Annotated in this window: 47 protein-coding genes, 1 tRNA gene and 1 pseudogene (1 of these 49 running past the window's edge); 31 read left to right on the forward strand and 18 right to left on the reverse strand. The window is 73.6% G+C overall.

The features are described from left to right. Window positions 1-242: 242 nt before the first annotated feature. Window positions 243-3,014: a toxin glutamine deamidase domain-containing protein gene (locus tag ACIQ87_RS36210; protein WP_402415545.1), complete on the reverse strand. Its 2,772-nt coding sequence runs from the start codon at window positions 3,012-3,014 to the stop codon at window positions 243-245. A 123-nt stretch (window positions 3,015-3,137) separates the two neighbouring features. Then, a complete protein-coding gene (locus ACIQ87_RS36215; protein WP_402415548.1) occupies window positions 3,138-3,626 on the reverse strand; it encodes a hypothetical protein in 489 nt (162 codons plus the stop codon). Between the two features lie 241 nt (window positions 3,627-3,867). Between ACIQ87_RS36215 and ACIQ87_RS36220 the strand changes: the two genes are divergently transcribed. Continuing rightward, window positions 3,868-4,764 (forward strand): hypothetical protein, encoded by an 897-nt coding sequence (locus ACIQ87_RS36220; protein WP_392867763.1) that lies wholly within the window; start codon window positions 3,868-3,870, stop codon window positions 4,762-4,764. Window positions 4,765-4,842: 78 nt separating this feature from the next. Here ACIQ87_RS36220 and ACIQ87_RS36225 read toward each other — a convergent pair whose 3' ends face one another. Both ACIQ87_RS36225 and ACIQ87_RS36230 read right to left on the reverse strand, forming a co-directional pair. After that, window positions 4,843-6,012: an NADH-quinone oxidoreductase subunit D gene (locus ACIQ87_RS36225; RefSeq protein WP_402415551.1), complete on the reverse strand. Its 1,170-nt coding sequence runs from the start codon at window positions 6,010-6,012 to the stop codon at window positions 4,843-4,845. Continuing rightward, window positions 6,009-7,025: an SAM-dependent methyltransferase gene (locus tag ACIQ87_RS36230; RefSeq protein ID WP_402415554.1), complete on the reverse strand. Its 1,017-nt coding sequence runs from the start codon at window positions 7,023-7,025 to the stop codon at window positions 6,009-6,011. Before ACIQ87_RS36230 ends, ACIQ87_RS36225 begins: the two co-directional genes overlap by 4 nt. 165 nt (window positions 7,026-7,190) lie before the next feature. On the opposite strand from ACIQ87_RS36230, the gene ACIQ87_RS36235 reads away from it, so the two are divergent. From ACIQ87_RS36235 to ACIQ87_RS36270, 8 genes are all read left to right on the forward strand, one after another. Beyond that, window positions 7,191-8,387, forward strand: a complete 1,197-nt coding sequence (locus tag ACIQ87_RS36235; RefSeq protein ID WP_402415650.1) for a sensor histidine kinase — start codon at window positions 7,191-7,193, stop codon at window positions 8,385-8,387. A 37-nt stretch (window positions 8,388-8,424) separates the two neighbouring features. Then, window positions 8,425-9,114: a response regulator transcription factor gene (locus tag ACIQ87_RS36240; RefSeq protein ID WP_359822654.1), complete on the forward strand. Its 690-nt coding sequence runs from the start codon at window positions 8,425-8,427 to the stop codon at window positions 9,112-9,114. Window positions 9,115-9,214: 100 nt separating this feature from the next. Beyond that, window positions 9,215-10,150, forward strand: a complete 936-nt coding sequence (locus ACIQ87_RS36245; RefSeq protein ID WP_402415557.1) for a Rossmann-like and DUF2520 domain-containing protein — start codon at window positions 9,215-9,217, stop codon at window positions 10,148-10,150. After that, window positions 10,151-11,056, forward strand: a complete 906-nt coding sequence (gene panC, locus ACIQ87_RS36250) for a pantoate--beta-alanine ligase (RefSeq protein ID WP_402415560.1) — start codon at window positions 10,151-10,153, stop codon at window positions 11,054-11,056. Window positions 11,057-11,136: 80 nt separating this feature from the next. Next, the gene (gene panD, locus ACIQ87_RS36255; RefSeq protein WP_402415563.1) at window positions 11,137-11,586 is read left to right on the forward strand and encodes an aspartate 1-decarboxylase; all 450 of its coding nucleotides are present in this window, start codon (window positions 11,137-11,139) and stop codon (window positions 11,584-11,586) included. A 15-nt stretch (window positions 11,587-11,601) separates the two neighbouring features. Further along, window positions 11,602-13,272, forward strand: a complete 1,671-nt coding sequence (locus tag ACIQ87_RS36260) for an L-aspartate oxidase (protein WP_402415565.1) — start codon at window positions 11,602-11,604, stop codon at window positions 13,270-13,272. 4 nt (window positions 13,273-13,276) lie between these two features. After that, on the forward strand, window positions 13,277-14,239 hold the full coding sequence (nadC, locus tag ACIQ87_RS36265; protein ID WP_402415567.1) for a carboxylating nicotinate-nucleotide diphosphorylase: 963 nt from the start codon (window positions 13,277-13,279) through the stop codon (window positions 14,237-14,239). Window positions 14,240-14,287: 48 nt separating this feature from the next. Further along, complete coding sequence (locus ACIQ87_RS36270; RefSeq protein ID WP_402415570.1) at window positions 14,288-15,079, forward strand: type III pantothenate kinase; 792 nt, start codon at window positions 14,288-14,290, stop codon at window positions 15,077-15,079. A gap of 7 nt (window positions 15,080-15,086) precedes the next feature. Here ACIQ87_RS36270 and ACIQ87_RS36275 read toward each other — a convergent pair whose 3' ends face one another. Next, the gene (locus tag ACIQ87_RS36275; RefSeq protein ID WP_402415572.1) at window positions 15,087-16,058 is read right to left on the reverse strand and encodes a hypothetical protein; all 972 of its coding nucleotides are present in this window, start codon (window positions 16,056-16,058) and stop codon (window positions 15,087-15,089) included. 57 nt (window positions 16,059-16,115) lie between these two features. Then, complete coding sequence (locus tag ACIQ87_RS36280) at window positions 16,116-16,670, reverse strand: SigE family RNA polymerase sigma factor (protein ID WP_402415575.1); 555 nt, start codon at window positions 16,668-16,670, stop codon at window positions 16,116-16,118. Between the two features lie 162 nt (window positions 16,671-16,832). Here ACIQ87_RS36280 and ACIQ87_RS36285 point away from each other — a divergent pair, with 162 nt between their 5' ends. The 8 genes and pseudogenes from ACIQ87_RS36285 to ACIQ87_RS36320 all read left to right on the forward strand — a co-directional run bounded on the left by ACIQ87_RS36285 (window position 16,833) and on the right by ACIQ87_RS36320 (window position 28,816). Next, complete coding sequence (locus ACIQ87_RS36285) at window positions 16,833-17,585, forward strand: hypothetical protein (RefSeq protein WP_402415577.1); 753 nt, start codon at window positions 16,833-16,835, stop codon at window positions 17,583-17,585. Window positions 17,586-17,829: 244 nt separating this feature from the next. Further along, window positions 17,830-19,626, forward strand: a complete 1,797-nt coding sequence (locus ACIQ87_RS36290) for a hypothetical protein (protein WP_402415580.1) — start codon at window positions 17,830-17,832, stop codon at window positions 19,624-19,626. 108 nt (window positions 19,627-19,734) lie between these two features. After that, window positions 19,735-21,282, forward strand: a pseudogene (lysX, locus tag ACIQ87_RS36295) (bifunctional lysylphosphatidylglycerol synthetase/lysine--tRNA ligase LysX); the annotation flags it as partial. Window positions 21,283-21,523: 241 nt separating this feature from the next. Then, complete coding sequence (locus ACIQ87_RS36300) at window positions 21,524-21,961, forward strand: BlaI/MecI/CopY family transcriptional regulator (RefSeq protein ID WP_363380547.1); 438 nt, start codon at window positions 21,524-21,526, stop codon at window positions 21,959-21,961. Window positions 21,962-21,971: 10 nt separating this feature from the next. Beyond that, entirely contained in the window at window positions 21,972-22,508 is a 537-nt protein-coding gene (locus ACIQ87_RS36305; RefSeq protein ID WP_402415582.1) for an amino-acid N-acetyltransferase, read from the forward strand. A gap of 91 nt (window positions 22,509-22,599) precedes the next feature. After that, window positions 22,600-22,953: an Lsr2 family protein gene (locus tag ACIQ87_RS36310; protein WP_363380541.1), complete on the forward strand. Its 354-nt coding sequence runs from the start codon at window positions 22,600-22,602 to the stop codon at window positions 22,951-22,953. 650 nt (window positions 22,954-23,603) lie between these two features. After that, window positions 23,604-26,126 (forward strand): ATP-dependent Clp protease ATP-binding subunit, encoded by a 2,523-nt coding sequence (locus ACIQ87_RS36315; RefSeq protein WP_402415585.1) that lies wholly within the window; start codon window positions 23,604-23,606, stop codon window positions 26,124-26,126. Between the two features lie 344 nt (window positions 26,127-26,470). Continuing rightward, window positions 26,471-28,816, forward strand: a complete 2,346-nt coding sequence (locus ACIQ87_RS36320) for an immune inhibitor A domain-containing protein (protein ID WP_402415588.1) — start codon at window positions 26,471-26,473, stop codon at window positions 28,814-28,816. Window positions 28,817-28,971: 155 nt separating this feature from the next. On the opposite strand, the gene ACIQ87_RS36325 is transcribed toward ACIQ87_RS36320, so the two are convergent. Then, a complete protein-coding gene (locus tag ACIQ87_RS36325; protein WP_402415590.1) occupies window positions 28,972-30,183 on the reverse strand; it encodes a threonine aldolase family protein in 1,212 nt (403 codons plus the stop codon). Window positions 30,184-30,542: 359 nt separating this feature from the next. On the opposite strand from ACIQ87_RS36325, the gene ACIQ87_RS36330 reads away from it, so the two are divergent. Further along, complete coding sequence (locus tag ACIQ87_RS36330) at window positions 30,543-31,487, forward strand: M23 family metallopeptidase (protein WP_402415592.1); 945 nt, start codon at window positions 30,543-30,545, stop codon at window positions 31,485-31,487. Between the two features lie 15 nt (window positions 31,488-31,502). Here the strand turns inward: ACIQ87_RS36330 and ACIQ87_RS36335 are convergent, their stop codons facing one another. Continuing rightward, window positions 31,503-32,135 (reverse strand): TetR/AcrR family transcriptional regulator, encoded by a 633-nt coding sequence (locus tag ACIQ87_RS36335; protein WP_402415594.1) that lies wholly within the window; start codon window positions 32,133-32,135, stop codon window positions 31,503-31,505. Between the two features lie 221 nt (window positions 32,136-32,356). Here ACIQ87_RS36335 and ACIQ87_RS36340 point away from each other — a divergent pair, with 221 nt between their 5' ends. Then, on the forward strand, window positions 32,357-33,952 hold the full coding sequence (locus ACIQ87_RS36340; RefSeq protein WP_402415597.1) for an MDR family MFS transporter: 1,596 nt from the start codon (window positions 32,357-32,359) through the stop codon (window positions 33,950-33,952). 136 nt (window positions 33,953-34,088) lie between these two features. Here the strand turns inward: ACIQ87_RS36340 and ACIQ87_RS36345 are convergent, their stop codons facing one another. Further along, on the reverse strand, window positions 34,089-35,012 hold the full coding sequence (locus ACIQ87_RS36345; RefSeq protein WP_402415600.1) for an A/G-specific adenine glycosylase: 924 nt from the start codon (window positions 35,010-35,012) through the stop codon (window positions 34,089-34,091). A 193-nt stretch (window positions 35,013-35,205) separates the two neighbouring features. On the opposite strand from ACIQ87_RS36345, the gene ACIQ87_RS36350 reads away from it, so the two are divergent. After that, window positions 35,206-36,051: a hypothetical protein gene (locus ACIQ87_RS36350; protein WP_402415603.1), complete on the forward strand. Its 846-nt coding sequence runs from the start codon at window positions 35,206-35,208 to the stop codon at window positions 36,049-36,051. A gap of 195 nt (window positions 36,052-36,246) precedes the next feature. Here ACIQ87_RS36350 and disA read toward each other — a convergent pair whose 3' ends face one another. Both disA and radA read right to left on the reverse strand, forming a co-directional pair. Beyond that, window positions 36,247-37,305, reverse strand: coding sequence for a DNA integrity scanning diadenylate cyclase DisA (disA, locus tag ACIQ87_RS36355; protein WP_270151163.1), 1,059 nt, complete (start codon window positions 37,303-37,305; stop codon window positions 36,247-36,249). A 200-nt stretch (window positions 37,306-37,505) separates the two neighbouring features. Further along, the gene (gene radA / locus ACIQ87_RS36360) at window positions 37,506-39,029 is read right to left on the reverse strand and encodes a DNA repair protein RadA (protein WP_392867822.1); all 1,524 of its coding nucleotides are present in this window, start codon (window positions 39,027-39,029) and stop codon (window positions 37,506-37,508) included. 226 nt (window positions 39,030-39,255) lie between these two features. Between radA and ACIQ87_RS36365 the strand changes: the two genes are divergently transcribed. After that, complete coding sequence (locus tag ACIQ87_RS36365; protein WP_402415606.1) at window positions 39,256-41,082, forward strand: hypothetical protein; 1,827 nt, start codon at window positions 39,256-39,258, stop codon at window positions 41,080-41,082. Window positions 41,083-41,246: 164 nt separating this feature from the next. On the opposite strand, the gene ACIQ87_RS36370 is transcribed toward ACIQ87_RS36365, so the two are convergent. Then, window positions 41,247-42,581 (reverse strand): DUF1254 domain-containing protein, encoded by a 1,335-nt coding sequence (locus tag ACIQ87_RS36370; protein ID WP_402415608.1) that lies wholly within the window; start codon window positions 42,579-42,581, stop codon window positions 41,247-41,249. Between the two features lie 222 nt (window positions 42,582-42,803). Between ACIQ87_RS36370 and ACIQ87_RS36375 the strand changes: the two genes are divergently transcribed. Then, the gene (locus ACIQ87_RS36375) at window positions 42,804-43,844 is read left to right on the forward strand and encodes an NAD-dependent epimerase/dehydratase family protein (RefSeq protein WP_402415611.1); all 1,041 of its coding nucleotides are present in this window, start codon (window positions 42,804-42,806) and stop codon (window positions 43,842-43,844) included. Window positions 43,845-43,969: 125 nt separating this feature from the next. Here the strand turns inward: ACIQ87_RS36375 and ACIQ87_RS36380 are convergent, their stop codons facing one another. The 5 genes from ACIQ87_RS36380 to ACIQ87_RS36400 all read right to left on the reverse strand — a co-directional run bounded on the left by ACIQ87_RS36380 (window position 43,970) and on the right by ACIQ87_RS36400 (window position 49,345). Next, on the reverse strand, window positions 43,970-45,019 hold the full coding sequence (locus ACIQ87_RS36380) for a family 2 encapsulin nanocompartment cargo protein polyprenyl transferase (protein ID WP_402415613.1): 1,050 nt from the start codon (window positions 45,017-45,019) through the stop codon (window positions 43,970-43,972). Window positions 45,020-45,243: 224 nt separating this feature from the next. Beyond that, window positions 45,244-46,668, reverse strand: a complete 1,425-nt coding sequence (locus ACIQ87_RS36385; protein WP_402415615.1) for a family 2B encapsulin nanocompartment shell protein — start codon at window positions 46,666-46,668, stop codon at window positions 45,244-45,246. Between the two features lie 296 nt (window positions 46,669-46,964). Beyond that, window positions 46,965-47,513 (reverse strand): methylated-DNA--[protein]-cysteine S-methyltransferase, encoded by a 549-nt coding sequence (locus ACIQ87_RS36390; protein ID WP_402415618.1) that lies wholly within the window; start codon window positions 47,511-47,513, stop codon window positions 46,965-46,967. Window positions 47,514-47,644: 131 nt separating this feature from the next. After that, a complete protein-coding gene (locus tag ACIQ87_RS36395) occupies window positions 47,645-47,878 on the reverse strand; it encodes a hypothetical protein (RefSeq protein ID WP_402415621.1) in 234 nt (77 codons plus the stop codon). A 168-nt stretch (window positions 47,879-48,046) separates the two neighbouring features. Beyond that, window positions 48,047-49,345, reverse strand: coding sequence for an MFS transporter (locus tag ACIQ87_RS36400; protein ID WP_402415624.1), 1,299 nt, complete (start codon window positions 49,343-49,345; stop codon window positions 48,047-48,049). A gap of 212 nt (window positions 49,346-49,557) precedes the next feature. Between ACIQ87_RS36400 and ACIQ87_RS36405 the strand changes: the two genes are divergently transcribed. The 6 genes from ACIQ87_RS36405 (at window position 49,558) to ACIQ87_RS36430 (ending at window position 55,029) form a co-directional block, all read left to right on the forward strand. Next, the gene (locus tag ACIQ87_RS36405) at window positions 49,558-50,367 is read left to right on the forward strand and encodes a hypothetical protein (protein ID WP_402415628.1); all 810 of its coding nucleotides are present in this window, start codon (window positions 49,558-49,560) and stop codon (window positions 50,365-50,367) included. Between the two features lie 363 nt (window positions 50,368-50,730). Further along, window positions 50,731-51,210 (forward strand): sortase-dependent protein, encoded by a 480-nt coding sequence (locus tag ACIQ87_RS36410; protein WP_402415630.1) that lies wholly within the window; start codon window positions 50,731-50,733, stop codon window positions 51,208-51,210. Window positions 51,211-51,292: 82 nt separating this feature from the next. Next, window positions 51,293-52,042: a class F sortase gene (locus tag ACIQ87_RS36415; protein ID WP_402415633.1), complete on the forward strand. Its 750-nt coding sequence runs from the start codon at window positions 51,293-51,295 to the stop codon at window positions 52,040-52,042. 124 nt (window positions 52,043-52,166) lie between these two features. Continuing rightward, window positions 52,167-53,051 carry a hypothetical protein gene (locus tag ACIQ87_RS36420; protein ID WP_402415636.1) on the forward strand — a complete coding sequence of 295 codons (885 nt, stop codon included), beginning with the start codon at window positions 52,167-52,169 and terminating at the stop codon, window positions 53,049-53,051. Continuing rightward, on the forward strand, window positions 53,048-53,827 hold the full coding sequence (locus ACIQ87_RS36425) for a response regulator (RefSeq protein WP_402415638.1): 780 nt from the start codon (window positions 53,048-53,050) through the stop codon (window positions 53,825-53,827). Before ACIQ87_RS36420 ends, ACIQ87_RS36425 begins: the two co-directional genes overlap by 4 nt. After that, window positions 53,824-55,029 (forward strand): sensor histidine kinase, encoded by a 1,206-nt coding sequence (locus ACIQ87_RS36430; protein ID WP_402415641.1) that lies wholly within the window; start codon window positions 53,824-53,826, stop codon window positions 55,027-55,029. The genes ACIQ87_RS36425 and ACIQ87_RS36430 overlap by 4 nt, the downstream gene beginning before the upstream one ends. 63 nt (window positions 55,030-55,092) lie before the next feature. On the opposite strand, the gene ACIQ87_RS36435 is transcribed toward ACIQ87_RS36430, so the two are convergent. Next, a tRNA-Thr gene (locus tag ACIQ87_RS36435) sits at window positions 55,093-55,166 on the reverse strand. Between the two features lie 283 nt (window positions 55,167-55,449). Here ACIQ87_RS36435 and ACIQ87_RS36440 point away from each other — a divergent pair. The 3 genes from ACIQ87_RS36440 to ACIQ87_RS36450 form a co-directional block, all read left to right on the forward strand. After that, on the forward strand, window positions 55,450-56,541 hold the full coding sequence (locus ACIQ87_RS36440; RefSeq protein ID WP_402415644.1) for an ABC transporter ATP-binding protein: 1,092 nt from the start codon (window positions 55,450-55,452) through the stop codon (window positions 56,539-56,541). 191 nt (window positions 56,542-56,732) lie between these two features. Continuing rightward, a complete protein-coding gene (locus ACIQ87_RS36445) occupies window positions 56,733-57,188 on the forward strand; it encodes a hypothetical protein (RefSeq protein ID WP_402415646.1) in 456 nt (151 codons plus the stop codon). Between the two features lie 123 nt (window positions 57,189-57,311). Continuing rightward, window positions 57,312-57,329: the 5' end (the start) of an NDP-sugar synthase gene (locus ACIQ87_RS36450; RefSeq protein WP_402415648.1), read on the forward strand. 774 nt of this gene lie beyond the right edge of the window; only the first 18 of its 792 coding nucleotides appear in the window; its start codon is at window positions 57,312-57,314; its stop codon lies beyond the right edge, outside the window.

A 57,329-nucleotide genomic window follows, 5' to 3' on the forward strand; every position in this document is an offset into this window, starting at 1 on the left:
GATCCGCCAGTATTCTTCCTCGGCCCCATGCCCAAGGCATCGGCCGTTTCCGGCTCCGACGAAACCGATCCGTCAGGAACCGACTCGATCCGGTGGTCCGCCAGCAAGCTCATCAGTGTCTCCCTTGATCAGGGTGTCCACCGAATTCATGACACTCCCTGAGAAGTCGGCCGGGCCGACTTCCTGCGCGGGCCTCGTGATTCCCGCCGGGGTGGGTGGGGCGGGAGTTGGGTGAGGGCGGGTCAGGGGGTGGGGGTGAGGGGGCGGCCTTCGGGGGTGAGGGCGATGGCCCAGAGGCCGTGGGTGGCGGGGTGGAGGGGGGTGGGCGCCTGGCTGGCGAGTTGGTGGTCGAGGTAGGTGACGGTGTCCTGGTGGTTGACGGCGTTCCAGGCGTGCGGGCGGCCGTAGGCGTCGAGGGTGAGCAGGACGGCCTGGGAGCCGTGGCCGGCGCGGCGGAGGTCGTCGGCGAGGCGGTCGAAGGCCGGGCCGCCGTCGCCCAGGTCCCGGAACGGGGCGCCGAGTTCGCGTTCCGCGCGGTCGCGGCCGCCGCGTTCGCCGGCGTCGCCCTCGGTGGGGATGCGCGGGGCCGCGCAGGTCGGGCGGCCGGTGTAGCACTCGACCGCCGAGAGGGCGATCTCCAGGCTGTTGTTGGCCCGGCCCGGCTCGCAGTGGCCGCCGTCGTTGACGACCTCCGCCCAGCCGCCGACCGCCGGGTCGGGGTGGCGGACGGGCAGGCCGTCCTCGTCCCGGGGCACGCGGCGTTCGACCTCGGCCTGGTGCTCCGGGTCGACCGGCCCGAGCCCGCCCGGCAGGCCGTACGGGCGGCTGTCGGTGAAGCTGCGCGGCCGGGCCGCCGGGTCCTCCGGCGGGGCTCCGTGCCGTGCCCGCAGGGCGAGTTGGAGGGCCATCGCGTGGGCGGTCGCGACCGGGACCGCGCCCCAGGCGAGGGTGGGGTCGGCGGGGCCCGCCGCGTTCTCCCGCCGCCGGGGCTCCCCCGGGTGCGGCTCGGGCCGGCCGATCACCGGGGTGGTCCCGACGATCGGGGGTGCGGCCGGAGGCGGCGGGGCGGCGTGGACCGGCGGTCCGACGACCGGGTGCGGCGCGGCGCCGGCCGGGGTCCGGGCTCCCGGAGCGCCGGGCTGCGGCCCGCCGACGGCGGTACCGCCGCCCACCACACCGCCCGCCGCTCCACCGGCCCCACCCGCCGCGCCACCGGGGCTGCCGGACGCGCCCGCCCCGACGCCGCTGCCGAACGGAGCCGCCACGTTCACGGGCCCGCCGCCGCTGCCCGCCAGCGGCCCGGGCCCGACGGTGCCGACCGGCCCGGGCGCCTGGTACCCGCCGTGCCCGCTGTACCCGCCGCCGTACGCCGGGGCCGCGAACTGCCCGGGCACCGCGACCGGCCGGACCGTCGGCGGGGCCTCCGGCGCCGGGCCGTGCGAGGGACCGCCGACGGACGGTGCCGTGACGGGCGCGACCGGCGCACTCACCGAGTCCGTCCGTACGGTCACCGGCCCGCCGCCGACGCCACCACCGGCACTGCCGTGCGAGGAGGCCGCGGGCGCCTGGAGCGGGTAGTCCCCGTCCGACCAGCCCGCCGACCCGCCGCCCTGCCGGACCGGCGCGGCAGCGGACGGCGCCGAGTCGCCGCCACCGCCACCGCCACCCGCCGCCCGGTGCCCCGCCGAGCCCCAGAGGCCACCCCCGCCCCCGGCCGCCACCGCACCCGAGCCCACACCTGCACCCGCACCCGCCGAAGCGCCCGCCGCCACCGCCACATCCGGCCCGCCGACCACCGCCCCCGGGTCCGCCAGCGCGACCGAGGCCACCGTCACGGCCCCCGGCGCCTTCGGATCCGCCGGCCCGGCGGGCGTCCCACCCGCCGACGGCCTGTCGGCGCCGGGTTTGTCGCCACCCGGCCCGTCCGCCCCCGGTGTGAGCCCGGCGATCGGCACCCCGCGGACCGCCTTGCCGTCCTCGTCGGTGAGCACCGGCCGCCCGTGCTCGTCCAGCCGGACGGCCAGGTCAGCGACCCCGACCACGGGCTTCCCGTCCGGCCCGGGGACGACCAGCAGCCCGGTGGCGTCGGCCACCGGCGTGCCGTCGGCGCGCAGGATGACCGGCTGCCCGTCCGGGCCGAGGACCGGCTTGCCGTGCTCGTCCACCTTGACCGTCAGCCCGGGCACGCCGACCAGCGGCTTGCCGTCCTTCCCGGCGAGCAGGACCAGCCCGGAGCCGTCCGCGCCGAGCACGCCGGGTTCGCCGAGGGCGGCGGGCAGTCCGGCGGCGAGCGGGTCGAACGCGCCGGCGCGGTACGAGGCGGCGGTGATTCCCGTGCCCTGCGCGGTGCCGAGCTTCAGCAGGGCGACGGCGGCGGGCTCCTTGAGCGCGCCGGACAGGGCGTCCTTCATGGCACGGCCGAGTTCGGCGAGCAGTCCGCCGATCTTCAGCGCGGCGGCCTCGACGGCGACGGCCGCCACCCCCGCCGCGACCTGCTCGGCGGCGGCGTTCTTCAGCTTGGTGGCGAGGCCGCCGACGGCGGACTCCAGTCCGCCGACCACCCCGCTCTTCGTCGGGTCGCCGTCGACCGCCGCGGCGGCCCGGCCGGCCGCCTCCTTGGCCTTGGCGGCCTGCTCCTCGGCCTGCTTGAGCTCGGCGGCGAGCTGCCGCAGGGTCGCGATGATCTCGGCCTTGCAGGTGTCCACGGCCCGCGCGGCGGTGTCGAAGGCCCCGGCGACCAGCCCGACCGCGCTGTGCGCGTCGTCCAGGTGGCCCCTGCCGCCGCCGCTGAAGTCCTGCCAGTACGCGCCGAAGGCCTCGACCGCGTGGCCGGAGTTGTCGGCGGTGACCCGCCGGACGGACTCGCCGCAGCGCCGGGTGAGCCGGTCGGCCTCCTTGCCGAACTCGCGCCAGACCCCGGCGGCCTTGCGCAGGCCCTCCTCGTCGGCCTGCGGCCACTGCTGGCCGGTCCTGGCCAGCACCGGGGCCAGTTCCTCGGGCAGTTTCCTGGACACGCGCTTTCCCCCTTCGAGCCGGTCCGCCTTCGAACCGGTCCGCCTTCGAACCGGTCCGTCGTCGAACCCGGTCCGTCTCGAACCGCTCCGTCCTGGAGCCGGTCCGTCCTGGAGCCGGATCGGTCAGACCGACTTGTCCCCGGGGACGACGGGAACGGCCCCCGGGGTTGCCTCGGGCGCCGTCGAGTACACCGCGGACGTCACCGCCGGAACCGCCGGCACCGCCGACACCCCCGAGCCCGCCGGCGCCCCCGAGCCCTCCGGCACCGCCGTCGCCCCGAACCCGCTCGCCGCCGAGCTGTCCGTGTCCGCCGTCCGCGCGGCCATCGTGTGCAGCCCGGCCCCGACCCCGGTCACCCGCCCGGCCAACCCCCGCAGCCCGCCGACGAGCTCGCCGCGCGCCTGCCCGTACACGGTGGCGAAGCCGCTGCCCGGCTGGTCCGCGCCCCAGGGCGCGCCGACCGCGGCGAGACCCTGTTCCAGCGCGGTGACGGCCTTCGCCAGCTCGCCGCCGAGCTTCTCGAACTCCCGCCCCTCGCCATGCAGTTCCCACGGCCTGAGGACGAACTCCCCGTCCGCGCGGCCGGACGCCCCGGTGCTGCCGCCTGCCATCCCCGTACCTCCCCGTAGCGGGCCCGTAGCGGACCGGCCGCCATCCTAGGCACGCCGCCGGGCCCGCCCGCACGCCCCGCCGGACCTCTTCACCCCGCCTTCACCCCGGGCGTCCCCTCGGCCTGGGCCGCCGTCCGTCCCGCCCCCGGAACCGCCCCCGAAACCACCCCCGGGACCGCCCGCGGAACCTCCACCGGTCCCGCCACCGCGCCACCACCCCCGAAAGCTCTACCCTTGCCGAGTGGCACCAGCAGAAACGTCCAAGAAGAAGGCCAAGGCGAAGCCCAAGGCCTCCCCCGCCCCCGTCGACCTCGCGATGCCGACCCTGCGCCGCGAGATCCCGCGCGACGAGGTCCCGCTCGACTTCCCCCGCGCCTGGGTCGAGTTCGCCGACCCCGCCGACGAGGAGCAGGTCTTCCGCTGCGACCTCACCTGGCTGACCTCCCGCTGGTCCTGCGTCTTCGGCCAGGGCTGCCACGGCATCCGCGAGGGCCGGGGCGAGTCGGACGGCTGCTGCACGCTGGGCGCGCACTACTCGGACGAGGACGACGAGCAGCGCGTCCTGGGGCACGCGGCCCGGCTGACCCCCGAGCTGTGGGAGAACTTCGCCGAGGGCACCGACGCCAAGGGCCGGATCAGGTCCGACGGCGGCATCACCATGCTGGACGAGGACGGCGACCGCCAGACCCGCCGGGTCGGCGGCGCCTGCATCTTCGTGAACAGCCCGGACTTCGCGGGCGGCGCCGGCTGCGCCCTGCACGCGCTCGCGCTCAAGGAGGGCCGCGAGCCGCTGGAGACCAAGCCGGACGTCTGCTGGCAGCTGCCGATCCGCCGCACCTACGACTGGATCGACCGCCCCGACGACACCCGCTACCTCCAGGTGTCGATCGGCGAGTACGACCGCCGCGGCTGGGGCCCGGGCGGCCACGACCTGCACTGGTGGTGCACCGGCGCCCCGGCGGCCCACCAGGGCGCGGAGCCGGTGTACGTCAGCTACCGCCCCGAGCTCACCGAGCTGATGGGCAGGGCCGGCTACGAGGTGCTGGCCCGGCTGTGCGAGGAGCGGATCGCCACCAAGGGCGACCGCAAGGTGGCCCCGCACCCGGCCGACCCGGTCAAGAAGCCCAAGAAGGCCTGACCGGGGCGCCAGGACGTCCGGCCCACCGGACGTCCTGGCGGGCCGGAGCCCGGAAACCCGGGGCCGGGCCCGAAGCCCCTACTTGTCGATGTCCCCGACCACGAAGAACATCGACCCCAGGATCGCCACCATGTCCGCGACCAGCGTCCCCGGCAGCAGCTCGGTCAGCGCCTGGATGTTGTTGAAGGACGCCGAGCGCAGCTTGAGCCGCCACGGCGTCTTGTCGCCGCGCGAGACCAGGTAGTAACCGTTGATCCCGAGCGGGTTCTCGGTCCACGCGTAGGTGCTGCCCTCGGGGGCCTTGAGCACCTTGGGCAGCCGCTGGTTGACCGGTCCTGGCGGCAGCGCGGCGAGCTTGTCGAGGCAGGCGTCGGCGAGGTCCAGCGAGTTGAGGGTCTGCTCCAGCAGGCACTCGAAGCGGGCCAGGCAGTCGCCCTCCTCGCGGGTGACCACGGTGAGCACCTGCCGCAGTTCCTCGGAGCCGTACGCGAGGTACGGCTCGTCGCGGCGCAGGTCGAGGTCCAGGCCGCTGGCCCGGGCGATCGGGCCGCTGACGCCGTACGCCTCGGCCTGCGCCCGGGTGAGGACGCCGACGCCGGCGGTGCGGGCGCGGAAGATCTCGTTGCCGAGGACGAGGTCCTCGAAGACCGGCAGCTGCGATCGCACGGTGGCGACGGCGGTGCGGACCCGGCCGAGCCAGCCGGCCGGCAGGTCCTCCTTGAGGCCGCCGACCCGGTTGAACATGTAGTGCATCCGGCCGCCGGAGGCCTCCTCCAGCACGTGCTGGAGGTCCTCGCGGCCGTTGAAGGCGTGGAAGACCGGGGTGATCCCGCCCAGCTCCAGCGGGTACGAGCCGAGGAACATCAGGTGGTTGAGCACCCGGTTGAGTTCGGCGAGCAGGGTGCGGATCCACACCGCCCGCTCGGGGACCTCCATGCCGAGCATCCGCTCGACGGCCATGACGACGCCGAGCTCGTTGGAGAAGGCGGACAGCCAGTCGTGCCGGTTGGCCAGCATGATGATCTGCCGGTAGTCGCGGGCCTCGAACAGCTTCTCGGCGCCCCGGTGCATGTAGCCGATCACCGGCTCGGCGCTCACGACGCGCTCGCCGTCGAGCAGCATCCGCAGCCGCAGCACGCCGTGGGTGGCCGGGTGCTGCGGGCCGATGTTGAGCACCATGTCGGTGGTGCCCGCCGCGCCGGTGAAGTTCTCGGCTCCCGCCCCGATGCCGACCGTGGTCTCCCTCATGCCCCCAGAGTCTGCCATCCCGGCAGGCCCGCCAAGCTCACCGGTTCCGGCATGCGGACGGCCTGCACCAGCCACCCGAAGGCGCCGAGGCCGCCCGGGTCGGTCAGCTCGGCCCCCTCCCCCGCCCCGCCGAGTGCCCGCAGGTAGCCGGCCGGGTCGCTGGAGGCCAGCGCGAGCGCCGGGCGCTCACCACTCACGCCGAGCGCGCGCAACGCCTCACGCTGGGTTGTCCACAGGCTGTGGAGACCGGGCACGGCGGCGGAGTCCAGCGCGACGTGCGCGGTGACGTCGCAGGAGCCGTCCGGCACCGGGGCCACCTCCCGGCCGTCCCGGAAGCCCGCGTACGTGCCGAACGGCGGCCGCCGCCCGGCGGTGTGCCCGTAGTCGACGGCGACGGCCAGCCCGCGCTCCAGCCCGGCCACGGCCCGCGCCCAGGCGGCGTCGCGGGGCGCGCCGAACTCCACCACCTCGCCGGGCTCCGCGGCCGGCCACCAGCGGCCGGCCCAGGCCGCGTCGGCCGCCGAGACCGGCTCGCCGAGGCGCTGGTCGCCGGTCGCGGTGTCCACCTCGAGGTAGCGCAGCACCCCGTCCTCGTCCACCTCGCCGGCGTCCAGCGGGACGTTGTCCAGCCACTCGTTGGCGAACAGCAGCCCGGTCACCCCGCGCGGCGGCTCGTCCGTCCACAGGGCTGTGGACGGCAGGCCGGCCGGACGCCCCGCGATCTCCACGCCGTAGGGGCGCAGCCGCGCCAGCACCGGCGCGGGCAGCTCGGCCAGGACCCCGGTGAGCAGTTCGCCCCGTCCGGCCCCCATGTCGACCAGGGTCAGCTCCTCCGGACGGCCGAGGGCCTCGTCAACCTCCAGCAGCAGCCGGGCCACCGCGCGGGCGAACCTCGGTGAGGCGTGCACGGAGGTGCGGAAGTGCCCGGCCGGGCCCTCCGGCCTGCGGTAGAACCCCTGCCCGGGGTCGTACAGGGCCTGTTCCATGGCGGGCGCCCACCGCATCCAAGTCATGGGAGGCGACGCTACCCGGCCGCGGGCGGGCCCTCCCCATCGGCTCAGGTGCTTCTCCGACCTACGGAGTAGGGCGGATCGCCCTACCGGCGGACCTGGGCACACCGGGCGACTGCCTACGCTGGACACGTGCATCGACTCAACGCCTGGCTCCGCCGTCACCCCATGGTGGTCGACGCCGCCTGGGCGGCGATCGTGCTGTTCTTCGGCCTGATCCCGAACGAGGCCAACGTCGACGAGGGCTGGCGCTTCGACGCCTCGGTCGCGGTCGCGGTGCTGCTGCCGCTGCTGATGGTCTTCCGGCGGCGCTTCCCCGACCTCACGGTGGTCGTCGCCACCTGCGTCGGCGTCGGCCAGGTGATCGCGGGCGTCACACCGGGCTTCTCCTCGGTCGCCTACCTGGTCTTCGCCTACACGGGCGCCGCCTTCGGCCACAAGTGGACCTCCCGGCTGGCCCTGGCGGCCGGCCTGTCCGCCGGGCCGCTGGTGTTCTGGCAGATGAAGCCGGTGAAGACGGTCGTCGACGGGGCCGGCGACGTCCACACCCGCCCGTACGGCTTCGGCGAGGCGGCGATGATCACGCTGCTGATGAGCACGCCGTTCATCCTCTGCTGGGCCTGGGGCCGGCTGACCAGGGTCCGCCGCGCCTACCTGACCGAGCTGGAGGACCGCGCCGCCCGGCTGGAGCGCGAGCGGGACGCCCAGTCCAAGGTGGCGGTCGCCGCCGAGCGGGCCCGGATCGCCCGCGAGCTGCACGACGTGGTCGCCCACAACGTCTCGGTGATGATCGTCCAGGCCGACGGCGCCGCGTACGTCCTGGACAACTCCCCGCAGCAGGCGAAGGAGGCGCTCGGCACGATCGCCTCCACCGGCCGCCAGGCGCTGGTCGAGATGCGCCGGCTGCTGGGCGTGCTGCGCACCGCCGACACCAAGGCCGAGGAGTACGTGCCGCAGCCGGGCGTCGAGGAGCTGCCGGAGCTGCTGGAGCAGGTCCGCACGGCCGGGCTGGACGTGGACTACGCCACCTCCGGGCAGCCGCGCGAGCTGCCGCGCGGCGTCGAGCTGACCGTCTACCGGATCGTCCAGGAGGCGCTCACCAACGTCCGCAAGCACGGCGGCCCCGACGTGCACGCCCGGGTCGCGGTCGACTTCGGCGAGCGCGAGCTGGCCGTCCTGGTGGAGGACGACGGGCGCGGCAGCACCGACGAGCACCTGACCGCCGGCGGCGCGGACGGCCTCGGCCACGGCCTGATCGGCATGCGCGAACGCGTCGGCATGGTCAGCGGCAGCCTCGACGTGGGCCCCCGCCCCGGCGGCGGCTTCCGGATCCGCGCCGTCCTGCCGCTCAAGGCGGCCCACTAGCCCAGTCCGCCGTCCACCCCCTCCAAGGAGTCCCACCTTGACCATCCGCGTGATGCTCGTCGACGACCAGGAACTGCTGCGCACCGGTTTCCGGATGATCCTCCAGTCACAGGGCGACATCGAGATCGCCGCCGAGGCGGGCGACGGCGCTCAGGCCCTGGAGAAGCTGCGTCACACCGAGGTGGACGTGATCCTGATGGACGTCCGGATGCCACGGCTGGACGGCGTGCAGGCGACCCGCCGGATCTGCCTGGCCGAGGACGGCAGTCCGTTGCCGAACGCCCCGCACGTGCTCATCCTCACCACCTTCGACCTGGACGAGTACGCCTTCGCCGCGCTCAAGGCCGGCGCCAGCGGCTTCCTGCTCAAGGACGTCCCGCCGACCGAGCTGGTGGCCGCGATCCGCGCGGTGCACGGCGGGGACGCGGTGGTCGCCCCGACCACCACCCGCCGGATGATCGACCGCTTCGCCGAGGTGCTGCCCACCCCGCAGAGCGCGCCCGGCTCCGACGTCCTCGGCCCGCTGACCGAGCGCGAGCGGGAGGTGTTCCTGCTGGTCGCCCAGGGCCTGTCGAACGGCGAGATCGCGGCCCGGCTGGTGCTCTCGGAGGCCACCGTGAAGACCCACGTCGGCCGGATCCTGGCCAAGCTGGGCCTGCGCGACCGGGTGCAGGCCGTGGTCCTGGCGTACGAGGCCGGGCTGATCCGGGCCGGGGCCTCGGACTAGCCACCTCGGGCCCGGACGGGCCGCGGCGGCGCCCGTACACTGGGGCGGTACGTCCGGTACCCGTCGCGGACCGGAACGGTCATTCAGGACAAGGGTGGACATGGGTTCGTCCGACTTCAGCGAGTTCGCCCCGTTCGGCGACCCCGGTGACCCCGGCAACCGGCCCGCCCGGCTGGCCGTCGGCGTGGTCGGCACCGGCCGGGTGGGCCCCGCGCTGGGCGCGGCGCTCCAGCTCGCCGGGCACACCGTGGTCGCCGCCTCCGGGGTGTCCGCCGTCTCCCGCCGCCGCGCCGAGGCGCTGCTGCCGGGCGTGCGGATCGTCACCCCGCCGCAGGTCCTGGCCGCCGCCGACCTGGTGCTGCTGACCGTCCCGGACGACGCGCTGGCCGACCTGGTGGGCGGCCTCGCCGCCACCGGCGCCGTCCGCCCCGGGCAGCTGCTGGTGCACACCTCCGGCGCGCACGGCGTCGGCATCCTGGAGCCCGCCACCCGGGCCGGGGCGCTGCCGCTGGCCCTGCACCCGGCGATGACCTTCACCGGCACCTCGGTGGACCTGGCCCGGCTGGCCGGCTGCCCGTTCGGCGTGACCGCCCCCGAGGAGCTGCGGCCGGTCGCCGAGGCCCTGGTGGTGGAGATGGGCGGCGAGCCCGAGTGGGTGCCCGAGGACGTCCGCCCGCTCTACCACACCGCCCTCGCCCACGGCTCGAACCACCTGGTCACCCTGGTCGCCCAGGCGATGGACCTGCTGCGCACGGCCGGCGTCGCCGAGCCGGGCCGGATGCTCGGCCCGCTGCTGGGCGCCGCCCTGGACAACAGCCTGCGCTCCGGCGACGCGGCCCTCACCGGCCCGGTCGCCCGGGGCGACTCGGGCACCGTACGGCGCCACCTGGCGCAGCTCAGTACGGTGTCCCCGGACATCCCGGCGGCCTACCGTGCGATGGCCCGCGCCACCGCACAGCGGGCGCTCGCCAACGGGACGATCGACGAAACGTCGGCGGCGGCGCTGCTGGACGTACTGAACGAGGAGAAGCCCTAGATGGCACGCGGTAAGCAGTCGAACAAGCCCCAGCGGACGCCGAAGGTCCACCGGGCCGTCGTCACCCGCACCGTGGACGAATTCGAGGCCGCGTTCTGGCCGGACGAGCAGCCGGTGGACAACGCCGTCGTGATGACCATGGGCGCGCTGCACGAGGGCCACGCCGCGCTGATCCGGGCCGCCCGCAAGCAGGTCGGCCGGGACGGCCGGGTCGCGGTGACGGTCTTCGTCAACCCGCTCCAGTTCGGCGCGGGCGAGGACCTGGAGCGCTACCCGCGCACCCTCGACGAGGACGTGCGGCTGGCCGAGGAGCACGGCGCCGACGTGGTCTTCGCGCCGTCCGTCGACGAGGTCTACCCGAACGGCGAGCCGCAGGTGCGCCTGGTGGCCGGCCCGATGGGCGAGCGCTACGAGGGCGCCACCCGGCCCGGCCACTTCGACGGCGTGCTGACCGTGGTCGCCAAGCTGCTGCACATCACCGACCCGGACTTCGCGTTCTTCGGCGAGAAGGACGCCCAGCAGCTGGCGATCATCCAGCGGATGGTCGCCGACCTGGACTTCGACGTCGAGATCGTCGGCGTGCCGACCGTCCGCGAGGAGGACGGCCTGGCGCTGTCCTCGCGCAACCGCTACCTCTCGGCGGAGGAGCGCGCCCACGCGCTCGCCCTGTCCAAGGCCCTGTTCGCCGGCCGGGACGCCGCCGCGCAGGGCCCGAAGGCCGTCCGCGAGGCCGCCTCGGCCGCCCTGGACGGCGCCGAGGGCGTCACCCTGGACTACCTCGCCCTGATCGACCCGCACGACTTCTCGGAGGCGGCGGACGACTTCCAGGGCGAGGCGGTGCTGGCCGTCGCCGCGAAGGTGGGCCCGACCCGCCTGATCGACAACGTCCGCATCATCATCCGCTGATTCACCGGCGGCGACACCGGCAGCGACACCCGCAGCAACACCCCCCTTCAGGCATGCACTCACAGGAGGCGTGACCCGCAATGCTCCGCACCATGCTCAAGTCCAAGATCCACCGGGCCACCGTGACCCAGGCCGACCTGCACTACGTGGGATCCGTCACGGTGGACGAGGACCTGCTCGACGCCGCCGACCTGCTCCCCGGCGAGCTGGTCCACATCGTCGACATCAACAACGGCGCCCGGCTGGAGACGTACACCATCGCCGGCCCGCGCGGCTCCGGCGTGATCGGCATCAACGGCGCCGCCGCCCGCCTCGTCCACCCCGGCGACCTCGTCATACTCATCGCCTACGGGCAGATGGACACGGCCGAGGCCAAGGGCTACGAACCGAAGGTCGTCTTCGTGGACCAGCGGAACCGGATCACCGGCCTGGGCGGGGACGCCGCGGAGGCCCAGGAGGGCACCGGACTGCTCCGGGGGGACAAGGCGTACGGTGACGGCAACGGCGCGGCCGACGCCGCCTCGCGCTGAAGGAGCCACCCACCCATGTCCACGCACCGCCTCACCGCCCCGGCCCCCGGCTGGACCGCCACCACCGACGTGGTCGTGGTCGGCTCCGGGGTCGCCGGCCTCACCGTCGCGCTCAACGTCCGCAAGGCCGGCCTGCGGGCCATGGTGGTCACCAAGGCGATGCTGGACGACGGCTCCACCCGCTGGGCCCAGGGCGGCATCGCGGCCGCCCTGGGCGAGGGGGACACCCCCGAACAGCACCTGGACGACACCCTGGTGGCCGGCGCCGGGCTCTGCGACGAGGAGGCCGTGCGCACCCTGGTCACCGAGGGCCCGGACGCCGTCCGCCGACTGATCGCGGTCGGCGCCGCCTTCGACCGCGGCGCGGCCGGCGAGATCCTGCTGACCCGCGAGGGCGGCCACCACCGCAACCGGATCGCGCACGCGGGCGGGGACGCGACCGGCGCCGAGATATCGCGCGCCCTGGTCGCCGCCGTCCGCACCGACCCCGACATCGAGCTGATCGAGCACGCGCTGGTGCTCGACCTGCTGACCGACTCCGACGGCCACGCCGCCGGGCTCACCCTGCACGTGATGGGCGAGGGAGCGCGCGACGGCGTCGGCGCCGTCCGGGCCCGCGCGGTGGTGCTCGCCACCGGCGGCATGGGCCAGGTCTTCTCGGCCACCACCAACCCGGCAGTCTCCACCGGCGACGGCGTGGCGCTCGCGCTGCGGGCCGGCGCCGCCGTCACCGACCTGGAGTTCGTCCAGTTCCACCCGACCGTGCTCTGGCTCGGCCCGGAGGCCGAGGGCCAGCAGCCGCTGGTCTCCGAGGCCGTGCGCGGCGAGGGCGCCCACCTGGTGGACGCGGACGGCGTCCGGTTCATGCTCGGGCAGCACGAGCTGGCCGAACTGGCCCCGCGCGACATCGTCGCCAAGGCGATCACCCGGCGCATGCAGGAGCAGGGCGCCGAGCACATGTTCCTGGACGGGCGGCACTTCGGCGCCGAGATGTGGGAGCGGCGCTTCCCGACCATCCTCGCCTCCTGCCGCGCCCACGGCATCGACCCGGTCACCGAGCCGATCCCGGTCGCCCCGGCCGCGCACTACGCCTCCGGCGGCGTGCGCACCGACCCGCGCGGCCGCACCAGCGTCCCCGGCCTGTACGCCTGCGGCGAGGTCGCCTGCACCGGGGTGCACGGCGCCAACCGGCTGGCCTCCAACTCGCTGCTGGAGGGCCTGGTCTTCGCCGAGCGGATCGCCGCCGACCTGGCCGAGCGGCACGGGGCCGGCGAACTGCCCGAGCGCACCGTGGACGTCGAGGCCGCCCGGTCGGCGCACGCCGTCCCGCTGCCCGCCTCCGAGGCGCGCGCCGAGATCCAGCGGCTGATGTCGCGCGGCGCGGGCGTGCTGCGCTCGGCCGCCTCGATGGCCGGCGCCGCGGCCGGCCTCGCCCTGATCGCCGAGCAGGCCTACGCGCACGTCGCCGAGGAGAAGCCGGCCGACCCCCGGGTGGAGACCTGGGAGGCCGCCAACCTCCTCCTGGTCGCCACCGCCCTGGTCGCGGCCGCCGCGCAGCGCGCGGAGACCCGCGGCTGCCACTGGCGCGAGGACTTCCCCGAGCGCGACGACGCCCACTGGCGGCGCCACCTGATCACCACCCTCGCCGCCGCCGGCGGCCCGGTCAGCACCCCTGAGGAGCAGTAGAACCATGACCCACTCCCACGAGGAACTCCCGATGGCCGGCGGCTGCGGCGACGGCTGCGCCTGCGGGGACGGCGAGGGCTACGAGACCGGCCTGGACCCGCAGCTGGCCGAGCTGCTGGAGCAGGCCGGGCTGGACCCGGTCGAGGTCGAGGACATCGCCACCCTGGCGCTGGCCGAGGACCTCGCCGGCGGCGAGGACGTCACCTCGGTGGCGACCGTGCCCGCCGAGTCCGTCGCGACCGCCGACTTCACCGCCCGCCAGGCCGGCGTGGTGGCCGGCCTGCGGGTCGCCGAGGCGGTCGTCTCGCTGATCTGCGAGGAGGAGTTCGAGGTCGAGCGGCACGTCGAGGACGGCGACCGGGTGGAGGCCGGCCAGGTGCTGCTCTCCGTCCGCTCGCGCACCCGCGACCTGCTGACCGCCGAGCGCAGCGCGCTCAACCTGCTCTGCCACCTGTCCGGCATCGCCACCGCGACCCGCGCCTGGGCGGACGCCCTGGAGGGCACCGGCGCGGTGGTCCGGGACACCCGCAAGACCACCCCGGGCCTGCGCGCGCTGGAGAAGTTCGCGGTGCGCTGCGGCGGCGGCGCCAACCACCGGATGGCGCTCTCGGACGCGGCGCTGGTGAAGGACAACCACGTGGTCGCGGCCGGCGGCGTGGCCGAGGCCTTCCGGGCCGTCCGGGCCGCGTACCCGGAGCTGCCGGTCGAGGTCGAGGTGGACACCCTGGAGCAGATCCCGCCGGTGCTGGACGCCGGGGCGGACCTGATCCTGCTGGACAACTTCACCGTCGGGCAGCTGAAGGAGGCCGTGACGCTGGTGGCCGGCCGGGCGAAGCTGGAGGCCTCCGGCGGACTGACCCTGGCCAGCGCGCGCGAGGTCGCCCAGACTGGTGTCGACTACCTGGCCGTGGGCGCGCTCACCCACTCCTCGCCGATCCTGGACATCGGCCTGGACCTGCGCGCCTGACCGTCAGCGGTCGAGCACAGCCCCGTCCCGACTCGCAGAAAGCGCCCCATGCTCCTCACCATCGACGTCGGCAACACCCAGACCACACTCGGCCTGTTCGACGGCGAGGACGTGGTGGAACACTGGCGGATCTCCACCGATCCGCGCCGCACGGCCGATGAACTGGCGGTGCTGCTGCAGGGGTTGATGGGCAACCACACCGCGGTCCGGGAGGCCGCGGTGGAGGGCCTGGCGATCTGCTCGTCTGTCCCCGCCGTGCTCCACGAGCTCCGCGAGGTGACCCGCCGCTACTACGGCGACGTCCCCGCGGTGATCGTGGAGCCCGGCGTGAAGACCGGGGTGCACGTCCTGATGGACAACCCCAAGGAGGTCGGCGCCGACCGGATCGTCAACGCGCTGGCCGCCAACCACCTGTACGGCGGCCCGTGCATCGTGGTCGACTTCGGCACCGCGACCACCTTCGACGCCGTCAACGCGCGCGGCGACTACGTCGGCGGGGCGATCGCCCCGGGCATCGAGATCTCGGTCGAGGCGCTCGGCGTCCGCGGCGCCCAGCTGCGCAAGATCGAACTGGCCCGTCCGCGCAACGTGATCGGCAAGAACACCGTCGAGGGCATGCAGTCCGGCATCCTCTACGGCTTCGCCGGCCAGGTCGACGGCCTGGTCGAGCGGATGGCCCGGGAGCTCGCCAAGGACCCGGACGACGTCCAGGTGATCGCCACCGGCGGTCTCGCCTCGCTCGTCCTCGGCGAGGCCACCACCATCGACGTGCACGAGCCCTGGCTGACCCTGATCGGCCTGCGCCTGGTGTACGAGCGCAACCGGCCCGCCGCCGCCTGAGCGGCGCTCAGCTTCCGGGCGTCGGGAAGGCGGACAGGGTGGTCGGCCCTGACATCGGCTCCGCGGAGGGGGACGGGGTGCCGCTCCACGCGCCCTCCCCGGGGAGGGGTCGGGGAAGAGCCGGCCGGAGGACCCCCTCGGGCGGCGACGGCAGCGGGAGGGTCGCTCCCGGGGTCGGCTTCCCCGCCCGCGAGTCCTTGACCGCCGCCGCGACCTTCTTCCAGCGCGGGTCCTTCACCACCGCGGCGAGCTGCTCCAGCGTCAGCGGCGGGTCGGCCCGGGTGATCGGGGTGCCCTGCTCCAGCGGCTTGCGGTTCCACTCCTGGAGCATCATCAGGTAGCCGTCCCCGGCCAGCTTGGCGGACCAGGCCTTCGCCCCCTCCGGTTCGCCGCTGCGCGTGCCGGCCTGGTAGACGGTCAGCTTGGTGCCGTCCGGAAGGACCGACGCGGAGCAGGCGTCCGCGGTCGGCTGCCCGGCCGGCAGCTCGGTCGGCACGCCGGCCGGGCAGCCCATCATGTCGGTGCTGCCCCCGATGATCCAGAACAGGTACTGCACCGGTCCGTGGCCGTCGTCCAGCACCAGCCGCAGCTGCGGGCTGCCACTCTCGGTGCCGCGCGCCTCGCCGACCGTCACCGTCCCCTGCGGCAGCAGCTCGGTGAGCATCCGCAGGAACTCGGGGCCGGAGACCGGGGCGGCGGACGGGTGGCTCGACGCCGTACCGCCCGCCGCGCCGACCACCGCCGTGCCCTGCCCGGGCAGCAGGCCGCCGAGCGCGGCGCCACCCACCCCGACCAGGGCCAGGGCGGCGGCGCCCGCCGCGGTGCCCACCCGCCGCCGCCTGCGAAGCCGGCGGCCGTACGACCAGCCGGTGTCGACCAGCCGGGTGCCGTCGGTGTCATAGGCCCCGCCGGCCCGGCCGAGGGCCTGGGTGAAGGCCCGCTCGAACCGCTCGTCGGGCCCGTCGTGCTCTGCGGACATGCTGAACCAACCTCTCTGCCAACTGATTTGACGTGACGAACGGGCGGCCCGGCGGCTTCAGCGCCCGGCCAGTTCACCGATGCCGTCGCCGAGCACCGTCCGGATCCGGCCGAGCGCGCGGTGGGACTGGGTCCGGACGGCGCCCGGGGTGAGCCGCAGGACGGCCGCGGTCTCCTCGACGCTGCGGTCCTCCCAGTAGCGCAGGACCAGTACGGCCCGGTCGCGGGGCGCGAGCCGGCCGAGCGCGTCCACCAGGGCCAGCCGCAGGTCCGGGTCCCCCTGCGGGGCCGCGCCGTCCGGCACCTCGTCGACCGGCCGCTCGCCGCTGGAGCGGCGGCCGCGGTGCGTGAGGAAGGCCCGCACCAGCACGGTGTGGGCGTACCCGGTCGGGTTGTCGATCCGGCGTTTGGCCCCGAACCACGAGGTGCGGTGCCACTGGACGTAGACCCGCCCGAGCGCCTCCTGCACCAGGTCCTCGGCCAGGTGGGTGTCCCCGCCGGTGAGCAGGCAGGCCGACCGGTAGAGCGGTCGGGCGCGGGCGGCTGCGAAGGCCTGGAATTCCTCGTCCCGCCGCCCGCCCCGGGCCGCCTTCCCCTGACCGTCCGGTTGCATCCTGCCCGGCCCCCTCACTCGTTCTCCCCTGACACCTGGATGACCAGGTGTCCCCCCGGCGGCGTTACAGGCGGCGGCGAAAGGCTTCTTCGCCGGGCCGAACGTGGGTGGTTCGGCGCGACGTTACCGACAAATCGGATATTCCTCACGTAGTGTCAGCCCATGCCTACGCCACACGGATCGCGCGGCGGCATGGCCTTCAGCGCCGACGAAGTCCGCGTGCTGCGCCGCGCCCTCGCCCAAGCCCTGCACCCCGCCGTCCCCGTCCACCTCCAGGGGCCCGACCGGCCGGCGTTCGCCGGGCCGGGCGCCGAACTGTGGGCGGAGGACGTCCAGGACGCCCTGCGCCTGACCGAGGCGATCGACGAGGCCGTCCAGGAGGGCGGCCGGCTGCGCGCCTTCCTGCTCGCCGACCTCGGTCGCTACCGCTCCGCCCTGCCCGGCAGCGCCCCCGGCTACCTGCAGCGGCTGGAGGAGGCGGTGACCGACGGGTACCTGCCCGGGCCCGAGGACCTCACCGCGCTGCGCGGGCTGACCCGCCAGCCCTGCGGCCAGGGCGAACGGGCCCGCCGCTCCCGGCTCGCCGGGCGCTGCCACGCGCTGGCCGAGGCCGCCGTCCGCGAGCGGCTCGCCCTCCACACCGGGGCGCCCCGCCACCTGGTGGCCGTACCGAGCCCCGCCGCACCGCCGAACAGTCACCCCACCCCTGTAGGAGGACGGACCCCCATGAGCAGCACCGACTCCCGCCCGGAGCAGCCCGCCGCCGCGACGAACCCGCCGCCCCGTCCGCACCGGATGCCCACCCCCGCCGAACTGTTCGGCCGCCGCCCCAAGCCCCCCACCCGACCGGCCCCGCCGGCCGACCGGACCCCCGAGGACGTGGAGGACGTCGAACTCGCCACCGGCACCGGCTGAGCCGGCCACCGCCCCCGGAGGGGAGACCGCCCGTCGCGGTCTCCCCTCCGTCCGCATGCCGGTCCATGTGTCGACAATGCCGTCGTTCCGCCGGCCGCCGACGGTCACGTCTTCATAACTTCCCCCCGCTGACCAGGCCGTTCGATCCCGGCCTGGGCGAATTGATGACGGATCAACCGGGTTGACGGCCGCTCGACAGTCCCTAGGGTGCGGATCCTCATCACTCCATTCGCGGGGGACTCACATGCACTCGACTCGCACGCGCCGGTTCCTCGGCGCGGGCACGGCCACGGTCGTGGCCGCCCTGGCCGCCGGCACCGCGGCCCTCCCGGCGCACGCCGCCGGCACCCAGCTCAGGATCTTCCCGACCGGCACGATCCAGATCTCGACCCAGCCTGCCCCCCAGCCCCAGTTCGGCGAGAACATCCACCTGCGGATCGGCCGGACCGGCACCGAGGTCGTGAACGGCGCCAAGCTCGCGTTCGACACCACCGGCATCGACGGGCTGGCCACGCTCAGCGTCCCGGGCTGCGCCACCGCGGGCAAGGTGATCACCTGCGACATCTGGCGCCTCGACCTGGAGAACATCAACATCACCAGCCACCCGTGGCTGAGTGCCGTCGCGGGCGTGCGCCCCGGCTCCACCGGGACCGTCCACGCCACCCTCAGCGCGCCCGGCGCCGAGACCGCCGAGGCCGACATCCCGGTCGAGATCGGCGGTGCCGGCTTCCGCACCAAGGAGCCCTCGGAGCAGAGCGGCGTCAAGGTCGGCAGCACGCTCCCGTCGACCCTCGAGTTCGCCAACCGCGGCGAGTCCCCGGCCCGGCGGGCGGTCGTCGAGGTCTACCTCGCCCCCGGCCTGGACGTGGCCACCTGGCCCTCCAACTGCGAGTACGCGAAGGACAAGGGCGAGTGGGCGGGCCGCGGCTTCGGCTACCCGATGCCCACCGTGCACGGCATCTGCACCGTCGACGGCGAGATCGCCCCCGGGCAGGCGGTCAAGCTCTCCGGTCTCGAGCTCACCGTGGGCACGGACGCCTACTCCACCTTCGCCGGCTACGAGGTCTACCCCGCCGAGGGCGTGTACGGCGGCAGCGCCGCGGACCTGCGCCGACGGCTGTCGTTCCAGCGCGGCACCGGCGCGCCCGCCACCCTGGTCAAGACCTCCGGTGACGGGATCCCGGACGGACTCGACGTCAACCACTCCACCGAGCAGCAGGTCCTCGCCGACAACTCGGCCGACTTCGCGGTGAACGGCTCCTGGGCACCGGACGCCTCCGGCACCACCGGCACCTTCACCCTCGGCGCCGTCAACAACGGCCCGGGCTCGATCATCGACCGCAGCCTCGGGGAGGGCGCGCCCTCCCTCCACGTGCAGTTCCCGGAAGGGGTCACCGTCACCGGCCTGCCGTCGACCTGCCAGCCGTACGACTACGTCCTGGGCCAGAAGTCCGACAAGCCGCTCAACAAGTTCTCCTGCGAGGGACTGGGCGGGTTCTTCATGCCGGCCGGCGCCACCAACTCCCACAAGCTGACCCTCTCCGTCCCCGAGGGCACCGGTGAGCTGACCGCGACGGTCTCCCTGCAGAACATGACCAGCGAGTACGAGCCGGGCCACCCCAGCGCCGTCATGAGCTGGGACCGCAACCCCGCCAACGACCTGCTGAAGGTCGACCTGCGGGCCACCCCGGGCAGCACGCCCGGCACCGGCGGCACGCCCGCCCCGACCCCCACCGGGACGCCCACCGAAGCGCCCGTCACCGAACCCTCCCCCGCGCCGACCGGCGCGGTCGTCCCGGCCGGCCTCACCGGCAAGGACTCCGCCGGTCCCGACGCGGCGGCCGACCCGGGCACCGGTGGCACGCGCGCCGGCTCCACCACGCGCACCGGCACCGGCACCGACCGGGCCACCGGCGGCAACCTGGCCAGCACCGGCAGCTCCGCCGCCCTCCCCCTGGCCGCGACGAGTGCCGCCGCCGTGCTGCTCGGCACCGCCGGTCTGGTCACCGCCCGCCGGCTCCGGGCCCGCCGCGACCGCTGACCCCGCCGCACCGCCGCACCGAGGGGGGACCGCCGTCGCGGTCTCCCCTCACGGCAATCCCGGCGCGGAGCACCACGTGTGGCTGGCTACCCTTGTGGGGTGAGCGATCAGAGCCTTGTTCCCGCGACCGACGACCTTCCCGAGCAGATGCGCGTCCGGCGCGAGAAGCTGGACCGGCTCCGGGCGGCCGGTGTCGACCCGTACCCGGTCGGATTCCCCCGCACCACCACCATCGCGGACCTGCGTACCAAGCACCCCGACCTGGAGCCGGACACCGCCACCGGCGAGCGGGCCGGTGTCACCGGCCGCGTGATCCTCTCCCGCACCGGCGGCAAGCTCTGCTTCGCCACCCTGCGCGACGGCACCGGCGACCTCCAGGTGATGTTCTCCCTGGACAAGCTGGGCGCGGAGCGGCTGGCGGCCTGGAAGGCCGACATCGACCTCGGCGACCAGGTCGGCGTCGAGGGCGAGGTGATCACCTCCAAGCGCGGCGAGCTGTCCGTGATGGTGGACCGCTGGGAGCTCACCGCCAAGTGCCTGCGCCCGCTGCCGGACAAGCACAAGGGCCTGACCGACCCGGAGGCCCGGGTCCGCCAGCGCTACGTGGACCTGATCGTCAACCCCGAGGCCCGGGAGATCCTGCACCTGCGCAGCAAGGTCGTCCGCTCGATCCGCCGCACCTACGAGGACCGCGGCTACATCGAGGTCGAGACCCCGATGCTCCAGCCGGTGCACGGCGGCGCCAACGCGCGTCCGTTCAAGACGCACATCAACGCGTACGACATCGACCTCTACATGCGCATCGCCCCCGAGCTGTACCTCAAGCGGCTGGTGGTCGGCGGCGCCGAGAAGGTCTTCGAGATCAACCGCAACTTCCGCAACGAGGGCGCGGACTCCACCCACAACCCGGAGTTCACCTCGCTGGAGTCGTACGAGGCGTACGGCGACTACGACACCCAGGCCGAACTGATCCGCGAGACGATCGTCAACGCGGCCCGGGACGCGCTGGGCACCACGGTGATCAGGGGCGTGGACGCCCACGGCGTCGAGCACGAGATCGACCTGGCCGAGCCGTGGGAGGAGGTCCGCGTCTACCCGGGCATCTCCGCCCGCCTGGGCGCCGAGGTCACCCCGGAGACCAGTGTCGAGGAGCTGCGCAAGCTGGCCACCGAGCACGGCATCCCGTTCGAGAAGGACTGGGGCCACGGTCAGATCGTCCTGGAGATGGTCGAGCGCCTGCTGGAGGAGAACGCCGTCCGGCCGACCTTCATCAAGGACTACCCGACCGAGGTCTCCCCGCTGACCCGCCAGCACCGCTCGCAGCCCGGCGTGGCCGAGAAGTGGGACCTGGTGATCTTCGGGACCGAGATCGGCACCGCCTACTCCGAGCTGGTCGACCCGGTCGAGCAGCGCGCCCGCCTCACCGCCCAGTCGCTGCTGGCGGCCGGCGGCGACGTCGAGGCCATGCAGGTGGACGAGGACTTCCTGCGCGCCCTGGAGTACGCGATGCCCCCGACCGGTGGCCTCGGCCTCGGCGTGGACCGCCTGATCATGCTGCTGACCGGCAAGAACATCCGGGAGACGGTGCTCTTCCCGCTGGTGAAGCCGGAGCCGAAGGCTTCCGCCGCGACGGCGGAGAAGACCGAGGAGGAGTGACCTGATGGACTACGTCAGCGCGATCGTGCCGCCGCTGGTCATGGCGATCGGCTTCGGATTCCTGGTGCGGGCCATCATCCGCAGCCAGGGCGGGGCCCAGCGGGCCAAGGAAGACCTCGACTGACACCGTCAGCCGCCCGAACGACCGGCGCGCCGCCATTCCCATTCCCGGGGGTGGCGGCGCGCCGGTTTGGCGCACTTCACAAGATTTGCCCCATTCACTCCCTATCCTGGCCGCACTATGGTCCGGCAACTCGGCGAACTTGAGAACGCCATCATGACCCGGGTGTGGCAGTGGAACCGACCGGTCACGGTTCGCGAGGTTCTCCTGGATCTGCGGTCGGAACGCGAAATCGCGTACACCACGGTGATGACCGTCCTGGACAAGCTCCACAGAAAGGGCTGGCTGCGCCGCGAGCGGGTCGGCCGGGCCTATCGATATGAACCGGTCTCCTCGCGTGAGGCGTACACGGCGGCCCTGATGAACGACGCCTGGGCCACCAGTGACAATCCGGCGGCGGCCCTGGTGCACTTCTTCGGCCTGATGTCCCCCGAGCAACGCGAAGCGCTCCGGGACGCCTTGCGGGTGGCCGCGCTGTTCCCGTCCGATCCGACCGGCGCGGATTCCGCGGACGACGGACCGGATACCGGTGGGACGGAACCGGGAGCGGCGCGATAACGTCCCGACCATGGAGGTCACCATCCGCCGGGCGCGGACCACGGACGTGCGGGCAGTGCGCGGGCTCATCGACGCCTACTCCCGCGACGGCATTCTGCTGGACAAGCCCACAGTCACACTGTTCGAATCCGTCCAGGAGTTCTGGGTCGCGGAACGCGACGACAACGGCGCGGTGGTGGCCTGCGGCGCACTGCACGTGATGTGGGAGGACCTCGCCGAGGTCCGCACGCTCGCCGTGGATCCGGTCGTCCGGGGCCACGGGATCGGGCACCTGCTGCTGGAGAAGCTGGTGCAGACGGCACGCTGGCTGGGCGTCCGTCGGATTTTCTGCTTGACGTTCGAGGTCGCGTTCTTCGCGAAACACGGTTTCGTCGAGATCGGCGAGGTCCAGGAAACCGATGATGGTACGACAGACCCGGCGGCGATCGCTACGGATGTCTATGAAGAACTTCTCCGCTCGTACGATGAAGGCGTCGCCGAGTTCCTCGACCTGGAGCGGGTGAAGCCCAACACACTGGGCAACTCGCGCATGCTGCTGCACCTCTGAGCCGCTCCACCCGGGTCAAGGGTTTGTGTTTTCCGGAGAAAGGCGCTTTCCTTTCCTTAGGCAATGGGTCGTTTAGCGGAAAGGGAAGCCCGTGGCACAGAGGGTGCAGGTCATTCTTGAAGACGATCTCGACGGCGGTTCGGCGGACGAGACGGTGACGTTCGCGCTCGACGGCGTTGCCTACGAGATCGACCTGAAGAGCGCGAACGCGGACAAGCTCCGCGGTCTGCTGGCGCCGTACGTCGAGAAGGGCCGCAAGCAGAGCGGCCGGCTCGCCGGTGCCCGCCGCCCGGGCCGCGGCGGTGCCGCGCGTCCGTCCGGCGGCGGTGCGCCCGACACCGCCAAGATCCGCGCGTGGGCCAAGGAGCAGGGCCTGGAGGTCAACGACCGCGGCCGCGTTCCGAGCAACGTCCGCGAGGCCTACGAGAAGGCCAACGCGTCCTGATCCCGGCGCCGCAGGCCCGCCGGAGCGGGTGCGGGGCCCCGGCGGCCGGAGACGGCACCGCCATCACACGCACGGGGCGCGGAGGATCTCCTCCGCGCCCCGCGGCGCGTGCCCACCAGGGCCGCGCCACCACCGGTACCGAGGGCCGCGCGGAGCGCCGGCTCGGGCGGCGGAACAACGACGGCCTGTGCAACGCTGTAGGGGCGAAGCGGCAACGCGGACACCTCCGGGCGGTGCACCCGGGTCCCGGCCGCCGTCGAACCGCCGTCCCCACGGCCCGACTTCTCGCCAGGCGAACACCGCCACCGCGGAAACTGCGCGAGAAGCGCCCCGATACCGGGTATGAATGCAGGTGGACGGGTTCTTCGGCCCGTCCAGGGGCAGTAAGTGCGACCGGCCGGAGCCGTTCCGGCCGCGCCCCGGCGGCACGTGTTCGCCGATGGCGTAGCGGAATCCGGTGCATCCGGCCCGTCTGCGGGAACACCGTTTCCCAGCATCGGGTTGGGATTGGTGTCGGCTGGTCGCGCAGCATCTCGCTCCTCTACCGGGGAGTGAATCCGTGGGCCGCGCCGCTGAGCGGGACTAGCATGCGGAAGGACAGGGCGGGGACGGACCCCGAACTGCCCGACCGCTCTGAGGAGCGATAAACGATGTTCGAGAGGTTCACCGACCGCGCGCGGCGGGTTGTCGTCCTGGCTCAGGAAGAAGCCCGGATGCTCAACCACAACTACATCGGCACCGAGCACATCCTCCTGGGTCTGATCCACGAGGGCGAGGGCGTCGCCGCCAAGGCCCTGGAGAGCCTCGGGATTTCTCTTGAGGCCGTTCGCCAGCAGGTCGAGGAGATCATCGGCCAGGGCCAGCAGGCCCCGTCCGGCCACATCCCCTTCACCCCCCGGGCGAAGAAGGTCCTGGAGCTGTCGCTCCGCGAGGCACTTCAGCTCGGTCACAACTACATCGGCACCGAGCACATCCTGCTCGGCCTGATCCGCGAGGGCGAGGGCGTCGCCGCCCAGGTCCTGGTGAAGCTGGGCGCCGACCTCAACCGGGTGCGCCAGCAGGTCATCCAGCTGCTCTCCGGCTACCAGACCGGTGGCGGCGGCAAGGAGTCGGCCACGGCCGGCGGGCCCGCCGAGGGCACCCCGTCGACCTCGCTGGTCCTGGACCAGTTCGGCCGCAACCTCACCCAGGCCGCCCGCGAGGCCAAGCTCGACCCGGTCATCGGGCGCGAGAAGGAGATCGAGCGGGTCATGCAGGTGCTGTCCCGCCGCACCAAGAACAACCCGGTGCTGATCGGTGAGCCCGGCGTCGGCAAGACGGCCGTGGTCGAGGGCCTGGCCCAGGCGATCGTCAAGGGCGAGGTCCCGGAGACGCTCAAGGACAAGCAGCTCTACACGCTGGACCTGGGCGCCCTGGTGGCCGGCTCGCGCTACCGCGGTGACTTCGAGGAGCGCCTGAAGAAGGTGCTCAAGGAGATCCGCACCCGCGGGGACATCATCCTGTTCATCGACGAGCTGCACACCCTGGTCGGCGCGGGCGCCGCCGAGGGCGCCATCGACGCCGCCAGCATCCTCAAGCCGATGCTGGCCCGTGGCGAGCTGCAGACCATCGGTGCCACCACCCTGGACGAGTACCGCAAGCACCTGGAGAAGGACGCCGCGCTGGAGCGCCGCTTCCAGCCGATCCAGGTCGCCGAGCCCTCGCTGCCGCACACCATCGAGATCCTGAAGGGTCTGCGCGACCGCTACGAGGCCCACCACCGGGTCTCCATCACGGACTCCGCCCTGGTCGCCGCCGCCACCCTGGCCGACCGGTACATCTCGGACCGCTTCCTGCCGGACAAGGCGATCGACCTGATCGACGAGGCCGGCTCCCGGATGCGCATCCGCCGGATGACCGCGCCGCCGGACCTGCGCGAGTTCGACGAGAAGATCGCCGACGTGCGCCGCGAGAAGGAGAGCGCGATCGACGCGCAGGACTTCGAGAAGGCCGCGTCGCTGCGCGACGACGAGAAGCAGCTCCTGCAGGCCAAGGCCAAGCGCGAGAAGGAGTGGAAGGCCGGCGACATGGACGTCGTCGCGGAGGTCAACGAGGAGCTCATCGCCGAGGTCCTGGCCACCGCCACCGGCATCCCGGTCTTCAAGCTGACCGAGGAGGAGACGTCCCGCCTGCTGCGCATGGAGGACGAGCTGCACAAGCGCGTCATCGGCCAGAAGGACGCCATCAAGGCGCTCTCCCAGGCCATCCGGCGCACCCGTGCGGGCCTCAAGGACCCGAAGCGCCCCGGCGGTTCGTTCATCTTCGCCGGCCCGTCCGGCGTCGGTAAGACCGAGCTGTCCAAGACGCTGGCGGAGTTCCTGTTCGGCGACGAGGACGCGCTGATCGCGCTCGACATGTCCGAGTTCTCCGAGAAGCACACCGTCTCCCGGCTGTTCGGCTCCCCGCCCGGCTACGTGGGCTACGAGGAGGGCGGCCAGCTGACCGAGAAGGTCCGCCGCAAGCCGTTCTCGGTCGTCCTCTTCGACGAGGTCGAGAAGGCCCACCCGGACATCTTCAACTCGCTGCTGCAGATCCTGGAGGACGGTCGCCTGACCGACTCCCAGGGCCGCGTGGTCGACTTCAAGAACACCGTCATCATCATGACGACCAACCTCGGTACCCGGGACATCTCGAAGGGCTTCAACCTCGGCTTCGCGGCCACGGGTGACACCCAGACCGGGTACGAGCGGATGAAGGCGAAGGTCGGCGAGGAGCTCAAGCAGCACTTCCGCCCCGAGTTCCTGAACCGTGTCGACGACATCGTGGTGTTCCACCAGCTGTCCGAGGACGACATCATCCAGATCGTCGACCTCATGATCGCCAAGGTGGACGAGCGGCTCAAGGACAAGGACATGGGCCTGGAGCTCAGCGTCGAGGCCAAGAAGCTGCTGGCCAAGCGCGGCTACGACCCGATCCTGGGTGCCCGTCCGCTGCGCCGCACCATCCAGCGCGAGATCGAGGACCACCTCTCCGAGAAGATCCTCTTCGGCGAGCTGCGGGCCGGCCACATCGTCGTCGTCGACGTCGAGGGTGAGGGCAAGGACGCCAAGTTCACCTTCCGCGGTGAGGAGAAGTCGGCCGTCGCGGACACCCCGGCCGCGGTCGCCTCGTCCGGTCCGGACCTGACGAAGTAGCCCAACTTTTAACAGACAACTTCACAACCGACGAGCCCCCGGCGTTCGCGCCGGGGGCTCGTCGCGTGCGCCTCCCACCAGGGACGGAGCCGGTGCGGACCGGGATGGCGGCTCCCATGCTGGCTGGTGCGGGTGCGCCCGGTTTCTCAGCGAGCTTTAACCAACATACGGTTGACAGATGGTCAGGTGATGGGAAGTCGCGGAGCATAGCGCCGTGGCCATGTCATGGTCAAGGTCTATCTTTTCTGTGCACGCTTGTATCAAATGACGTCCACCTGTCTTTCATTTTGGTTTGCCGGGCTTTGGCCATGCGCTTGGCCCCGGTCGGGGAGGACGTCACAACGTTGAAGAACACCAGGAAAGCCGCTGCGGCCTCGACGGCCGCAGCGGTCATAGTCGCGCTCGGCGCGGGCCTGTTCCCGGGCACCGCCGTCGCCGCCGGCTCGGCCCCGGTCCCGAAGGACCCGGCCGACGCCGTCCAGAACACCGAGCACAACATTCCGGGCCCGCTGACCGCGAAGGTGGAGGCGGAGCAGAAGGCCGCCACCGAGAAGCTGCTCAACGGCACCGCGCAGGTCGAGCAGCACAACGGCAGCACCAGCGTGAAGCTCGGCAAGGACAAGTACGTCGAGCTCGCCCGCGAGCGCACGGACAAGATCTTCACCATCCTCGTCGACTTCGGTGACCAGGTGGACAACACCACCAAGACCGCCGACGGCAAGGTCAAGTACGGCGGCGAGCCCGGCCCGAAGCACAACCAGATCGAGGCGCCGGACCCGGCGACCAACAACTCGACCGCCTGGCAGGCCGACTACAACCAGCAGCACTTCCAGGACCTGTACTTCGCCAAGGACAAGCCCTCGCTGAAGACCTACTACGAGAAGCAGTCCTCGGGCCGCTACTCGGTCGACGGCGTGGTCTCGGACTGGGTCCGGGTGCCGTGGAACGAGGCCCGCTACGGGTCCGACTACTGCGGCTCCAACGTCTGCGCCAGCGCGCAGGACCTGATCCGCGACGCCGTGGACATCTGGTACAAGGACCAGCTGGCCAAGGGTCAGACCGAGGCGCAGATCAAGGCGACCCTGGCCCAGTACGACCAGTGGGACCGCTACGGTTCGCACCACGACGGGAACTTCAACCAGCCCGACGGGTACATCGACCACTTCCAGATCGTGCACGCCGGCGAGGACAAGTCGGCCGGTGGCGGCAAGCAGGGCAGCAAGGCCCTGTGGGCGCACCGCTCGTACGTCTACGGCAACCTGCAGGGCACGGCCGGCCCCGAGGGCAACAAGCTCGGCGGCGTCCAGGTCGGCAGCAGCGGCCTGTGGATCGGCGACTACACGATGCAGCCGGAGAACGGCGGCCTCGGCGTCTTCGCCCACGAGTACGGCCACGACCTCGGTCTGCCGGACCTCTACGACACCGCCGGCAAGGGCATCGACAACTCGGTCGGCTTCTGGTCGCTGATGTCCTCCGGTTCCTGGCTCGGCGAGGGCAAGAACAGCATCGGCGACATGCCGAACGACCTCGACGGCTGGAGCAAGTACCAGCTCGGCTGGCTGAACGCCGACCGCGCCAAGGCCGGCACCGAGTCGACCCACCACATCGGCCCGGCGGAGTACAACAGCAAGCTGCCGCAGGGTCTGATCGTCGACCTGCCGAAGAAGAGCATCACCACCGACATCAACAAGCCGTTCGGCGGCACCAGTGAGTGGTGGAGCGGCAGCGCCGACAACCTGAACGTCACGCTCACCCGTGACATCGACCTGACCGGCAAGGCCAAGGCCAGCATCAACGCCAAGGCCTGGTACGAGCTGGAGCAGGACTTCGACTACGCGTTCGGCGAGGTCTCCACCGACGGCGGCAAGACCTGGACCGTCATCGACGGCACCTGGAACGGCACCGCGCTGCCGCGCGAGAACGGCCGTCCGGCCATCAGCGGCCAGGTGGCCGCCTGGGGCGACCTGTCGTTCAACCTGGACGCCTACGCCGGCCAGCAGATCAAGTTCCGCTACCACAACACCACCGACGGCGGCCTGCACTTCCGCGGCCTGACGCTGGACAACATCGCGGTCGTCGCCGACGGCGCCACCGTGTTCAGCGACGACGTCGAGAAGGCCGACAACAGCTGGGCGGCCGACGGCTTCACCCGCTTCGGCGGCTCGTACACCAAGGACTACGCGCAGTACTACATCGCGGAGAACCGGCAGTACGTGTCCTTCGACCAGACGCTGAAGACCGGTCCGTACAACTTCGGCTTCGCCGACAAGCCGAACTGGGTCGAGCACTACTCGTACCAGCCCGGCCTGCTGATCTGGTACTGGGACGAGTCGCAGACCGACAACAACGTCAGCGTCCACCCGGGCCACGGCCTGGTCCTGCCGGTCGACTCGCACCCGGCTCCGCTGAAGTGGACCGACGGCAGCCTGATGCGTCCGCGCGTGCAGGGCTACGACTCCACCTTCGGCTCCCGCCGCACCTCGGGGCTGACTCTGCACAAGGCCGGCGTCGAGACCGTCATCCCGAAGGCCAAGGGCGTCGACGAGTTCAACGACCTGAAGTCCTGGTGGAGCAAGGACAACCAGTACAGCGGTGTCGACGTCCCGAAGACCGGGACCAGCATCGAGGTCGAGAACGAGTCCTCGAACTACCTGGAGACCTGGATCCGGGTCCGCCCGGTCGACAACTGATCGCCACCCCGGTAGCGATCGGCCTGTGACCAGGCAGCTCTGACAACTCCACGTCCGGCCCGTCCCCGCAGCTCGCGGGGGCGGGCCGGACGCTTTGTCGGGTCCGGCCGGTCGGGCCGGACGCTTTGTCGGGCCGGTCGGGGTCGGGCCTGGGTTCAGGACCGCCCGGCTCCGGGGCCGACCGGCAGCCGGTCCAGGAAGGCGGCGACCGCCACCGTGACGTCCGCGCCGGTCCAGTCGAGGGCGGGCGTGGCGACCGTGACCTCGGTCATCGAGAGCCCGGGAGGCCCGCACTCGCGCCAGGCGCCGAACAGCCCGATCCCGGTGTCCTCGGCCAGCCCCAGCCCGGCCTCCTCCAACTCCGCGGCCGGGTACGGCAGCCAGAGCTGGAACTGGTGGGTGTGCGGCGGGGCCGGGTGCACCCGCGCCCCGGGGACGACGGCGACCGCCCGGGCCAGCGCTCCGGCGACCGTCCGGGCGTGCGCCACGTACCCGGCCAGCCGCGGCAGTTCGCGCTCCAGCCCGGCCAGGGCGGCCAGCGCGAACGGCCACTGCTGGTAGAGCTGCCCGCCGTAGCGGTGCCGCCAGGCCCGGGCGGTGCGGACGAAGCCGCCCGGGCCGGCCAGCGCGGCACCGCTGATGCCGCCGAGCGTCTTGTAGAAGGAGACGTAGACCGAGTCGGCCAGGGCGGCGACCTCCGGCAACGGCCGGCCGAGGGCGACCGCGGACTCCCAGATCCGGGCGCCGTCCAGGTGCAGCGCCGCACCGTGCTCCTCCCGCACCACCGCGGCCAGCTCCACCAGCTCCGCCCAGCCGGGCAGCACGAACCCGGCGTCGCGCAGCGGCAGCTCCAGGCTCAGCGCGGCGTACGGCTCGTCCAGGGCGCGCAGTTCCTCGGCGGTGGGCTGGCGCGGCGCGGTGGTCGGCCAGAGGCTGCGCAGGCCGGACAGGACGCCGAGCGCGTGCCGCTCGTGCCGGTCGGTGTGGGCCAGCGGGTGGGTGACCACGGCGCGCAGCCCGGCGGCCTCGGCGTGGATCCGCAGGGCGGTCTGCTGGGCCATCGTGCCGGTCGGGAAGAAGGCCGCGTCCTCGACGCCGAGCAGCTCGGCGACCCGGTGCTCCAGGGTGCGGACCACGCCGTCGCCGTACTGGTCCGGGCGGCCGTCCAGGTCGGGGGCGGCGTGCGGCTCGGGGGTGGCCCCTGGCTCGCCCGGCGGCCGGCCGGCCAGGTCGGCGAGGCGTTCGCGGATGCTCTGCGGCCGGGCCCCGGACAGCAGCCGTTCGCAGCCGCGCAGGGCGGCGAAGCGGCGGTCCGGCAGGCTCGGGCGGTCACTGGCGTCGGGATCTTCGCTCCTGTTGCCATACATGGCTCGATGGTCCCGCAGCGGGCCGGACCGGTCAGCGGTGCGCGCGGAAAGCGGTCCGAGTCCGTCAAACCCCGGCCGTGCGTGGTGCTGGTCACAGCCCTCCGGCGCGGTACGACCGGCGGTAGTAGTGGAGCGGGCGGGATCGGCGGTCCGCTCCCGAGCCGTGATGGACGATCGAATCGCATGATCATTACTCCATCGGTTTGAATCTCCGCCGCCACGCTGACTACACGCCGTAGTACGTCACCGCGTTTGGGACTCCGCTCAGTGACCGTTAAACCTGAGTGGTCCCCCGCTCAGCACGCTCCCGAACGGGCCCTTCGTGCTGCCCTCGTACGATCCGTGAGGTACGGCAAGCGATGTCCACCATCCCGCCCGTCGGGCCGGCCCTCCGCCGGCTCGCCGCCCGAGCGGTGGCCCAGGCCGCGGCCCAGGCCGCCGTCTGGCGACCCCGGATCGGCCACGCCGTCCGCACCCAGGCCGCGCCGCTGCGCACGCTCGGTTCGCCCCGGCACACCACGCTGCCCGGCAGTCGCCAGCGCGCCGAGCACGACCACGCGCTGGCCTCGGCCGGGGCCGCCGCCGTGCTGCTCGCCGGCGTACTGCTGGTGGCCACCCCGGGCACGGCCTCGGCCCAGACCGTACGGCCCACCACGCCGGGCAGCTCGGCCTTCACCGTGCCGCAGGCGGAGGTGCCGAACGCCGGGCTGGTGCAGGTGGCCGGCCCCAGTCCGTACAAGCTGCCCGACGACGGGGACTCGGCGCAGCAGTCCGTGGGGGTGGCGGCCAACCTGCTGCCGCTCGAACCGCCGGCGCCGGAGCCCGAGGAGGAGCCCGCCGGAGAGCCGGCCCCGGAGCCCGAAGCGGTACCCGAGCCCGAGCCCGACCCGACTCCCGGGTGGTCGGCGCCGGTGCCGAACGCGCCGACCAGCAACCCGTACGGCAAGCCCAACCGCCACTACGCGGCCGGGTACCACACCGGGGTGGACTTCGCGGTGGCCCCGGGCACGCCGCTGCTGGCGGTCGGCGACGCGACCGTGGTGTCGGCCGGCTGGGACGGCGCGTACGGCAGGGAGGTCGTGCTGCGGCTGGCGGACGGGCACTTCGCGCAGTACGCCCACATGTCCTCGGTCTCCGTCTCGGCGGGCCAGCGGGTGGCGGCGGGCGAGCGGATCGGGTCGTCCGGGAACACCGGCAACTCGACCGGCCCGCACCTGCACTTCGAGATCCGCACCAGCAACCGCTACGGCGCGGTGGTCAACCCGATCGCCTACCTCGCGGGGCACGGCGTCACGGACTTCTGAGCCGCCCTGCGGTCGTCAGCCGGCGCTGGGGGCGGGGTGGCTGATCCGGGCGCCGATCTCCAGCGCGATGTCCCGGGCCGCCTTGATCGCCTCGTCCAGCTCGGCCGGGGGCGGCTGCTCGCCCCACACGTTCGGGGCGTGCTCGCAGTCCGCGTTGTCCTGCTTGACCAGGAACAGCGACGAGTGGACGGTGAACAGCGCCATCGCGGCCCGCAGCCGGTCGTGGAAGTCCGCGCCCGGCCCGTGCACCAGCTGCATCATGGTGATCATGCGGTCCTTGAAGGCCAGCCCGGCCGGGGACTCGCGCAGCGCGGGCTGGTTCTCGTGGAAGAAGCGCAGCAGCGGGGCCCGCTCGGCCATCCCGTCGGCGAAGCGGCGGATCAGCTCGTCGCGCATCTCCGGGCTCCAACTCTGCTTGCGGCCCCACGCGATGGTGTCGTCGATCGGCGCGGCCATCCGCTCGACGATGCCCAGGACGATGTCGTCCTTGGTCTTGAAGTGGTAGTAGAGCGCGGCCTTGGTGACACCCAGGCGGTCGGCGATCTCGCGCAGTGAGGTCTGCTCGTAGCCCTGCTCGGAGAAGAGCTCCAGGGACACCTCGATGATGCGAGCCCGGGTGTCGCTACGGGGGCTGTGCGGAGTGCCCATGGCCTGCCTCATGACTGCGTCGGTGACTACTGCGGACCCCGGGGCGGTGTCCGCCCCGGGCTCATTCTCCCTGCCCAGAAGGCCGGTCGGGAAACTGGCTTGACGACCGGCTAGTGAACAACCTACCGTGCCGACGGTCGATAAACTAGCCGGGCGACAAGTAAGTGAGCCGCCCCACGGCACCACGCTCCGCCCGCACCACCCTCCGGGAGACCCACCTCATGTCACAGTCCAAGACCGCCGGCCCGGTGCCGGAGGACAAGACGGCCGAGGAGGAGCAGCCGCGGTCGCCGCGCGAGATCCGCCTCGTGATGGTCGGCCTGGTCGTCACCATGCTGCTGGCCATGCTCGACAACCTGATCGTCGGCACCGCGATGCCGACCATCGTCCACGACCTCGGCGGCGCCGAGCACCTGTCCTGGGTGGTCACGGCGTACACCCTGGCCACCGCCGCCTCCACCCCCATCTGGGGCAAGCTCGGCGACATGTACGGCCGCAAGGGCACCTTCCTCACCTCGATCGTGATCTTCCTGGTGGGCTCGGCGCTGTCCGGCCTGTCGCAGACCATGAACGAGCTGATCGGCTTCCGCGCCGTGCAGGGCCTGGGCGCCGGCGGTCTGATGGTCGGCGTCATGTCGATCATGGGCGCGCTCGTCCCGCCGCGCGACCGCGGCAAGTACCAGGGCATGTTCGCCGCGGTGATGGCCCTCGCCACCATCGGCGGCCCGCTGGCCGGCGGCTTCATCACCGACCACCTGAGCTGGCACTGGACCTTCTACATCAACCTGCCGCTCGGCGTCGTCGCGCTGGCCGTGGTCGTCGTCACCCTGAAGCTGCCGAAGGTCCGCAGCAGCGCCAAGATCGACTACCTGGGCGCGATCCTGCTCACCACCGGCATCACCTCGCTGGTGCTGATCACCACCTGGGGCGGCCAGGAGTACGCCTGGGGTTCCAAGGAGGTCCTCGGCCTGGCCGCGCTCGCCATCGCCTCGCTGATCGGTTTCTGTTACGTGGAGCAGCGGGCCGAGGAGCCGATGCTGCCGCTGGGCCTGTTCCGGAACCTGAACTTCACCCTGGTCTCGATCATCGGCTTCATCGTCGGCTTCGTGATGTTCGGCTCGACCGTCTTCCTGCCGCTCTACCAGCAGACGGTCCAGGGCGCCTCGGCGACCAACTCCGGGCTGCTGCTGATGCCGATGATGTTCGGCATGCTGATCATCTCGCTGGTGGTCGGCCAGGCCGTCACCAAGACCGGCAAGTACCGGATCTTCCCGATCATCGGCACCCTCGTGATGACCGGCGGCCTGATCCTGCTCTCCACCATGGGCACCGAGACCAGCAGGTTCACCTCGGCCTGCTGGATGATCGTGCTGGGCGCCGGCATGGGCTTCCTGATGCAGATCACCATGCTGGTCGCGCAGAACAGCGTCGAGCTCAAGGACATGGGCGTGGCCAGCTCCACCGCCACCCTGTTCCGCACCATCGGCGGTTCCTTCGGTGTCGCGCTGTTCGGCGCGCTGTTCAACAACCGGGTGACCGACACCATGAAGGAGCGGCTCGGCGAGCAGGCCGCCGCCGGTGGCGGCGCGCAGGACCCGAGCCAGATGAGCATGGACGACCTGCGCAAGCTGCCCGAGGCCGTTCAGGACGCCTACCACCACGCGGTGTCCAACGGCATGCACACCGTCTTCCTGTGGGGCGCCGGCGTGGCCGTGATCGCGATCGCCGCGGCGGTGTTCCTGCGCGAGGTGCCGCTGCGCGGGACCGGCAAGGGCGAGAAGCAGGCCGAGGCCTCGCTGGAGGCGGCGGCCGTCTGACGGCTCCGCACCGTACGGCGCCCCCGGGAGGTTCGTCCTCCCGGGGGCGCCGTCGTTCCGTGGTTCCGTGGGCGCCGTCGTTCCGGGGCCGTGGGGCTTGGCGGGGGCCGCGTGGGTTCGGCGCGGGAGGTGCCCGCTACTGGGGCAGCCGGTAGACGCCCTGCTCCACCGGCTCGACCAGGCCGTCCGCCACCAGGCCGTCCAGCGCGCGGGCCCGCTGCACCGCGTCCGGCCAGACCGCGTCCAGCCGGGCCTGCGGCACCGTTCCGTGCGCCTCGCGCAGCACCGCGAGCAGCTTGCCGCGCACCTGGCGGTCCGTGCCCTCGTAGGACTGGCCGCGCCGGGCCGGGCCCTCGTACGGCGGGCGGCCGGCCCGCTGCCAGGCGCAGGTGGTGAACAGCGGGCAGTCCCCGCACTCCGGGCCGCGCGCGGTGCAGACCAGCGCGCCCAGCTCCATCACGCCGACCGCCCAGGTGGCGGCCGTCTCGGCGTCGTCCGGCAGCAGCGCGGTGGCGGTGCGGCGCTCGGCGGCGGTGGTGGCCTGGGCCGGGTACTCGACGCCGGTCACCGCGCGGGCGAACACCCGGCGGACGTTGGTGTCCAGCACCACGTGCCGCTGGCGGAAGGCGAAGGAGGCGACGGCGGCGGCGGTGTACTCCCCCACCCCGGGCAGCGAGAGCAGGGTGGCGTGGTCGTCCGGGACCTCGCCGCCGTGCTCCTCGGTGATCGCCACCGCGGCCGCGTGCAAGCGCAGCGCCCGGCGCGGGTAGCCCAGTCGGCCCCACATCCGGACGGCCTCGCCGGGCGCCTCGGCGGCGAGGTCGGCCGGGGTCGGCCAGCGGGTGAGCCAGGCCTCCCAGGCGGGCAGCACGCGCTTGACCGGGGTCTGCTGGAGCATGAACTCGCTCACCATGACCGCCCAGGGCGTCGCGTCGGGGGTGCGCCAGGGCAGGTCCCGCTTGCTCGCCTCGTACCAGTCCAGGACGGTCGAGTGGAACAGCGGCAAGGGCATCGGCGGCCGGACGGCGGCGGCGGCGGCAGGGGCGGTGATGGCAGTCATGGCCCTTCGATCCTCCCACGCCCGCCGACCGGGCCGAAGTGGACCGGGGTGGTCCGGATCGCGCCCGGGACCCACCGGAAATCGTCCGGTTGGGGCTCGCTCGAACGGATCAAATGGCGGATCATGTGAAGGAAGGGGCGACTGTGCGGTGTTGGTGAGTCAATCGCCACACACAGTCTCGTAGAGTTTGATCGTGCCTTCTCTGCGTCAACCAGTCGGACCACTGCCGGCCTCGATCTACTGGCGTCGGCGCGTCGTCGTGCTCGTCGCCGCCGCGGCGGTCGTCGCGCTGATCGCATGGCTGATGATCGATCAGGGCGGAGGGGGTGACGGCGGCTCACAGGGCAAGGCCGCACAGGCCGTTCCGTCCGAGTCCCAGAACCAGACACCGGCCCAGGCCATCACGCCCGGCGCCTCCCCGAGCGGCCCCGCGGCGCGACCAGGCGGGGGCGGGCCGGTGGCGGGCGGCGGCGGCACCGAGGTCAACCTCAGCGGTGGCACCGGCGCCGGCGCGGCCAACCCGGCCCCCGGCGGCGGCGCGGCGCCGGCCACGGGCGGCGGCACCGGCGGCGGCGCCGGCGGTACGGGCGGGGCCGCTCCGGCGGTCAACACCCCCGAGATCATGGCGCTGCCGGTCTGCGCCTCCTCCCAGGTGGCGCTGGAGCTGGCCGGCACCCAGAACTCGTACCAGCCGAAGGACAAGCCGCGGCTGGCCCTGACGGTCAAGAACTCCTCCGGCAGCAACTGCCGGGTGGACCTCGGCCGCACCGCCTCCGTGATCACGGTGAGCGGCAGCAACAACGACCGGGTCTGGTCCTCCGGCGACTGCCCGGCCGACAAGGGCAACATCTGGGTGCAGCTCGGCGCGAACGGCAGCCAGACCGAGACCTTCACCTGGGACCGCAGTCGCAGCAAGCCGCAGTGCGCGACCGCCGACCAGACGCCGCCGCCGAGCGGCACCTACGTGGTGCTCGCGGAGCTCACCGGGGTCGCCGGGGACAAGGTCTCGGCCCGGGCCTCGATCCGACTGGACGGCTGAGCACCGGTCACCTCACCTCGGAGCCCCCGTCCGCCGCGCGGACGGGGGCTCCGTCGTACCCGTCGCGCCCCGTCGTGCCCGTCCTGCCCCGGGGTTGCCGGCGAGGTGGGGTGCGGATGTGCGACGGCCCCCGGGGAGGTGCTCCCCGGGGGCCGTCGCCGTGTTCGTCCGGCGTCCGTACGGCCGCGCGCGCGGTCAGACGTAGCGTTCCAGGATGGACGATTCGGCAAGGCGGGACAGGCCCTCACGGACCGAGCGGGCGCGGGTCTCGCCGACGCCCTCGACGGTCTGCAGGTCGTCGATGCTCGCGGCGAGCAGCTTCTGGAGGCCGCCGAAGTGTTCGACCAGGCGCTCTATGACCGTGTTGGGCAGGCGCGGGATCTTCGCCAGCAGGCGGTAGCCGCGCGGCGAGACCGCGGCGTCCAGCGACTCCGGTGAGCCCGAGTAGCCGAGCGCCTTGGCGACGGTCTGGAGGTCCAGCAGCTCGGCGTGGGTGAGCGCCTCCAGGTCGGCCAGCACCTCGGTGACCGTCCGGCCCTTCTTGGCGGCCCGCTCCGGGAAGTAGTCCCGGGCGACCAGCTCGCGCTCCGGCTCCACGCCCGCGATCAGCTCGTCCAGCTGGAGCGAGAGCAGCCGGCCGTCGATGCCGAGCTCCAGCACGTAGCCGGCGATCTCGGTGGCGATCAGCCGGACCATCTCCAGGCGCTGGGCCACGGCGGTGACGTCGCGGACCGTCACCAGGTCCTCGATCTCCAGGGCGGAGAGCGTGCCGGCCACCTCGTCCAGGCGCAGCTTGTAGCGCTCCAGGGTGGCCAGCGCCTGGTTGGCGCGGGACAGGACGGTGGTGGAGTCCTCCAGCACCCGGCGGGTGCCGTTGACGTACATCGCGATCAGCCGCATCGAGTGCGAGACCGCGACCACCGGGTAGCCGGTCTGCCGGTTGACCCGCTCGGCGGTGCGGTGGCGGGTGCCGGTCTCGTCGGTGGGGATGGTCGAGTCCGGCATCAGGTGCACGCCGGCCCGGACGATCTTGGTGATGTCCTTGTCGAGCACCACCGCGCCGTCGAGCTTGCACAGCTCGCGCAGCCGGGTGGCGCTGAACTCGACGTCCAGGACGAAGCCGCCGGTGCACAGGGACTCGACGGTCTTGTCGAAGCCCAGCACGATCAGACCGCCGGTGTTGGCCCGCAGGACCCGCTCCAGGCCGTCACGAAGCGCGGTACCGGGCGCGATGGCGGTGAGGGAGGCCCGCAGCAGGGCCTCCTCGCGGGAGGCCTTGTCCGCCCCCCGGTCGCTGGCTGCCACGTGACTCCTCCGGTCGACCCGTGCCGCGCGCCTCACGCCGTGCGCCGGTCCGCGGTCTGTTGCTCTGTCGCTCAGTACCGCTCGGTACTGCCTTCTGGCCAATGAGACTGGGGAAAGTCTAACTGTGTGTGGCCTCGGCAGGGCTTGGGTCAGCGCAGTTCGTCGGAGTCGAGCGGCTCCCAGCCGTCCATCAGCTCCTCGGGGTACGCCGCCGGACGCTCCGCACCCCGGGCGGAACGCGGGGCCGGCGGCGCCGACGGTGCCTCACCGCGCTGTTCGGTGCGCGGCTTGGCGGCGGAGCGGCGACGGCCCGGGATGGCCCGCAGCGCCTCGCCGATGTCGGCCACCTCGACCACCTTCATGCCCGGCGGGACCTTGCCCGGGTCCGGCGGGACCAGCGCGTGGGTGAAGCCCAGCCGGTGCGCCTCGGCGAGCCGCCGCTGCACCCCCGTCACCCGCCGTACCTCGCCCGCCAGGCCGACCTCGCCGATCGCCACCAGGTTGCTCGGCAGCGGGGTGTCGGTGGAGGAACTGGCCACCGCGAGCGCCACCGCGAGGTCGGCGGAGGGCTCCGTCAGCTTCACCCCGCCGACCGTCGCGGTGTAGATGTCCTGCTTGCCGAGCTTCACCCCGCCGTGCCGCTCGACCACGGCCAGGATCATCGCGATCCGGGGGGACTCCAGGCCCGAGGTGGTGCGGCGGGGGGAGGGGATCTGCGAATCCACCATCAGCGCCTGCACCTCGGCCACCAGCGGGCGCTTGCCCTCCAGGGTGACGGTGAGGCAGGTGCCGGGGACGGGCTTGTCACGCCTGGTCAGGAAGAGGCCGGACGGGTCGGCCAGGCCGACGATGCCCTCGTCGTGCAGCTCGAAGCAGCCCACCTCGTCGGTGGCGCCGTAACGGTTCTTGACCCCGCGGATGAGGCGCAGCCGGGCGTGCCTGTCCCCCTCGAAGCTCAGCACCACGTCCACCAGGTGCTCCAGCAGGCGCGGGCCGGCGATCTGGCCGTCCTTGGTGACGTGGCCGACCAACAGGGTGGCCATGCCGCGCTCCTTGGACGCCCGGATCAGCGCGCCCGCCACCTCGCGGACCTGGGCCGGGCCGCCGGGGGCGCCGTCCAGCTCGGCGGAGGCGATGGTCTGCACCGAGTCCAGGATCAGCAGGCCGGGGTTGACCGCCTCGATGTGCCCGAGCACCGCACCGAGATCCTGCTCGGCGGCGAGGTAGAGGTGCTCGGAGAGGGCGTTGATCCGGTCCGCGCGCAGCCGGACCTGGCCGGCCGACTCCTCGCCGGTGACGTAGAGCGTGCGGTGCTGCGCGGTGGCCGCCTTGGCGGCGACGTCCAGCAGCAGGGTGGACTTGCCGACACCGGGCTCGCCGGCCAGCAGCACCACCGCGCCGGGCACCAGGCCGCCGCCGAGCACCCGGTCCAGCTCCGGCACGCCCGTCGAGCGGGCCGTCGCCACCTGGCCGTCCACCTGGGCGATCGGGCGGGCGGGCGCGCTGACCGGGCCGGCGGCCGTGGTGCGGATCGGCACCGCGCCGTACTCCTCGACCGTGCCCCAGGCGTTGCACTCCGGGCAGCGGCCGACCCACTTGGGCAGCTGGTTGCCGCACTCGGTGCAGCGGTACGCCGGGCGGGGCTTGGCGGTGGTCTTGGAACGCGGAGGCATGCGGCCCACCGTAGCGCCTGGGTCCGACAGTGCCCGGGCGGACGGCGGCGGGGCCGGCGGCGGGCTCGCGGTGTGGGGAACGCGCGCCCGACCGCGCGCCCGGCCGTGCCTCCGACCGCGCGTCCGGCCGTGGCATCCACACAGATGGGCGATGTTGTTACCCGAAAGAAGTACATACGCCTCGAATGGTCGGGGTCAGCCGGCCGCGTTCTCTACGGTCGGACGGGTGACGACGAGAACTGTTGGGCAGGCCGGGGCGGCGCGGGCCGCAGCCGCGCTCGCGGCGTACGACCGGCAGGTGGACGGCCTGTTCACCTACTGCCTCTCGGTGCTGTGCGAGCACGACGCGGCCGCCGACGCCCTGGGCGAGGTCCGCGAGCTGGCGCGGCTGCACGGCGCCCGGCTGGCCGAGCCCGGGCTGCTGCGCGCCTGGCTGTTCTCGCTGGCCCGGTACTGCTGCCTGCGCCGGCTGGCGGGCGGAGGGCCCGGGGCGACCGGGGCGGGCACCGGGCGGGTGGCCGGGGCCGAGGGCGGTCCGGCCGGGGCAAGTGAGGCCGAGGCGGCCCGGCGGCGGCGCGAGCTGGCCTCACTCGCCTGGCCCGAGGCCGCCGGCACCGACCCCGAGCAGCGCGAGGCGCTGGAGCTGTCCGTCCGGCACCGGCTGACCCCGCTGGAGGTGGCGGCGGTGCTGGGGCTGCCGTTCGAGCGGACCCGCGCGCTGCTCGCCGGGGCCGAGGCCGAGGTGGCCAGGACCAGGGCGGCGCTGCTGGTGCTCGGCGTGGGCAGCTGCCCGGAGCTGGACCGGCTCGGCGGGGCCGGAGCGGAGTCCTGGCGGGACTGGGTGCTCGGCCCCGCGCTGCGGCGGGAGCTGGTGCAGCACGTGGTGGACTGCCCGACCTGCCGGGGGACGGCGGAGCGGGTGGCGGCGAGCCAGGCGGCGGAGTGCTCGGCTGGTTCGGTGCGTGCGGCTGGTTCGGCGGGGCTGGCGGGGCTGGCGGGACTGGCGCTGCTGCGGGCTCCCGCGGTGGCGGGCCGGGAGGTGGCGCTTCGGGAGGTGGCCGGCCGGGCGGCGGAGCCGGGGCCGCGGTTCGACCAGGGCGGCTTCCCCCGGCACCGGGCGCCGGACGCGGGGCGCGGACTGGCGGTGCGGCGGCGGGTGGTGACCACCGGGGTGCTCGCGGCCGTACTGGCGGCACCGGTGATCGCGCTCTGGGCCGGGCACCGGGGCGGTGGCGGATCGGGGGCGGGAGCCTCGGTGTCGGCGGTGCGGGTGGACGAGTCCGGCCGGGCGGGCGGCCGGCGGCCGCAGCCCGCGGTGGACGGCCCGGCGGGGCCTGGTGCGTCCGGCATGCCCGGGACGGAGCTGGCGGGGACCGGGGGCGGGCTGGTCACGGGCGGTGTCGGCGCGGGCGGTGCCGGCATGGGCGGTGCAGAAACGTTGCTTCCCGGATTCCAGCGACTCAGCTTCCAGGGCGCGGTGATCCCGGTTCCGGCCCACGGCGCAGCGCCGCTCGGCAGCCCGACCCTGGCCGCCGCACCGGTCCCCTCGGTCGACCGGGCCTCCACGACGGACGCCGGCGGACCGACCCCGGCCGGACTGCTCACCGTCGAGGCCGGCGGGTACGGCAGCCGGACCATCCTCACGCTCACCAACTCCGGCACCACGGAAATCCGTTGGCACGCGGTGACGGACGCCGGCTGGCTCCGGCTCAGCCGCGACTCCGGCACCCTGGCGCCCGGCCAGCGGATCACCGTGATCGTCACCGTGGACGAGGACCAGGCGCCGGCCACCCACTGGACCGCCCGGATCGCGCTGCCGCCCTCGCAGGCCGTGGTCACCCTGGAGGGTGGGCCGCACAACCGCGGCGGCGCCACCTCCGCCCCGGCCGATCCCTCGCCGTCCTCCACACCGGCCCCGACCGGTTCCGCCACCGCCACCACCTCCGCGACGGCATCGCCAACCCCCTCACAGACCCCCACGGCACCACCCACTTCGGACGCCTCACCGCATCCGACGGCCACCGCAACCGCCTCCCCGTCGGCGCCGAACTAGGTTGAGATGGCGCCGGGTTGACTGCGCGAGACGTCGACCCGACCGCCCCGAACGCACGCGCAACAGGCTCGGTACGGCGCGAGCAGGCGGACCGGCTGCCCACTCCCCCGGCACCGGACGCACCAGAAGTCGACCCGGTCGACTTCTGGTGCGGGGGCCGGGCGTCAGATGCGGTGGATCGGGGGGATCTGGTAGGTGCCGTCCAGGACCGGGGGCTCGGGCTGGTAGATGCGGAGGATGGGGCGGAACTCGGCGGGTGGGGTGGGGAGCCAGTTGGCGGCGGCGGTCGGGTCCTCGGGCTGGTCGTGTTGGAGGGTCAGGGTGAGGGAGCCGTCCTCGCCGTGGACCAGGCCGGGGGTGCGGTCGCCGATCGAGTAGCGGTCGATCGGGTTCTCGACCAGGTAGTAGTCCGGGACGGAGTACATCGTGACGGCCCAGAACGCCCCGGTCGGCGGCGGCTGGTCGAAGTGCAGGGTGTAGCTGTGGAGGCCGGTGAGGGGCCGGCCGTCGGAGTCGTCGTAGGTCATCGCGTACGAGGCCTCGTACGCGTGGTTGCCCCAGAGGCCGGCCCGGGCGGCGGCGGCCCGGCTGAGGTAGGCGGCGCGGCGGTCGGGGATGCGCCACTCGGGGTCGTCCAGGGTGCCGGGGCCCAGGTGGTCGGTGTTGTAGTCGAAGAGGTGGAGCGCGCTGCGCCACTCGCCGGGCGGGTGGTCCTCGGACGGGCGGCTGGCGTCCTCGACCCGTTCGCGGCCGGCGGCCAGGCCCTTGGCCAGCGCCAGCGTCCACTCGGCGGCGGCGGCCCGGTACGGCGAGGCGCCGTCGTCCAGCAGGCCGAGCGGGGCGAAGCGGCGCTGGTACTCGATGTCGACGGTGGCGGGCGGGAAGGCCTGCATCCAGACCCGCAGCCGTTCGAAGAAGGCCAGCCGCTCGGGGACGCCTTCGTCCGGCTCGGGCAGTCCGGCGGCCAGGCCGCCGGGTTCCAGCGGCTCCAGTTCCAGGGCGGCCTGGAGGCCCCTGACCCGGGGCAGGTCGTCCGGGCCGGCGCAGGCGAAGCGGCCGACGAGGGTGCCGACGGTGGTCGGCAGCTCGATCACCCGGCTCGGGTCCGGCGGGGTGCCGTGCCAGCCTGGCGGGACGATCAGCCAGGTCTGCGCGTCCGTGCCGGTGGCCCGGCGGCCGAGGTAGGCGACGTTGTCCGTCCAGGCGTCGATGACCTGCAGCACGTAGTAGGCGCCCCCGGTGTCCGGGACACGCAGCACCTGGGGGCCTTCGGAGAGGTCGAGCTGGGCGATCGAGTAGATCATGTCGTTGTTGACCGAGACGAAGCGGTCGGCCGGACCGGCCAGCCGGGTGGCGTGGCTGATGTGGTTGAACGGCGCCGCCGGCAGGGTGCCCAGGCCGCCCCGGGCGAAGCGCTCGACCATGGTGAGGCCGGCGACCAGCGGGTAGCCGTAGACGTACGCGTCTGCGGCCAGGGCCTCCAGCTCGGGCTGGTTCATCACGGGTCCTTCGTCCGGGGCGGGCACCGGGCCGGGGTGCGGTCGCCGACCGCGGCACGGGCGGCACGGGCGCACAACCGGCACAAGCCGTACAGATCGGATGCTAAGGGGGCCCCGGAGGCGCGGCACGTCGGACCGGACGCCGCTCGGCGCCGCCGACCCGACATCTGCCGACCGCTAATCCGGGCGTACGGGCCGGGCGTACGAGGCAGGGTCGTCGTCATGAAGATCCTCCTGCTTGGGGGCTCGTCCTTCCTCGGACGGGCCTACGCTGCCGAGGCCCTCGCCCGGGGCCACCGGGTCACCACCTTCAACCGCGGCCGCAGCGCCGCCGACCTGCCCGGAGTCGAGGCCGTCCGGGGTGACCGCGACAGTGCCGGGGACCTCGCCCGGCTGGTCGACGGCCGCGGCTGGGACGCCGTCGTCGACACCTCCGCCCAACAGCCCGCCCAGGCCGCGCTCAGCGCCCGGCTGCTGCGCGGGCGGGCGGGCCACTACACCTTCGTCTCCTCCGTGCACGCCTTCGCCGACTGGCCCGCCCGGGTGATCAACGAGGACTCCGCGCCGCACCCCTGCCCCGCCGACACCCCGCCCGGCCAACCGCCCGGCAACGCCCTGAAGGCCGGCTGCGAGCGCGCCGTGCTGGCCGGGTTCGGCGCCGAGCGCACGCTGGTGCTGAACAGCGGGCTGCTCGTCGGTCCGTACGAGTTCGGCGGCCGGCTGCCCTGGTGGCTGGAGCGGATGGCCCGCGGCGGCCGGGTGCTCGCGCCGGGGGATCCGCGACGGACCATGCAGGTGATCGACGTCCGGGACTTCGCCGCCTTCGGGCTGGACCTGCTGACGGCCGGTACGGCGGGGCGGTTCGTCACCACGGCGCCGCCCGGCCGGCTCCGCTTCGGCGAGTGGCTGGAGACCTGCCGGGAGCTGGCGGGCACCGCGGACACCGAGCTGGTCTGGGTGCCGGACGGGCCACTGCTCGCCGAGGGGCCGGACCAGGTCGGCGCGTGGACCGAACTCCCCCTGTGGGCACCGGATCTGCCCGAGCTGGCGGGCGCCTGGCTGGCCGACACGAGCCGGGCGGAGGCGGCCGGGCTGCGCTGCCGGCCGTTCGCCGAGACGGCGCGGGACACCTGGGAGTGGCTGCGGACGCGCGGGCCGGCCGAGGACACCGACGCCGAGGGGCGCAAGGGACGGCCGGGGGCGGCGGTGCGGCAGGGCATCGAACCCGCCAAGGAGCAGCGGCTGTTGGCGGCCTTCGGCTGACGGCGGACCGCCTCGGAACGCAGACGCCCCGGGACGCGGCAGGAGCGGGAAGCCGGCCCGGCCGGCTTCCCGCTCCCGATGACGCTTCCGAGCCTTCCGAGCGGCGTTGGTGGCGGGCACCCCGCTCAGTGCGTGCGGCGGGTGACCAGTTCGGCGAGCACCAGCAGCTCGTCCGCCGCGGCCGGCTCCGGCACCGCGGCGGCCAGCTGCGCCATCGCCGCGGCCATCCGCTCACAGGACTCGCCCTGCGCCCAGCCGCGCCCGCCGGCCGCCTCGACCGCCGCCGCGCACTGCGCCAACTCCTCGGCGTCCAGGGGGCGTTCGATCGCGTACAGCTCGGCCAGCCGCTTGCCCTCGACGGTGCCGGAACCCAGCGCCGCGACCACCGGCAGCGACTTCTTCCGGGCGACCAGGTCCGCACCGACCGGCTTGCCGGTGACCGCGGGATCCCCCCAGATGCCGATCAGGTCGTCGATCAGCTGGAAGGCCAGGCCGATCTCCCGGCCGAAGCCGTCCAGCGCCTGGGCCGCCTCCTCGGAGGCGCCACCGTACAGGGCGCCCATCGCGCAGGCCGCGCCGAGCAGCGCGCCGGTCTTGGCCTCCGCCATCGCCAGGCACTCGGGCAGCGAGACGTCGTTGCGCCGCTCGAAGGCACAGTCGATCTGCTGGCCCTCGCAGAGCTCGACCACGCAGTCCGCGAGCCGGCGGATCGAGCCGTGGGCGGCCGGGTGGCTGTCCTCGGCGAGCAGGCGCAGCGCGAGGGAGTGCATGGCGTCCCCGGCCAGGATGGCCTCGGTGGTGCCGAACACCCGCCAGGCGGTGGGCCGGTGGCGCCGGGTGTCGTCCCGGTCGATGACGTCGTCGTGGAGCAGGGTGAAGTTGTGCACCAGTTCCACCGCGGCGGCCGCGGCGACGGCCTCGTTGGGCTTGCCGCCCAGGGCCTGGGTGGCGGCGAGGACCATGGCGGGCCGGATCGCCTTGCCGGCGGAGGCCTCGGCGGGGGTGCCGTCCGCCTCCCACCAGCCGAAGTGGTAGCCGGCCACCTTGCGCATGGTGCCGGGCAGCGAGTCGACGGCGGCCCGCAGGACCGGATCGACCAGGGCGCGGGTCCGGGCGAGGATGTCCGCCGCCTCGTGCCCCTCTTTGTGGTCCCGCTCCAGCGTGGGACTCGTCATGGGTGTTTCCCCCTGTCGGGCGCCTGTCGTGGGACGGCCCGCCGACGGCGGGCCGGGGTTGCGCTGCGGTGCCGGGCGCGGTCGCGCACCGCCCGTGGCCGCCCTCGGGCGGGGGCGGGCCTGGCCGGTACGCGCCGGTGCGCACCCGGGGCGCGCGCCGTCCGACCGGGGCCGTCGGGTGGCCCCGGCGGGCGGCGCGGCCCTGCGGCCGGCCCCGCGCGCCGTCAGTACTGCGCGATGTCCACGTTCTCCAGGACACCGACCGCGTCCGGCACCAGGATCGCGGCGGAGTAGTAGGCGCTCACCAGGTAGGAAATGATGGCCTTGTCGTTGATTCCCATGAACCGCACCGAAAGGCTCGGCTGGTATTCGTCCGGAATTCCGGTCTGGTGCAGGCCGATGACGCCCTGGTTGTCCTCGCCGATTCGCATCGCGATGATCGAGCTGGTGCCCCCGACGATCGGGATCTTGTTGCACGGGAAGACCGGGACCCCGCGCCAGGACATGATCTGCCGGCCCTCGACCTCGACCGTCCCCGGGTAGAGGCCGCGCTTGTTGAGCTCCCGACCGAAGGCGGCGATCGCCTTGGGGTGGGCCAGGAACATCCTGGTGCCGCGGCGGCGGCTGAGCAGCTCGTCCATGTCGTCCGGGGTGGGCGGGCCGGAGTGGGTCTGGAACCGCTGGTCGTACGCGGCGTTGCTGAGCAGGCCGAACTCGGGGTTGTTGACGAGCTCGTGCTCCTGGCGCTCCCGCAGGGCCTCGATGGTCAGCCGGAGCTGGTGCTCGGTCTGGTTCATCGGCTGGTTGTAGAGGTCGGCGACCCGGGTGTGCACCTTGAGGATGGTCTGCGCGACGCTCAGCTCGTACTCGCGCGGCTTCAGCTCGTAGTCCACGAAGGCGCCGGGCAGCCCGTACTCGCCCTGGTGGCCGGCGGAGAGGTCGATCGCGGCCTCGCCGTGCTTGTTCTGCGCCTGCTGGAAGCCGTTCAGGTACTCGATGATCTGCAGCTGGAGCGCCTCGGAGCGGTCGTGCAGCTCCTGGAAGGAGGGCCAGGACAGCGTCAGCACGGTGCCGGAGGTCGCGGCGCGGACGGTGTACGGCCAGTCGCCGCCGTCCTGCCGGACCGCCTCGTCGCCGAGGTGGTCGCCGTCGGCGAGGGTGCCGACCACCGTCTCCTCGCCGTACTTGCCGGCACCCAACCGGTCGAGCTTGCCGTGCGCGATCAGGAACACCTCGGTGATCGGCGCCCCGGCCCGGACCAGGACGTCGCCCGCGTTGAAGTCCCGCTGCACGAAGCGCGAGGCCAGCTCCTCCAGCACGGCCTCGTCCTGGAAGCCGCGCAGCACCGGCACCTCGGCCAGCGTGGGCGGGACGACCCGCACCTCGGCGCCGGTCTTGACGAAGCTCACCCGACCGCGGCCGACCGAGTGGCGCAGGCGGCGGTTCACCCGGTAGGTGCCGCCGGACACCTGCACCCAGGGCAGCTTCCTGAGCAGCCAGCGCGGGCTGATGCCCTGCATCTGCGGCGCGGACTTGGTGGTCGTCGCGAGGTTCCGCGCGCCCGCCGTGCTCAGACTCTGCTGCTGCCGGATCTCCGACCGCGCACCTGGCGCGGGTGCTGGAATACCGGCATTGGTTTCGGTCGACATGAGGGGAGCCCTTCGCATACCCGATGAAGTGTCGCCTTGCACATGCGTGTTGCAGCTTCATGGTGGGCCCATTCGAGGGCGTCCCGCAATCACTCGTTCGAGTGGTTCGGAATGGCCGAACAAATAGTACGAATAGATCACCCGATCGATATTGTTCGACTATTTATTCGAACATATCGGCGCGCCAGGCCCCATCCTCCCGCATCCGCGCCGACGCCGACGCCACCCCTTGACACGGTGCGCGGGTTGACACGATGCGCGGATCGACATGATCCGCCGGCAACCGGGCGCCGCCCCTACAGCGGGCCGTCCCAGTCGAGGGTCGGCTCCAGCACCCCCTCCAGGGTGAGCAGCCAGCGCTTCACCTCGATCCCGACCCGGCCGCCGCCGAAGCCTCCGATCCCGTCCGCGGCCACCACCCGGTGGCAGGGCACCAGCAGGGGGACGGGGTTGGCGGCCATCATCTGCCCGACCGTGCGGGCGGCCAGGCCGGGCTCCGTGACGTCCTCGAACACCCCGCTGCGGGCCGCCAGTTCGCCGTAGGTGATGGTCCGGCCGTACGGCACCTCGCGCCAGAGCGTCCGCAGCACCGCGCGGTGCGGTCCCGAGCTGAGGCTCCAGTCGATCGGCAGGCCCAGCTCGCGGGTGCGGCCCGCCAGGTACGCGCCGATCCGCCCGGTGACGGCTTCGATCTTCGACTCGTCGGTGCAGGGCGGCACTTCACCCCCGCTCGACCCGCCGTAGCCGGCCGACACCACGCCCAGTGGGGTCACCGCGATGCGCATCGGCCCGCTGGGCAGCGGGGTGGGCACGGTGAGCCAGGACATCGACCAGGACTGCGGCACGCTCGGGCCCCCACCCTCCGCCGGACCGGCCGCCGGCCACCCCGGCACCCGGGGGGCGTCCCCGCCCCGCGCGCCATCGTACGGCGGACGGCCGACGGCAGAAGCGGCTACGGCCGGAGTCGCCCCTTCGGTCAGAGCTGCCCCTTCAGGCCGCGGGCGTTCGACGCGCACCAGTGCACCAGCTCGGCACGGTCCGGGGTGCGCCCCTCGCACAGCACGGCGAGCTGTTCGTCGGTGATCCGGTTGGGCCCCGGGATCTCCAGCAGGTACGCCAGGTCGGCCAGCACGGTGGCGAGCCGCTGCGCGTCCACGTGGTCCACGCTGACCGCGGACTCGTGATGGCTGATGGTGAGCGAGCCGGGCATGATCGACCTCCTCCGTCACCCCCGACCTCCACCGTACGTCCGGGTCGGCCGCCCCGCCCGCCGCGGAGGCGCACGTGCGCGGGAGGGGCAGCCGTTCGCGCTCCGGGGCCGGCCGGGCGCGGTGCGCGGTGGGCCGGGGGTGCGCCCCGAAGCCGTCCGAGGGGTTGGTCAGCTGTCCGGGCCCTCCTCCCAGCGGCGGTTCCGTACCGCCGGTACGGTCAACACTACGACCCCGGCCACCAGTTGCCAGACCGCCCCGAGCAGCAGAACGGCGCCCGCGCCGAACCGGTCCGCCAGCGGACCGGCCGCCGCCAGCCCGAGCGGGCCGAGGGCGAAGGAACCCAGCACGCCGAAGGCCGTCATCCGGCCGAGCAGTTCCACCGGCACCCACTTCTGCGTGGTGGTGTTGTAGAGCGTCCCGCAGACCGCCGAGCCGACCCCGGCCACCAGCGCGCCGACGGCCACCCAGGGCAGCCCCGCCCCCGCCGCGAGCGCCCCGGAGGGCAGGGCCCACGCCAGTGCCGCCACGGACGCCACCGCGAGCGGACGGGCGGGCGCCCAGCCGAGCATCAGCAGGCCGCCCAGCACCGCACCGGCGCCGTACCCGCCCATCACCAGGCCCCAGGCGCGGGCGCCGCCGAGGTCCCGCTGCGCGAGCAGCGGGCCGAGCACCAGGAAGGGGGCCCAGACCAGCAGGTTGAACAGGCCCATCTGCGCGGTGGTGATCCACAGCCACGGGCGGGAGACGAACTCCGACCAGCCGGCCCGCACGTCCCGGATCACGGACTCCCCGTCGGCCGCCGCCCGCTCCGGCAGGCGCAGCCTGGCCAGCGCGAAGGCGCCGACGCCGTACGTCACCGCGTCGGCCAGCAGCACCGCGGCCGGGCCCCAGCCGGCGGTCACCAGCCCGGCGACGGCGGGGCCGACCACGGTGGACACCGAACGGGCGAGCCCCAGCAGGGTGTTGGCGTCCGCCATCAGCTCCCTGCGGCGCACCAGGTCGGGCACGATCGCGCCGAACGCCGGCATGAACAGGCCCTCGCCGATCCCCCAGACCGCCACCAGGGCGACCATCGCCCAGACCGGCGCGTGCCCGGCCACCAGCAGCCCGGCGAACAGCGCCTGGACCAGGCCGCGCAGCAGGTCCGAGCCAAGCATCACCCGGCGGCTGCCGAGCCGGTCCGCGATCACCCCGCCGGCCAGCAGCACCAGCACCACCGGGAGGATCCGGGCCGCCATCACCCACCCCAGGTCGGTGCCACTGCCGGTGCTGCCGGTGCTGCCACCGCCACTGCCGCCACCGCCGTCGAGCACCGCGAAGGCGACCGCGACCGGCGCCATCGAGGAGCCGACGAGGGAGGTCGCGTACCCGAGGAAGAACCACCTGAATTCGCGCTCGCCGAGCACGGCGAGACGGTCTCCCGGACGCCTTCTGCGGGCCGGGATCCGTTCGGTCTGCACTGCCATGCTCAGCAAGTCTGCGGTTCGACGGGGAACGGATTCAAGGGATCACGGAGAAAAAGTTGAGCCTTTTGGAGTCAATTTGCCGAGCAGGCCGAACTGCCGCAGTAAATTCCCCTTTTCAGCCTCTCCACCTGCCATTTACCGCGAATACCGACTAGGGTTCGCGTGGCCTGAGACGGGTTGACGAAATCGATTTACTGCGGAAGAGGGCGATCGTGACGGAAACTGCGGCAGGACTCCCACCGGTCGAGTACGCCGTCGCCGTCGAGCGCTACCTGGCCGCCTCCGGGCTCGCCGACGGCTCCCGGCGGATCTACCGGATCGCCCTGGACACCTGGGCCTGGGCGCTCGCCGACCGACCCGCCCCCACCGGCCCCGCACGGCGGCGGGCCCGGCCGCCCGTCCTGCCACTCGCGCTGCTCGACCACCCGGACGCCGCCGAGCGGCTCCGCGCCGCGGCCGCCCGGCGCGCGACCGACACCGACCCGCGCACCCTCAACCGGGAACTCTCCACCCTGCGCGCGGCCGTGGCCTGGTGGCGGTCCCGGGGCTGGCTCGACGGCGACCCGACCACCGCCCTGACCCCCCGCCCACTGCCCGAACCCGCCGCGGCCGCAAGCCCGTTGAGCCCAGAGGAGCTGCGCGCCCTGTTCGCCCTCCGCGCGCCGCTGCGCGAACAGGCGCTCTGGCACCTGCTGCACGAGTCCGGCGCCGCGATCGAGACCGTCCTCGCCCTGGACACCGACCACCTCGACCTGCCCAGCCGCCGCACCCGCCCGGGCAGCGCCCCGCTGCACTGGCAGTCCGGCACCGCCCGGCTGCTCCCCCTCCTGCTGGCCGGCCGCGCCACCGGCCCGCTCTTCCTCACCGACCGCCGCGCCCCCGCCGGCACCCCCGCCCGCGACCGCTGCCCCCACACCGGCCATGCCCGCCTCTCCTACCGCCGCGCCGCCGAACTCTTCACGGCCCACACCCGGCCGCTCGGGCCGGACTGGACCCTCCGCCGGCTGCGGGCGGGGCGGTAACGGCGGGACGGCGGGGCGGTAGCGGCGGGGCGGGTGACGCGGGACGGGCAAGGCAACGCGGGGCGGGGCGGGTGACGCGGGGCGGCCGGACGTCACGAGCGGCCCCGCCGCGCCGTTACGCAGCCGATGGGCGGCCGTGACACGACCGGCCGAGGACCGCGACACGGCCCTCCTAGCGTCATCGACGACGCCCCGGCCGAACCCGGTCGGAAGGCGTCCGCGACGAGGACGCACGCGTCCGGCGCCGACGACGTACGTCCCCGCGACACCAGCACGCCGAGTCCCGAGGACCGCACCGCGGACCGCACCGCGGACCGGCGGGCCACCACGTACCGACCGATGCAGACGATGGAGACACCCCGCATGAGCAGGAGCCGTACCCACCACTCGCCCGCCCGCCGCGTCCTGGCGGCCTGCGCCCTGACCGGCGCCGCGCTGCTCGCCACCGTCACCGGCGGGCAGGCCTGGGCCGACGGCGTGCCGACGCCGGTCGCGACCGCCCCCGGAGCCATCCCCAGCGTCGTCCCCAGCGCCGCCCCCAGCATCGCCCCGGGCAGCGGCACGGCGCCGAAGACCGCCACGCCCGCGCCCGCGGCCACCCGGGCCGAGGCCTCGCCGGCCGTGTCCGCCCCGAAGGGCACCGCCACCCCGGCCCCGGCCGCCCCCGGCGGCGCCCGGCCGCAGGTCCGCGAGGTGCCCAAGGGCGCCGCCCAGGCCGGTGACGGATCCGCCGCCGCCGACGGTTCCGGTCTGATGCTCGCCGGTGGCGGTGCCGTCGCGGCCGTCGGCGCCGCGGCCCTGGGCTTCGCCGTCCTGCGCCGCCGCTCCGGTGCGCGCGGCTGACACCGGTCCCGAGTCCGCCGGGCTCCCCGGCGCCGCTTCCCCGTACCCGGCCAGTCGGGGAAGCGGCGCCGGGGTCGCCCCGGTGGCGGGGACCGCCAGCCACCGACGCGCCAGGGCGCACCACCGGGAAGACCGCCGGGACGACCGGCGGGGACGCCGGCGCGCCCCCCGCCCCGGCCCGGGCCCCCTGCGCCGCACCGCCTTCGGCACCGCGGGCCTGCTCTGCCTGGTGCTCGGCACCTCGCTCGCACTGTCCGGCCGGGAGACCCCGGTGGTGCGGGTCGAGACCTCCGGGCACGGCACCGTCACCGGCACCGACGCCCCGGCGACCACCTCGGCTGCCCCGGCCACGACCGGCGCCGCGGCCACCGCCCCGAAGCCGTACCCGCCCTCGCCGCCGACCCGCCTGCTGGTCCCCTCCGTCGGGGTTGACGCGCCGGTGGCCGAGCTCGGCCTGAACGCGGACGGCACGGTCGAGGTGCCGCCGGCCGACCGGGGCCAGGAAGTCGGCTGGTACCGCAACGGCCCCACCCCCGGCGAGACCGGCCCCGCCGTGCTCATCGGGCACCTCGACACCGTGCACGGCCCGGCCGTCTTCAAGCAGTTGCCGAAGCTGCGGCCCGGCGAGCTGATCCGGATCCGTCGCGCGGACGGCGGCACCGTGGACTTCAAGGTCCGCACGCTGCTCCAGGCCCCCAAGGACCACTTCCCCACCGAGCAGGTGTACGGCGACACGCCGGCGCCCGCGCTGCGGCTGATCACCTGCGGCGGGCAGATCGGCTCGGACGGCCACTGGACGGACAACATCATCGTGCTGGCGGACCTGGCCTGAGGGTGGCATGTGCTGAGGTGGGAAACGGAACCACCCGCCGCCGTCCACGCGACCTACCAGCGCGGGACGGTGACGGAAGCGACGACCGGAGCGAAGCCGCAGAGCAGGAGGACGAACACCGACCGTGGTAGCAACCCCAGCACCCCGTCGCCGACCCGGCGCCGTCCCGGTGGCCACCCTGGCCGGCCTGGTCGTCGTCCTCGCCCTCGCCGCCCTGGCCTTCGGCCGGGCCGCCCCCGGCGACCTGCGCGACCAGGGCCCGGCCCGGGCCGTCACGCCGCCGCCGGTGTCCCTGCCGCTCTGGCCGCAGCTGCCCACGGCCACCCCGGTGGCCGCGCCCGCGGCCGGCGTCACCCAGGAAGCCCCGCAGCCCGTACCGGATCTGACCGTCCCCGGCCACGACATCACCGCGGTCGACGTCCGCACCGTCCTCGCCAAGGACCCGAAGCTGGGCCAGGAGGAACGCCAGGCGCTCGGCTCGTGCGCCGGCTGCGACATCCGCACCCCCGAGTTCCGCGACCTCACCGGGGACGGGCAGCCCGAGCTCATCACCGCCGTCACCACCCCCGGGCGGGTCGTGCTGCACGTGTACACCCTCGTCGAGGACCACCTCCTGCCCGTCCTCCAGGTGCAGGTCCAACCGGCGTTCAACGCCACGACCATCGGCACCGAGCTGTGGCTGTTCGAGCCGACCGCCGCCTACGTCGTGACCCGCAGCCACTACGAGTGGGACGGGACCAGGCTCGTCCTGAAGGAACGCACGGACGAGGGCCTCGGCCTGCTCCCGCCGACCGGTCCGGACACCGGCCGCGCGGCCACCGCCGCGCCCGAACCCGGCCCGGCACCGATGCGCCCCGGCTCGCTCGTACCGAAGCAGACGGCCCCCGAGGCAGCCGTCCCGTCCCCGCGCACCGTCCGGCCGACCGCGGTGCCCTCCGCGCCCTCCGTCCCGCCCTCCGTCCCGTCCGTGCCCTCCGCCCCCGCCGTGATCCCGGAAGCGAAGCGATGACCCCCGCCGCCACCGCCCCCGCCCCTCCGCACATCCTCCTGGTCGAGGACGACGAGGTGATCCGCGAGGCCACCAGGATGGCCCTGGAGCGCTACGGCTTCCCGGTCACCACGGCCGCCGACGGCCTGGAGGGGCTGGAGGCCTTCCACGCCGTCCGGCCCGACCTGCTCCTGCTGGACGTCATGCTGCCGCTGCTCGACGGAGTCGGGCTCTGCCGCCGGATCCGGGAGGAGAGCCAGCTGCCGATCCTGATGATGTCCGCCCGGACCGACCCGGTGGACGTGGTCTCCGGGCTGGAGGCCGGGGCCGACGACTACGTGGTCAAGCCCTTCGAGAGCGCCGTCCTGGTCGCCCGGATCCGTACCGTGCTGCGCCGCATCCGGGTCGTCCCGGCGGCCGAGTCCCCGGCCGACGCCCTGCCCGGCGCCCCCGGCGCCCCCGGGACGCCGCAGCCGCCGCGGGCGCCGGGGTCCGCCCCTTCCCCGTCCCTCCGCAGCTTCGACGGCCTCCAGGTGGACACCGACAGCATGGAGGTCCGGGTGGACGGCCGCCTCGTCCCGCTCACCCCCACCGAACTGCGGCTGCTGCTGGAGTTCACCGCCGCGCCCGGGATCGTGCTGGAGCGCTCCACCCTGCTCGAACGCGTCTGGGACTACGAGTGGGGCGCCGACACCCGGGTCGTGGACGTCCACGTGCAGCGGCTGCGCGCCAAGATCGGCTCCGGCCGGATCGAGACCGTCCGCGGCTTCGGCTACAAGCTGCGGCGCCCGGCATGACCCTGCGCCGCCAGATCGCCACCGCCGTCGCCGCCATCGCCGTCCTGGTCGCGGTGGCCGTCGGCCTGCTGGTCCACCAGGCGATGATCCGTCAGCACGTCGACCAGGCCCGCACCTCCGCACTCGCCGCACTCGACTCCGCGCTGGACGCCTACAGCCGCGACAGCGAGCCGGTCGCCCGCGGCGGCGCCGTGAACGACCCGGCCCTGCCCGAGCGGCTGCGCGCCCTCGCCGACGGCGGCCGGCACGGCTCGCTGCTCGCCACCGACGGCACCGGCGAGTCGATGTGGGCGGCCGGCCCGGTGCGGAACGGGGTGCTGTCCGTCCGGGTCGACTTCGCCCAGCACCGGCAGGCCATCGCCGACCTGGACCGGATCATCCTGTTCACCGTCGTCGCCGCGGTCTTCACCACCGTGCTGGCCGGCGTGCTCGTCGCCGACCGGATCAGCCGCCGGCTGCGCACCGCGGCCACCGCCGCCCGGGGCATCGCGGCCGGCGGCACGGACACCCGGATCGGCGAACTCGTCGACGGCAAGGACGAGGTGGCCGACCTCGCCGCCGCCATCGACCTGATGTCCCGCACCCTGCACCGGCGGCTGGAGGACGAGCAGCGCTTCACCGCGGACGTCGCCCACGAGCTGCGCACCCCGCTCACCGGACTGGTCACCGCCGCCGAACTGCTGCCGCCCGGGCGCCCCACCCAGCTCGTGCAGAACCGGGTCCAGGCGCTGCGCGGCCTGGTCGAGGACCTGCTGGAGGTCTCCCGCCTGGACGCGGACGCCGAGTCCCCCGACCTCTCCGCCGTCCCGCTGGAACGCGCGGCGCGCCGCACCGTCTCCCTCACCGGCCTGGACGTCACCGTCGAGATCACCGCCGACCGGCAGGTCCGCACCGACCTGCGCCGACTGGACCGCATCCTCGGGAACCTGATCCTCAACGCCCACCGCCACGGCGCCGGCCCCGTCCACCTGACCGTCGACGGCCTGCGGATCACCGTCCGCGACCACGGCCCCGGCTACCCCGAGGACCTCCTGCGCCACGGCCCGCAGCGCTTCCGCACCAACGCCCCCGAACGCGGCCGCGGCCACGGCCTCGGCCTCACCATCGCCACCGGCCACGCCCGCGTCATCGGCTCCACCCTGACCTTCGCCAACCACCCCGACGGCGGCGCACTGGCCACCCTCACCCTCCCCCCGGACTGACCCCCGACCACAACGAAAGGGCCGGCCCGACACCCGTCGGACCGGCCCTTCCCACCTGCGCAGAGCCCCCTGTCGGGTTCGAACCGACGACCCCCGCTTTACAAGAGCGGTGCTCTGGCCAGCTGAGCTAAGGAGGCACGGTGGCCGTCCGCGAGGGATCACGGCGGCACCGGGGGCAGTCTACCGGGCGCGGGGGACGGGATGGGGGGATATCCAGGGGTTGGTGGGATGGGTGGACGTGATGGAACCGATGCCGAAATCGGGTCGGGTGGGGGCTGACAAGCGGCGGAAGCGCAGGTAGCGTCGCCGGGAGTCGGCTCGTGCAGTGGTTCAGACCACTGGTGGGCCGGCGAAGCACGAACCCACCCCCTTTACTCGGATCGTCCGGCACGTTCCTGCCGGTGAAGGAGAGCAACGACCATGGCTTCTGTCACGTACGACAAGGCGACCCGCGTCTACCCCGGGGCGGACAAGCCCTCGGTGGACGCGCTGGACCTGGAGATCGCGGACGGCGAGTTCCTCGTGCTGGTCGGCCCCTCGGGCTGCGGCAAGTCGACCAGCCTGCGCATGCTGGCCGGTCTGGAGGACGTCAACGCCGGCGCGATCCGGATCGGCGACCGCGACGTCACCCACCTGCCGCCGAAGGACCGGGACATCGCCATGGTGTTCCAGAACTACGCGCTCTACCCGCACATGTCCGTCGCCGACAACATGGGCTTCGCGCTCAAGATCGCCGGCGTGAACAAGGCGGAGATCCGCACCAAGGTCGAGGAGGCCGCGAAGATCCTCGACCTCACGGCGCTGCTGGACCGCAAGCCGAAGGCGCTCTCGGGCGGTCAGCGCCAGCGCGTCGCGATGGGCCGTGCGATCGTCCGCCAGCCGCAGGTCTTCCTGATGGACGAGCCGCTGTCGAACCTGGACGCCAAGCTCCGCGTCTCGACCCGCACCCAGATCGCCGGCCTGCAGCGCCGCCTGGGCATCACCACGGTGTACGTCACCCACGACCAGACCGAGGCACTCACCATGGGCGACCGGGTCGCGGTGCTCAAGGACGGTCTGCTCCAGCAGGTCGACACCCCGCGCAACATGTACGACAAGCCCGCCAACCTCTTCGTGGCCGGCTTCATCGGCTCGCCGGCCATGAACCTGGTCCAGGTGCCGCTGGTGGACGGCGGCGTGAAGTTCGGCGGCTCGGTCGTCAACATCTCCCGCGAGAACCTGGCCGGCGCCGGCGCCGACAAGACGGTGACCGTCGGCATCCGCCCCGAGCACTTCGAGATCGTCCCGGCGGGCGGCATCGAGGGCGTCGCGGTGACCGTCAACGTCGTCGAGGAGCTCGGCTCGGACGGCTTCGTCTACGGCACCACCCAGATCGGCGGCGAGGACCACGACCTGGTCGTCCGCGTCCCCGGCCGCCAGATCCCGGCCCGCGGCGAGACCATCCACGTCGTGCCGATCGCCAACGAGACCCACGTCTTCTCCACCAGCTCCGGCCTGCGCCTGAGCAACTGACGCGGACTGCACGTCACTAGGCGTCACGGCGCGTCACGGCGCGCCCCGGAGCCCGTCGGACCCTCGCGGTCCGGCGGGCTCCGCCCGTACACCCCCGTGTCAACACGGCAAGGGGACGAAACGGGACACCGTGTCACTCGATGGTGTAACGGAGGGCGATTCGGCCCGTACCCACCGCTACTCTCCTGAGGGTGAAGCAGCTGTTGCGCCGTATCGGCCAGACCGTCGCCCTGACCCTGCCGGTCGTCCTGGTGACCACCGGCACCCTCGCCGTGACCCGGGTCCCGTGGGCCCCGCCGACCGGGCTCGACCAGCAGGTCGTGGCGGCGTCCAGCGGCGACGGCACCGGGATCGGGCGCTCCAACAACGCGGCCGGCGCCGTGGCCAAGGCCGCGGACGGGCTCGCCCCGCAGGAGTCGCTGCGGGTGGCCCTGCTGGACGAGCTGCGCGCCAAGAACCCTTCCGCCGCGCTGGACCTGCTGGAGCGCTCGATGCGCGAACAGCCCTCGCTGACGCCCTACTGCACCTCGCTGTCCACGGAGTTGGGCAAGGCGGCGGTGCGCAAGTACCAGGGCGACGTCCAGCGGGCGCGCTCCTTCGCCCGCCCGGTCTGCGACGGTTCGTTCGCGGCCGGCGTCGTCGGCTGAGGACGTAGGGCGTAGAGGGTGTAGAGGACAGCGCGGACATCGAGGGCCCCAAGGCCCCGAAGGCCCGAGGCCCGAGGCCACCGAGGCGGCGGACGCCCCCGTCCGCCGCCTTATTGTTCAGGCATGAGCGCTGACTCCGGC

The organism is Kitasatospora sp. NPDC096204 (assembly GCF_044763205.1).
GTDB lineage: Bacteria > Actinomycetota > Actinomycetes > Streptomycetales > Streptomycetaceae > Kitasatospora.

Bases quoted from the DNA above. Each gene is read 5' to 3' on its own strand.
- ACIQ87_RS36215 (WP_402415548.1), bottom strand. From the start codon at position 3,626: ATGGCAGGCGGCAGCACCGGGGCGTCCGGCCGCGCGGACGGGGAGTTC.
- ACIQ87_RS36225 (WP_402415551.1), bottom strand. From the start codon at position 6,012: ATGAGGGAGACCACGGTCGGCATCGGGGCGGGAGCCGAGAACTTCACC.
- ACIQ87_RS36230 (WP_402415554.1), bottom strand. From the start codon at position 7,025: ATGACTTGGATGCGGTGGGCGCCCGCCATGGAACAGGCCCTGTACGAC.
- ACIQ87_RS36235 (WP_402415650.1), top strand. From the start codon at position 7,191: ATGGTGGTCGACGCCGCCTGGGCGGCGATCGTGCTGTTCTTCGGCCTG.
- ACIQ87_RS36245 (WP_402415557.1), top strand. From the start codon at position 9,215: ATGGGTTCGTCCGACTTCAGCGAGTTCGCCCCGTTCGGCGACCCCGGT.
- panC (WP_402415560.1), top strand. From the start codon at position 10,151: ATGGCACGCGGTAAGCAGTCGAACAAGCCCCAGCGGACGCCGAAGGTC.
- panD (WP_402415563.1), top strand. From the start codon at position 11,137: ATGCTCCGCACCATGCTCAAGTCCAAGATCCACCGGGCCACCGTGACC.
- ACIQ87_RS36260 (WP_402415565.1), top strand. From the start codon at position 11,602: ATGTCCACGCACCGCCTCACCGCCCCGGCCCCCGGCTGGACCGCCACC.
- nadC (WP_402415567.1), top strand. From the start codon at position 13,277: ATGACCCACTCCCACGAGGAACTCCCGATGGCCGGCGGCTGCGGCGAC.
- ACIQ87_RS36270 (WP_402415570.1), top strand. From the start codon at position 14,288: ATGCTCCTCACCATCGACGTCGGCAACACCCAGACCACACTCGGCCTG.
- ACIQ87_RS36275 (WP_402415572.1), bottom strand. From the start codon at position 16,058: ATGTCCGCAGAGCACGACGGGCCCGACGAGCGGTTCGAGCGGGCCTTC.
- ACIQ87_RS36280 (WP_402415575.1), bottom strand. From the start codon at position 16,670: ATGCAACCGGACGGTCAGGGGAAGGCGGCCCGGGGCGGGCGGCGGGAC.
- ACIQ87_RS36285 (WP_402415577.1), top strand. From the start codon at position 16,833: ATGCCTACGCCACACGGATCGCGCGGCGGCATGGCCTTCAGCGCCGAC.
- ACIQ87_RS36290 (WP_402415580.1), top strand. From the start codon at position 17,830: ATGCACTCGACTCGCACGCGCCGGTTCCTCGGCGCGGGCACGGCCACG.
- ACIQ87_RS36300 (WP_363380547.1), top strand. From the start codon at position 21,524: ATGGTCCGGCAACTCGGCGAACTTGAGAACGCCATCATGACCCGGGTG.
- ACIQ87_RS36305 (WP_402415582.1), top strand. From the start codon at position 21,972: ATGGAGGTCACCATCCGCCGGGCGCGGACCACGGACGTGCGGGCAGTG.
- ACIQ87_RS36315 (WP_402415585.1), top strand. From the start codon at position 23,604: ATGTTCGAGAGGTTCACCGACCGCGCGCGGCGGGTTGTCGTCCTGGCT.
- ACIQ87_RS36325 (WP_402415590.1), bottom strand. From the start codon at position 30,183: ATGTATGGCAACAGGAGCGAAGATCCCGACGCCAGTGACCGCCCGAGC.
- ACIQ87_RS36330 (WP_402415592.1), top strand. From the start codon at position 30,543: ATGTCCACCATCCCGCCCGTCGGGCCGGCCCTCCGCCGGCTCGCCGCC.
- ACIQ87_RS36335 (WP_402415594.1), bottom strand. From the start codon at position 32,135: ATGGGCACTCCGCACAGCCCCCGTAGCGACACCCGGGCTCGCATCATC.
- ACIQ87_RS36340 (WP_402415597.1), top strand. From the start codon at position 32,357: ATGTCACAGTCCAAGACCGCCGGCCCGGTGCCGGAGGACAAGACGGCC.
- ACIQ87_RS36345 (WP_402415600.1), bottom strand. From the start codon at position 35,012: ATGACTGCCATCACCGCCCCTGCCGCCGCCGCCGCCGTCCGGCCGCCG.
- radA (WP_392867822.1), bottom strand. From the start codon at position 39,029: ATGCCTCCGCGTTCCAAGACCACCGCCAAGCCCCGCCCGGCGTACCGC.
- ACIQ87_RS36370 (WP_402415608.1), bottom strand. From the start codon at position 42,581: ATGAACCAGCCCGAGCTGGAGGCCCTGGCCGCAGACGCGTACGTCTAC.
- ACIQ87_RS36375 (WP_402415611.1), top strand. From the start codon at position 42,804: ATGAAGATCCTCCTGCTTGGGGGCTCGTCCTTCCTCGGACGGGCCTAC.
- ACIQ87_RS36380 (WP_402415613.1), bottom strand. From the start codon at position 45,019: ATGACGAGTCCCACGCTGGAGCGGGACCACAAAGAGGGGCACGAGGCG.
- ACIQ87_RS36385 (WP_402415615.1), bottom strand. From the start codon at position 46,668: ATGTCGACCGAAACCAATGCCGGTATTCCAGCACCCGCGCCAGGTGCG.
- ACIQ87_RS36395 (WP_402415621.1), bottom strand. From the start codon at position 47,878: ATGCCCGGCTCGCTCACCATCAGCCATCACGAGTCCGCGGTCAGCGTG.
- ACIQ87_RS36400 (WP_402415624.1), bottom strand. From the start codon at position 49,345: ATGGCAGTGCAGACCGAACGGATCCCGGCCCGCAGAAGGCGTCCGGGA.
- ACIQ87_RS36410 (WP_402415630.1), top strand. From the start codon at position 50,731: ATGAGCAGGAGCCGTACCCACCACTCGCCCGCCCGCCGCGTCCTGGCG.
- ACIQ87_RS36425 (WP_402415638.1), top strand. From the start codon at position 53,048: ATGACCCCCGCCGCCACCGCCCCCGCCCCTCCGCACATCCTCCTGGTC.
- ACIQ87_RS36430 (WP_402415641.1), top strand. From the start codon at position 53,824: ATGACCCTGCGCCGCCAGATCGCCACCGCCGTCGCCGCCATCGCCGTC.
- ACIQ87_RS36440 (WP_402415644.1), top strand. From the start codon at position 55,450: ATGGCTTCTGTCACGTACGACAAGGCGACCCGCGTCTACCCCGGGGCG.